Origin of the sequence: Nocardia aurea (assembly GCF_003123685.1) — a bacterium.
GTDB classification, from domain to species: Bacteria; Actinomycetota; Actinomycetes; order Mycobacteriales; family Mycobacteriaceae; genus Nocardia; species Nocardia aurea.
In genome coordinates, this window is record NZ_QCYJ01000115.1 from 229,015 (window position 1) to 280,597 (window position 51,583).

Annotated in this window: 46 protein-coding genes (1 of these 46 cut by a window edge); 31 read left to right on the forward strand and 15 right to left on the reverse strand. The window is 64.6% G+C overall.

Features of this window, described 5'->3' with window-relative positions; translation table 11 throughout:
• The 5 genes from DAT37_RS27190 to DAT37_RS27210 all read left to right on the forward strand — a co-directional run.
• A protein-coding gene (locus DAT37_RS27190) for a hypothetical protein (protein ID WP_109527685.1) crosses the window boundary here: on the forward strand, positions 1-73 show its 3' portion. 1,400 nt of this gene lie to the left of the window's left edge; the window shows 73 of its 1,473 coding nt (coding positions 1,401-1,473); its start codon lies beyond the left edge, outside the window; its stop codon occupies positions 71-73.
• Positions 70-1,542, forward strand: a complete 1,473-nt coding sequence (locus DAT37_RS27195) for an SCO6880 family protein (protein ID WP_232840022.1) — start codon at positions 70-72, stop codon at positions 1,540-1,542. Before DAT37_RS27190 ends, DAT37_RS27195 begins: the two co-directional genes overlap by 4 nt.
• Positions 1,539-3,254, forward strand: a complete 1,716-nt coding sequence (locus DAT37_RS27200; RefSeq protein WP_157978715.1) for a hypothetical protein — start codon at positions 1,539-1,541, stop codon at positions 3,252-3,254. The genes DAT37_RS27195 and DAT37_RS27200 overlap by 4 nt, the downstream gene beginning before the upstream one ends.
• 191 nt (positions 3,255-3,445) lie before the next feature.
• Complete coding sequence (locus tag DAT37_RS27205; protein ID WP_198654448.1) at positions 3,446-5,143, forward strand: enoyl-CoA hydratase-related protein; 1,698 nt, start codon at positions 3,446-3,448, stop codon at positions 5,141-5,143.
• 72 nt (positions 5,144-5,215) lie between these two features.
• Positions 5,216-6,334: a C40 family peptidase gene (locus DAT37_RS27210; RefSeq protein WP_232840023.1), complete on the forward strand. Its 1,119-nt coding sequence runs from the start codon at positions 5,216-5,218 to the stop codon at positions 6,332-6,334.
• A 73-nt stretch (positions 6,335-6,407) separates the two neighbouring features.
• Here the strand turns inward: DAT37_RS27210 and DAT37_RS27215 are convergent, their stop codons facing one another.
• The gene (locus tag DAT37_RS27215; RefSeq protein ID WP_109527688.1) at positions 6,408-6,842 is read right to left on the reverse strand and encodes a bleomycin resistance protein; all 435 of its coding nucleotides are present in this window, start codon (positions 6,840-6,842) and stop codon (positions 6,408-6,410) included.
• 330 nt (positions 6,843-7,172) lie between these two features.
• Here DAT37_RS27215 and DAT37_RS27220 point away from each other — a divergent pair, with 330 nt between their 5' ends.
• The 14 genes from DAT37_RS27220 to DAT37_RS27285 all read left to right on the forward strand — a co-directional run bounded on the left by DAT37_RS27220 (position 7,173) and on the right by DAT37_RS27285 (position 21,059).
• Complete coding sequence (locus tag DAT37_RS27220; protein ID WP_109527689.1) at positions 7,173-7,742, forward strand: hypothetical protein; 570 nt, start codon at positions 7,173-7,175, stop codon at positions 7,740-7,742.
• The gene (locus DAT37_RS27225) at positions 7,739-8,272 is read left to right on the forward strand and encodes a hypothetical protein (protein ID WP_157978717.1); all 534 of its coding nucleotides are present in this window, start codon (positions 7,739-7,741) and stop codon (positions 8,270-8,272) included. The genes DAT37_RS27220 and DAT37_RS27225 overlap by 4 nt, the downstream gene beginning before the upstream one ends.
• Complete coding sequence (locus DAT37_RS27230) at positions 8,269-9,345, forward strand: hypothetical protein (RefSeq protein WP_109527691.1); 1,077 nt, start codon at positions 8,269-8,271, stop codon at positions 9,343-9,345. Before DAT37_RS27225 ends, DAT37_RS27230 begins: the two co-directional genes overlap by 4 nt.
• A gap of 46 nt (positions 9,346-9,391) precedes the next feature.
• Positions 9,392-10,294 (forward strand): hypothetical protein, encoded by a 903-nt coding sequence (locus tag DAT37_RS27235; protein WP_157978718.1) that lies wholly within the window; start codon positions 9,392-9,394, stop codon positions 10,292-10,294.
• Positions 10,295-10,365: 71 nt separating this feature from the next.
• Positions 10,366-11,301 carry a hypothetical protein gene (locus DAT37_RS27240; protein WP_157978719.1) on the forward strand — a complete coding sequence of 312 codons (936 nt, stop codon included), beginning with the start codon at positions 10,366-10,368 and terminating at the stop codon, positions 11,299-11,301.
• Between the two features lie 14 nt (positions 11,302-11,315).
• Positions 11,316-12,314, forward strand: a complete 999-nt coding sequence (locus tag DAT37_RS27245) for a hypothetical protein (RefSeq protein ID WP_157978720.1) — start codon at positions 11,316-11,318, stop codon at positions 12,312-12,314.
• A 173-nt stretch (positions 12,315-12,487) separates the two neighbouring features.
• On the forward strand, positions 12,488-13,507 hold the full coding sequence (locus DAT37_RS27250; RefSeq protein WP_109527695.1) for a phytochrome family protein: 1,020 nt from the start codon (positions 12,488-12,490) through the stop codon (positions 13,505-13,507).
• Between the two features lie 51 nt (positions 13,508-13,558).
• Positions 13,559-15,448: a type IV secretory system conjugative DNA transfer family protein gene (locus tag DAT37_RS27255; protein WP_109527696.1), complete on the forward strand. Its 1,890-nt coding sequence runs from the start codon at positions 13,559-13,561 to the stop codon at positions 15,446-15,448.
• The gene (locus DAT37_RS27260) at positions 15,445-16,353 is read left to right on the forward strand and encodes a DUF4913 domain-containing protein (RefSeq protein ID WP_109527697.1); all 909 of its coding nucleotides are present in this window, start codon (positions 15,445-15,447) and stop codon (positions 16,351-16,353) included. Before DAT37_RS27255 ends, DAT37_RS27260 begins: the two co-directional genes overlap by 4 nt.
• Positions 16,350-17,246, forward strand: coding sequence for a hypothetical protein (locus DAT37_RS27265; protein WP_109527698.1), 897 nt, complete (start codon positions 16,350-16,352; stop codon positions 17,244-17,246). Before DAT37_RS27260 ends, DAT37_RS27265 begins: the two co-directional genes overlap by 4 nt.
• Positions 17,243-18,160 carry a hypothetical protein gene (locus DAT37_RS44330; protein WP_157978721.1) on the forward strand — a complete coding sequence of 306 codons (918 nt, stop codon included), beginning with the start codon at positions 17,243-17,245 and terminating at the stop codon, positions 18,158-18,160. Before DAT37_RS27265 ends, DAT37_RS44330 begins: the two co-directional genes overlap by 4 nt.
• Positions 18,161-18,332: 172 nt before the next feature.
• The gene (locus tag DAT37_RS27275) at positions 18,333-19,199 is read left to right on the forward strand and encodes an MBL fold metallo-hydrolase (protein ID WP_157978722.1); all 867 of its coding nucleotides are present in this window, start codon (positions 18,333-18,335) and stop codon (positions 19,197-19,199) included.
• 65 nt (positions 19,200-19,264) lie between these two features.
• On the forward strand, positions 19,265-19,939 hold the full coding sequence (locus tag DAT37_RS27280; protein ID WP_157978723.1) for a GNAT family N-acetyltransferase: 675 nt from the start codon (positions 19,265-19,267) through the stop codon (positions 19,937-19,939).
• 484 nt (positions 19,940-20,423) lie between these two features.
• The gene (locus DAT37_RS27285; RefSeq protein WP_198654449.1) at positions 20,424-21,059 is read left to right on the forward strand and encodes a TetR/AcrR family transcriptional regulator; all 636 of its coding nucleotides are present in this window, start codon (positions 20,424-20,426) and stop codon (positions 21,057-21,059) included.
• Positions 21,060-21,125: 66 nt separating this feature from the next.
• On the opposite strand, the gene DAT37_RS27290 is transcribed toward DAT37_RS27285, so the two are convergent.
• The gene (locus DAT37_RS27290) at positions 21,126-22,829 is read right to left on the reverse strand and encodes an acyl-CoA synthetase (RefSeq protein WP_109527703.1); all 1,704 of its coding nucleotides are present in this window, start codon (positions 22,827-22,829) and stop codon (positions 21,126-21,128) included.
• A gap of 236 nt (positions 22,830-23,065) precedes the next feature.
• Here DAT37_RS27290 and DAT37_RS27295 point away from each other — a divergent pair, with 236 nt between their 5' ends.
• Positions 23,066-23,992, forward strand: a complete 927-nt coding sequence (locus DAT37_RS27295; protein ID WP_109527704.1) for an NAD(P)H-dependent flavin oxidoreductase — start codon at positions 23,066-23,068, stop codon at positions 23,990-23,992.
• A 279-nt stretch (positions 23,993-24,271) separates the two neighbouring features.
• Here DAT37_RS27295 and DAT37_RS27300 read toward each other — a convergent pair whose 3' ends face one another.
• Together DAT37_RS27300 and DAT37_RS27305 are read right to left on the reverse strand one after the other, a co-directional pair.
• On the reverse strand, positions 24,272-24,946 hold the full coding sequence (locus DAT37_RS27300; RefSeq protein ID WP_109527705.1) for a GDSL-type esterase/lipase family protein: 675 nt from the start codon (positions 24,944-24,946) through the stop codon (positions 24,272-24,274).
• Entirely contained in the window at positions 24,943-26,232 is a 1,290-nt protein-coding gene (locus DAT37_RS27305; protein ID WP_157978724.1) for a helix-turn-helix domain-containing protein, read from the reverse strand. The genes DAT37_RS27300 and DAT37_RS27305 overlap by 4 nt, the downstream gene beginning before the upstream one ends.
• 391 nt (positions 26,233-26,623) lie before the next feature.
• Here DAT37_RS27305 and DAT37_RS27310 point away from each other — a divergent pair, with 391 nt between their 5' ends.
• The 9 genes from DAT37_RS27310 (at position 26,624) to DAT37_RS27350 (ending at position 35,974) form a co-directional block, all read left to right on the forward strand.
• Positions 26,624-27,772: a cytochrome P450 family protein gene (locus DAT37_RS27310; RefSeq protein ID WP_109527773.1), complete on the forward strand. Its 1,149-nt coding sequence runs from the start codon at positions 26,624-26,626 to the stop codon at positions 27,770-27,772.
• Between the two features lie 61 nt (positions 27,773-27,833).
• The gene (locus DAT37_RS27315; RefSeq protein WP_109527774.1) at positions 27,834-29,087 is read left to right on the forward strand and encodes a cytochrome P450 family protein; all 1,254 of its coding nucleotides are present in this window, start codon (positions 27,834-27,836) and stop codon (positions 29,085-29,087) included.
• 10 nt (positions 29,088-29,097) lie between these two features.
• Positions 29,098-29,790, forward strand: a complete 693-nt coding sequence (locus DAT37_RS27320; protein WP_157978725.1) for a 6-phosphogluconolactonase — start codon at positions 29,098-29,100, stop codon at positions 29,788-29,790.
• Complete coding sequence (locus DAT37_RS27325; protein WP_157978726.1) at positions 29,787-30,854, forward strand: ROK family protein; 1,068 nt, start codon at positions 29,787-29,789, stop codon at positions 30,852-30,854. The genes DAT37_RS27320 and DAT37_RS27325 overlap by 4 nt, the downstream gene beginning before the upstream one ends.
• Before the next feature lie 6 nt (positions 30,855-30,860).
• Positions 30,861-31,988, forward strand: coding sequence for a sedoheptulose 7-phosphate cyclase (locus DAT37_RS27330; RefSeq protein ID WP_109527709.1), 1,128 nt, complete (start codon positions 30,861-30,863; stop codon positions 31,986-31,988).
• A gap of 5 nt (positions 31,989-31,993) precedes the next feature.
• Positions 31,994-33,115: a dehydrogenase gene (locus DAT37_RS27335; RefSeq protein WP_157978727.1), complete on the forward strand. Its 1,122-nt coding sequence runs from the start codon at positions 31,994-31,996 to the stop codon at positions 33,113-33,115.
• Positions 33,112-34,182: an alcohol dehydrogenase gene (locus DAT37_RS27340; RefSeq protein WP_109527711.1), complete on the forward strand. Its 1,071-nt coding sequence runs from the start codon at positions 33,112-33,114 to the stop codon at positions 34,180-34,182. The genes DAT37_RS27335 and DAT37_RS27340 overlap by 4 nt, the downstream gene beginning before the upstream one ends.
• Positions 34,179-35,303: a DegT/DnrJ/EryC1/StrS family aminotransferase gene (locus tag DAT37_RS27345; RefSeq protein WP_109527712.1), complete on the forward strand. Its 1,125-nt coding sequence runs from the start codon at positions 34,179-34,181 to the stop codon at positions 35,301-35,303. The genes DAT37_RS27340 and DAT37_RS27345 overlap by 4 nt, the downstream gene beginning before the upstream one ends.
• A complete protein-coding gene (locus DAT37_RS27350) occupies positions 35,300-35,974 on the forward strand; it encodes a ribulose-phosphate 3-epimerase (protein ID WP_109527713.1) in 675 nt (224 codons plus the stop codon). The genes DAT37_RS27345 and DAT37_RS27350 overlap by 4 nt, the downstream gene beginning before the upstream one ends.
• 19 nt (positions 35,975-35,993) lie before the next feature.
• Here the strand turns inward: DAT37_RS27350 and DAT37_RS27355 are convergent, their stop codons facing one another.
• The 4 genes from DAT37_RS27355 to DAT37_RS27370 form a co-directional block, all read right to left on the reverse strand.
• Positions 35,994-36,638, reverse strand: a complete 645-nt coding sequence (locus DAT37_RS27355) for an NUDIX hydrolase (RefSeq protein WP_232840024.1) — start codon at positions 36,636-36,638, stop codon at positions 35,994-35,996.
• A 110-nt stretch (positions 36,639-36,748) separates the two neighbouring features.
• A complete protein-coding gene (locus tag DAT37_RS27360; protein ID WP_408637443.1) occupies positions 36,749-37,198 on the reverse strand; it encodes a GNAT family N-acetyltransferase in 450 nt (149 codons plus the stop codon).
• A gap of 680 nt (positions 37,199-37,878) precedes the next feature.
• Positions 37,879-38,409 (reverse strand): hypothetical protein, encoded by a 531-nt coding sequence (locus tag DAT37_RS27365; RefSeq protein WP_109527715.1) that lies wholly within the window; start codon positions 38,407-38,409, stop codon positions 37,879-37,881.
• On the reverse strand, positions 38,409-39,290 hold the full coding sequence (locus DAT37_RS27370) for a hypothetical protein (RefSeq protein ID WP_109527716.1): 882 nt from the start codon (positions 39,288-39,290) through the stop codon (positions 38,409-38,411). Before DAT37_RS27370 ends, DAT37_RS27365 begins: the two co-directional genes overlap by 1 nt.
• A gap of 396 nt (positions 39,291-39,686) precedes the next feature.
• Between DAT37_RS27370 and DAT37_RS27375 the strand changes: the two genes are divergently transcribed.
• On the forward strand, positions 39,687-40,991 hold the full coding sequence (locus DAT37_RS27375; RefSeq protein ID WP_109527717.1) for a serine hydrolase domain-containing protein: 1,305 nt from the start codon (positions 39,687-39,689) through the stop codon (positions 40,989-40,991).
• Here the strand turns inward: DAT37_RS27375 and DAT37_RS27380 are convergent.
• The 3 genes from DAT37_RS27380 to DAT37_RS44340 all read right to left on the reverse strand — a co-directional run bounded on the left by DAT37_RS27380 (position 40,972) and on the right by DAT37_RS44340 (position 43,978).
• A complete protein-coding gene (locus DAT37_RS27380; RefSeq protein ID WP_332873362.1) occupies positions 40,972-42,276 on the reverse strand; it encodes a helix-turn-helix transcriptional regulator in 1,305 nt (434 codons plus the stop codon). The two genes, DAT37_RS27375 and DAT37_RS27380, sit on opposite strands and share 20 nt — an antisense overlap.
• A gap of 388 nt (positions 42,277-42,664) precedes the next feature.
• Positions 42,665-43,564 (reverse strand): hypothetical protein, encoded by a 900-nt coding sequence (locus tag DAT37_RS44335; protein WP_157978729.1) that lies wholly within the window; start codon positions 43,562-43,564, stop codon positions 42,665-42,667.
• Between the two features lie 36 nt (positions 43,565-43,600).
• Positions 43,601-43,978: a hypothetical protein gene (locus DAT37_RS44340; protein WP_157978730.1), complete on the reverse strand. Its 378-nt coding sequence runs from the start codon at positions 43,976-43,978 to the stop codon at positions 43,601-43,603.
• 858 nt (positions 43,979-44,836) lie between these two features.
• On the opposite strand from DAT37_RS44340, the gene DAT37_RS27390 reads away from it, so the two are divergent.
• Positions 44,837-45,505, forward strand: coding sequence for a restriction endonuclease (locus DAT37_RS27390; RefSeq protein ID WP_109527720.1), 669 nt, complete (start codon positions 44,837-44,839; stop codon positions 45,503-45,505).
• A gap of 71 nt (positions 45,506-45,576) precedes the next feature.
• On the opposite strand, the gene DAT37_RS27395 is transcribed toward DAT37_RS27390, so the two are convergent.
• From DAT37_RS27395 to DAT37_RS27410, 4 genes are all read right to left on the reverse strand, one after another.
• Entirely contained in the window at positions 45,577-46,797 is a 1,221-nt protein-coding gene (locus DAT37_RS27395) for an AlbA family DNA-binding domain-containing protein (RefSeq protein ID WP_232840026.1), read from the reverse strand.
• A 457-nt stretch (positions 46,798-47,254) separates the two neighbouring features.
• Positions 47,255-47,896 carry a PIN domain-containing protein gene (locus DAT37_RS27400; protein WP_332873363.1) on the reverse strand — a complete coding sequence of 214 codons (642 nt, stop codon included), beginning with the start codon at positions 47,894-47,896 and terminating at the stop codon, positions 47,255-47,257.
• Positions 47,897-48,077: 181 nt separating this feature from the next.
• Positions 48,078-48,893, reverse strand: a complete 816-nt coding sequence (locus DAT37_RS27405; RefSeq protein ID WP_157978731.1) for a hypothetical protein — start codon at positions 48,891-48,893, stop codon at positions 48,078-48,080.
• 738 nt (positions 48,894-49,631) lie between these two features.
• On the reverse strand, positions 49,632-50,612 hold the full coding sequence (locus DAT37_RS27410) for a hypothetical protein (protein ID WP_109527723.1): 981 nt from the start codon (positions 50,610-50,612) through the stop codon (positions 49,632-49,634).
• Between the last annotated feature and the right edge of the window lie 971 nt (positions 50,613-51,583).

Sequence of the window (51,583 nt, forward strand, 5' to 3'; positions counted from 1 at the left end):
AGCGCAAACCGCCGATGCCGCTGAGGGTGGCTGGAACGCGGATTCGCTGAGCCCGGGGGAGGTGCGGCGGTGACCGCGCGCATGTATGGGCGGTGGGAACGTCCGCGTTCGGCGGGGTTCTTCGGGTTGACGTGGGGTGTGTCGATGCTCGGGCTCGGGTTGGTGATCGTGGTGATGGCCGGGTTCATGCTCACCCGCTCATTGACCACCGCGCTCGGGTTGATCGTGGCCGCCGCGGCGGTGTTCACGCCGTTGGCGATTACCGTCAACGGCCGCACCGGTTGGGAACTGGCGCTGCTGCGTGTGCAGTTCGCTGCGGCGCGGTCGCGTGGTGAGCATCTGTATCGCTCGGGCCGCTTCGCTCGCATACCGGGTGTCGCGAAATTGCCTGGTTTGTTGGCGGATTCGCGGCTCAGTGAGTACGAGACCGCGGGTGGTCGTCGTTTCGGGATGCTGCATATCCGCCGTTCGGATCATTACACGGTGGTGTTGCGGGTGATCCCGCGTGGCAAGGAGTTGGTCGATCAGTCCCAGATTGATGCGTGGGTGGAGGGGTACGGGCAGTTCCTGGCGACCCAGAGCCGTGGCGGGGAAGTGGTCGCGGTGACCGCGGTGCTGGACAACGTCGTCGAAACCCGCCTCAAACAATCCGGAGAAGTCACCCGCCTGGTTCGTCCGGACGCCCCGGAGTTCGCGCGGGCGGTGATGGGAGAGGCCGCCGCCGATATCGGTGGGGTGGGGGTGCGGATCGAGGCGCGGATCGCGATCACCTACCGCGCGATCGGCAAAGGCCGCGTGCGCCGCGACGAAGCCGAACAAGCCCGCGAAACAGGGCAACGCCTCCAAGGCGTCCTGTCCCAACTCGCGCGCGCCGGCCTGCCCGCCACACCGCTGCAGGCGTGGGAAGTCCTGGCGTTGGTCCGCACCCGCTACGACCTGGCCTCCCAACGCGACGTGGAAGCCGCTGGCGCGCAGTTGGTGCGGACGCAGTCCTGGGATTCGGTCGGCCCGATCGCCCACGTGGACGGGTGGGATCACTACCTGCACGACGGCGCGCGGTCGATCACCTGGGAAATGGACGCCGCCCCCCGAGGCGCGGTCATGGAAACCGTCCTGGAAGAACTCCTGCGCCCCCGCGCCGATGTCCCCCGCAAACGGGTCGCGATCGTCTACCGCCTGCACTCAGCAGCCGAGGCGACCTCGTTGGTCGATTCCGACTTCCGTGACGCGGTCGCTGCTGAGCAGACCGAGCGCGGTATCGCCAGTGCTTCGGCGCGGATCCGGGTCGGCAATACCCAGGCCGCCCGGGAGGAGCAGGCCCGTGGTGCGGGGTTGACCCGGTTCGGGGTGTTGGTGACGGTGACCGATCACCTCGACGGTGATTTGCCGGGGATCGAGGCGTCGGTCAAGGCGATGAGCGCGGCGTCGCGGTTGAGTGTGCGCCGCTGCTACGGCTCCCAAGCCGCCGCCTTCGCCGCGAGCTTGGGCATCGGGCTGGTCCTGCCCGAGCACACCTCCATCTCCAAGCGGGTGACGGCATGACCACAAACAAGAACCCACGCCGCGATGGACGGACCGAGATGGTCGCGGGAGTGCGCGTGTTGACCACTGCCGCGCGGGCTGCGGCGGAGGGCGCCGCGGCCCGGCCTGGACTACGTGGTTGGTGGGCCAGGGCGGCGATATCGTCTGATGATCATCGTCGGGCCACGCTCGCCCGCCGCACCGAGACCGGTGGTGCGGGTGATGGCTTCGTCCGATCGACCGTCGAGCTCACCGACCGCGGCTATCGCGGGCCGGGCGGCGGACGCGCTTCCGTCGTCCCGGCGACTCCGGAATGGCGTGCCACCACCGCCCAGGTCGTCGGGTTGTGGCCTTTCGCGGTCGGTGCCAGCGCCCCGACGGTCGGGACCCCGGTCGGGTCGCATTACATCACCGGTGCGCCGGTGCATTTCGACCCGATGTCCTGGTTTCTGAAAGGGTTCATCACCGCCCCGATCGCGTTCGTGCTGGCGCTCAACGGGTTCGGCAAATCTAGCCTGATCCGTCGGATGGTGACCGGTGCGGTCGCGGCGGGGGAGACGGTGCTGTGCATGGGCGACACCAAACCCGACTACCGCGACCTCGTGCAGCGCCTCGGTGGACAGGTCGTCGATGTCGGTTACGGGCACGGCACCGTCAACCCGCTCGATGTCGGTGCGCTGGGCACGATCGTGGAGCGGCTCACCGATCCGGATCAGCGTCGCCAGGTCACCGCTCGGGTCGAGGCCGGTCAGATCAACGTGGTCGCCGGACTGATCGAGTTGGTGCGTGGTTCGCGGGTGGCGGACTACGAAGAAGTCTTGATCGCTGCCGGGCTGCGGGAGCTGTACGGCCCGGAGACCGGGTTCAGCTACGAGCAGCCCCCGCTGCTGCAAGACCTCCTGGACGTGATCTCGACCGGCGGTGACCGGTTACGGCGTTTCGCCGAGGAAGACGACGAATACACCTACCGTGCCAGCACCAAAACCCTGCGGCGGTCGTTGCGGGCGCTGGTGGAGGGCCCGTTCGGGGCGATCTTCAACGGCCCCACCAGCACTCGCCTGAACCTGGACAGTCCGGCGGTGTGTGTGGATGTGTCCCGGATTCCCGAGGGCGACACCAAACTCCTGGCCGCGGTGTTGATGGTCTGCTGGTCGGAGGGTTTCGGCGCTGTCGCCGCCGCCCACGCGCTCTCCGATGCCGGATTGCAGCCGCCGCGCACCTTCGAGGTCGTCATGGACGAGATCTGGCGCGTGCTCGGGGTCGGTGAATTCATGGTCGACCGCGTCGACGCGCTAACCCGCCTCAACCGCACCCTGGGCACCGGGCTGATCATGTGCTCGCACACGATCAAGGACCTCGCCGCGTTCGACTCCCCAGCGGCACAAGCCAAAGCGCTGGGGTTCTTCGAACGCGCCCGCGCCAAGATCATCGGCCCCGTCGGCCCGGAAGAGATCAACCGCCTACGCACTGCGGTCGGCATCACCGACACCGAAAAACTCCTGGTGACCTCCTGGGCGGCACCGCGTCCACCCACCGACGACGACCTCGATCCGTCACGTCGTGAAACCCCACCCGGCACGGGGTGCTTCCTGCTGAAAACCGGAGAAGCCGCCGAACCCGGAATCCCGTTCCGTATGGAATTCACAGCCTCGGAGCGGAATACCGACATCCACAACACGAATCGCCGCTTTCAGGGCCTGCCGGGCTCCGATGAAGAGGGGTCGAGGCGGTGATACCGATGCAACCAATATCGAAGCGTCCGAACGCGTTTCACGACCACGGTGCCGAGAGTCGAACCCTGTCCCCTGCCTGCGCCCGCAGCATACCTCTGGCCACCGACCGGCGGGCGGAACACCTTCTGCGGCAGGGGTGGAGCCATTCGCACGTTCAACCGAGCCGCCAGCTTTGTGAGGAGAAAGTCGCTATGTCTCAACGGATTTTGCTGATGTCCAGTGCCCGCAACGGGTTGACCGTCCGCGCGGAACTCGCGCTACGTGGTCACGGCCACCATGTGCGCACCGCCGTCGTCGCTGACGCGTCCGCGATGGATGACGCGGTCGCCGACGAGGACTTCGACGTGATCATCTGCCCGTTCTTGACCGCCGCGATCCCGGCGAGGATCTACGAGCACCACCGGGTGGTGATCATTCATCCCGGCCCGGTCGGTGACCGTGGGCCCAGCAGCCTGGATTGGGCGCTGACCGAGGGCCGGACCCGGTGGGGCGTGACCGCGATCGGTGCGGTCGCCGAGATGGACGCAGGGCCTGTGTGGGCGTGGCGCGCGGTCGAGGTGCAGTACCCGCAGCGAAAGTCCACGCTCTACAACACGGCCATCGCCGACGCCGCCATCGAATGCATCCTCGAGACAGCCACGCATGCCGAGGACCCCGCATTCGTTCCGGTCGACCAAGCCGACGCGCCGCGACCGGTACCCGACGCTCGGACTCGCGCGCCGGTACGCCAGCTCGATCGTCACGTGCCCTGGACCGCGCCCGCAGCCACGATCCTGGCCCGCATCCACGCCGCCGACGGCGCTCCCGGGTGGTGCGCCGAGTTCGCCGGTCACACCGTCCACCTCTACGACGCCCATCCCGGACGCAGCGGCGTACGCGCCGAACCCGGGACCATCATCGGCCGTCGACACCACGGCATCGAAATCGCCTGCGGGGCACAGGAAACGATCTGGGTGGGGCATCTTCGCGCACGCTCGCAGAACGCGACGACCTGCAAAGGACCAGCTGCCAGCGTCCTCGCGCGTCTCGGTGTCGACCTCGACAGTGTGCCCGTGCGTGAGGAATTCGACAGCCACGATATCGTGTACCGCCGCGACGGTGCGGTCGGCACGCTCACCGTGACCGCCTACAACGGTGCCCTGACAACCGGGCAATGTGATCGCCTCGCCGCGGCAGTGCGTGCCGCGAGTGAGCAGGACACCGATGTGCTGGTGCTGCGTGGCGGCGTCGGGCATTTCTTCTTGACCGGAATCCATTTGGGCGCTATCGAACTCGCACCCGATCCCGCTCTGGAGGGGTGGGAGAACATCAAGGCGATCAACCGGGTCTGCCGGGCTCTGTGGGACAGTCCGCAGGTCACGATCGCGGCGATCACCGGCAATGCCGGCGCCGGGGGTGTGGCCCTGCCGCTGGCGGCCGACGTGGTCGTGGCGCGTCGTCGAGCGACACTGTCGCCGGCCTACCGGCCCATGGGGTTGACCGGTTCAGAGCTTCACACGGTCACCCTCCCGCACCGGGTCGGCCCACAGACGGCCGAGACCCTGCTGGAACGCGGTGACGCGCTCGACACCACGACCGCCCGCGAGATCGGGCTGCTCGACGGCATCGGCCCCGACGACAACAGCGAGTTCGACTACTGGCTCGACAGGCTGTCGCGCCGATACACCGAACCACACGTGTACCGAGAAACTCTGCGCCGCAATGCCGGTCGTCGATCCGAGCTCACCCAACCGCTCGACGCCTACGAGGCCGCCGAACTGGTGGACATGGCCGAAGACCTCTTCGCCGATCGACACGGATTCGGAAAACACCGACAGGAATTCCTCAAGGTGAGCGCCGCCCTGCCGACGCTGCCGCGTGCCCACGCGCTGGTAGGCCATCGGCCCTGATCCGGCCCGCCCAGTCCCGCGCAACCCGAAATTCCCAGTCAGAAGCAGTTCCGGAAAGGAGGAGCACAGCAGATGGATGCGACCTCGAAAACCATGACCGCCACCGCGATCTCACTGCCTGTCGCGCTTCTCCTGCTGTTGGTCGTGCTCGTCGGTGCCGAACCGGCGACTTCGTGCGCGACACCATTGGCAGCCGGGGCCGCGGTGGGTGGATCGACCGGGCAGACGATGGCGGGGATATCGGAGTCGCAGTTGCGCCTGGCCCGTGACGGGGTCGCCATAGGCAAGCAACGCGGGATGGGCGAGTCGGTGATCATCGCCGAGCTGGCTGCCCAAGCGACGGAGTCCTCGTTCCGGAATCTGGCGAACCCGTCGGTGCCGGAGTCGTTGACCTACAACAACGACGGTCTCGGCACCAACCACGATTCGGTGGGGCCGCATCAGTTGCGGGCCAGTGTGTGGGGCTCGGTCGGCATCGCCACACTCATGAACCCGACGTATCAGATCAATTGGTTCTACGACCGCGCCCAACAACTGGGGTCGGCCGCCGAGGCGATGTCACCGGCGGAGTTGGCGCAGGAAATCGAACGCTCCGCACCCAACGCCTACGCCGGGCAACTCGGGCTGGCGCGCCGACTCTACGACTTGTTCGCCGACATCGACGTGGGCTCGACCTCCCGCACACAGGCTGCGACGTCTGCGCAGGGATGCGGTTCGGGCTCGGGTGCGCCGTTGAGCGCGGCGTCGGCGAGTGAGTTCGGGCGTGCGGTGATCGAGTACGCGGCCCGCTGGATCGGCACCCCGTACGTGTGGGGCGGCGGGGACACCAGCGGTCCGACCTCGGGTGGCTTCGACTGCTCCGGACTCACCCTCTACGCGGTGTATCACGCCTCGGGCGGGCAGATCCGGCTCCCGCACTACACCCAAGCCCAGCAAGACCACCCCACCGCCCAAGTGGTGCCGTTCGCGCAACGGGCACCGGGGGACCTGATCTTCTTCACCACTCCCGGCGATGCGGATTCCCATCACGTCGGGGTCTACTACGGCCGCGACGAACAGGGCCGTGACCTGCTGCTGCACGCCCCGCAAACCGGCCAGACCGTCACCATCACGCCCCTGAGCGCGTGGGACGGCGAACGCATGGATGTCCGCCGCTACGCCACCACCCCGCCGGGAGGTCCCCGTGCCTGATCGCGTCTCCTCGATCACTTCGTGCCGGCCTTGCGTGCACGCAGGACCGGTGAGAACGCCGCAGTGGTGGTTTTCAGTCCGGACTGCCGAACCTGAGCAAGTTGTTATCGATATCCATCAGCGCGAATTCCTCTATGCCCCACGGCTTGTCCTCGACGGGAGTCACTCGGGCCAGGCCCTCACCAGCGTCCCATCTGCGATGCAGTTCCGTGTCGGTGCACGGCGGATCCTGCGAATCGGTCGCCCATACCCCGGCGGCGACGAACTCGGCGCGCACGTGGTCGACGTCGTCCACGGCGACGAATGCCGCACCAGCCGCCACCCACGGGTCGTGGTCGGGTGTGTGCGCGTAGTGCAGTTCTATCGCGTCTCGTTGCACGAACCCGTACTCGGTGCCGTAGGCCTCGGTCTCGAACCCCAGTCGGCTGTAGAACTCGAGCGTCGCGGCGATATCGCGCGAGGGCAGGATCGGCACGGCAGGACCTTCGCGACGCCCGATTTTCGACATGAGTCGATGGTAAACGGATCGACAGTTCAACCCGCCCCGGCCACACCCAGAGCGCAGTCCACGCCCTGCCGCGCCCACTCGAACGAGCCGGCTCTCACCTGCCAGCCGGAACCGAGGCGAATGCGCCGTGCCCGTGTCGCCACCCGGACAGCGCACCAACCGGGGTGCGCCCCTGCCGACAATCCCATTGCCACACAGGCCTATTCACTCCGACGATCCAGCATCACGAGGTTGATCATGAACCACCACACTCTCACCGCTACCACATCCGGCCCGACGGCTCGCGGTGTGGTCGCTGCTCATGTGCGGCGGTTGCGTCGCTGTACTCGGGTGTCCGAGTTGGAGGATTTCGCGGTCGCGCACGGGTTGAACGCCCCGGCCGACTTCGCCCGATACGTGAGCGCGTTGCGGATGGTCGCCGGTGTGGATCTGGCCGCGGTGCGTGCGTTGGGCTTCGCTCAACGACAGGTCGATCCGGTCTTGGTCGCCCGCGCTCGCCGGGGGCCGCGTCTGATGTTGTGGTGTGCGGGCACGACCCGTCGGTTCACGGTGGCACGCCGGGGTGGGCAGGTGCTGTGGCGTGACCATCATCCTCCCGACCGTTTCGTGATCAATGCTGTACGGGCGGCGGAATCGGCGGCACTGCAGGCGATCTGGTTGGCCGGTCAGGCTCTCGGGCGGTCGATGTGGGATGCGGGGGTTCTGCGTTTGACGATGGAGCGCTCCCATGGTCTGGCTCTTGTCGACCTGCATCACGCCGCCGTCGCGGCAAATCTGCTGCTCGAGTTGGTCACCGACCCGATCGACAACCCGGCCAGCCGCAAAACCGGCTCCCGGACCGTGCCGTGGGATCGCGGCGATTTCCTCACCCTCATCGGCTCCGACCGGGAGCTGCGGTGAACAGGACAATGTCGTTCCCGGCCATCGCGCTCACCGTTATCTGCCTGACCGGATGCGCCGCGCAGACCACATCGACAGTGAGCCAACAGCACTGCCGTGAAACAGGTTTCGCCGCACCGTTCAATGCAGTCGATCCCTGTGATGGTGAAGCGGTGCTCACCGCCGGGCTCGCGGCGGTATTCGGCTATCGCCCTGTCGAGCAGGCCGATCAACGCGACACCGCCGCCGCAGCACGGCCCCTGCTCACCCCCAGGCTGGCCGAACTGGCCGAGACCTCGGCAGCGACGTGGGGACCGGTCACCGCCACTGTCTGGCAGCGCTGGCGCGAGGAGCGAACACCGGTCCACACCAATGTGCGGGTCAGCCAGGACGATCACCCGCCCGATACAGCCACCACACTCGCTCGGGTCGCGGTGGTCGAACTCGACGCCACCGGCGCCGCACCGACGGTGTTCCCGGTGTACGCCACGGTTAGCCGCACCGGCCCCGCCACAGGCTGGTTGCTGTCGGGATTGCGGGTGCTTTCATGAGCGGGGATCCGGTCGAGGAGAGCGGCCAGGCGCTGCGCCAGGGTGCGGTGCAGGCGTTCCAGATGGCGCATACGACCGCGGCGTTGATGCGTGGGCGTGGTGGTGAGAGTCGCTCGAAGTCCGAACACGATCAGCGCGTCGAGCTCGCCGCCGCGCGGGAGCAGCGTTCGATCGTCGAGCACAACGTGCGCGTCGGGACCGCGATCGGCAAAGCGGGCGACGACCACACGATAGCGAAGGCGCGTGTGGAGGAGATCCGTGCCCGCATCGACCACAGCCAGCAGGCCCACGAGCTGGGCCAGGACGAGACGAAGGCTCGGATGTCGCGTGCCGAATCCGATCTGCGGCGTCGCAACCGGATGGGGCGTCAGGAGTATCGGCACAACGAGATCCTGCACGCGGCCAAGGTCGACGCCTATGCCGGTCGTGAGACCCGCGCGGGCGAGGTCCATGCCCTCGAGGTCGAGTACAAGCAACTGCTGATCGATATCCGCCGCCGCGCCGCCGGTTTCAGCGACACCCTGACCAGTTCGGGTTCGGTCGGTGACGCCGCGGCCTCGACCGCGGCGTTCGCCGCCGCGAACGCCAGCGAGGGCTTGTCCGACGAGCACGCCGCCGACGCCGCCGCCTACGAGCGACGCTTCCACACCGACACCGGCCGCGACTACCGAGACATCGTCGACGCGACCCTCGAGGATCCCGACCCGGGCACCAACTCCACGACCCCGACCCCTGGTGCGGAGCTCGACCTGGCGGTGATCGACGTCGAGATCATCGACCTCAGCGGTGAGGAGGTCGTCGGTTCGGGGGCCGAGGAAGTCGAGCCCGAATACCGGGTGTCGTTGGACGCGGTGCGGGAGTTGACCGAGGAACTGACCCTCGACACCTACCTCACCCATGAATTCAGTGGTTCGGTAGCGGATCCGGGCTCGGATCCGGATGCGGTCGATGTTCTCGCCGAAGCGGTGGCCGCGGCTGTGGTTCCCGGTGAGAACCCGATGGCGGTCGATCTGGCCGACGAGGTCGCCGTCGACACGGTCGATGTGGCGGCGGATGCGGGGTTGGACCTGTGACCGGCCACGGTGAGCGGTCGCGCCTGCACGTGTGTGGGGGTCGGTGATGCATAGCCCGAGTCGTTTGCAGGCGCATCTGCTGCGGGGGATCCAGAACCTGGCGTTGGACCATCAGCAGCGCCGCATTGAATTCTCCGTATCCGGGCAGCCGGCGGAAGTGTTGGCGCAGTTACAGATCGGGGAGCGCTCCCTGATCTTGTTGGAGCAGGTCGCGGCGGGTGTCGGTGTTCCTCAGGCGTGGATCGCCTACAGCCGGGCAGCAGGAGAACGCGGTGATCGGTGGCGTCCCGGGCAGCAGTTACTCGGCTCGGGATTCGTCGACCGCGACCGCCTGCTGGCCGGACTCGGTCGGGAGGTACGCGAACTGCAGCACATGGCCGGGGTGGGGGCAGTGTTCACCCGCCAGGGCGGCCTGGACTCCGACGTCGTCGCCCGCTTCCGTCGGGTGATGGGCATGACCTGGCAGCGGTTGGGTGCCATCTCCCACGCCCTGGGCCTCACACGCGAGGAACAACATCAGGTGTGGGCGCGCGGTGACCGGCACTGGTCCACCGCGGTCGCCGACCAGGTCCGCGCGGCGGACGCTCGGTCGGTCGCGCAGAGCTGGAACCGCATCGTGGCCACCGATTTCAGTGCGTTGACCGTTCCGGTGATCGTGCTGCAAGCCGCCGGGATCACCGCCGAAGACCTGGCCGCGGCGATGCCGACCTCCCCCGACGACATGGTCACCCACGTCGCCGACGCTCTGACCGCCGCCGAACACCACGCCGATACCGCACCCGCGGTGACCGACCCCTCCCGCACCCCCGACGCCACCGCGATCAGCGCCGCCGTCGAAGGCGCAGGCACCGACAACCCAGCACTCGACGTGTCCGCGAGCACTGACGGTCTCGGCGATGCCGATACAGCGATACCCGACTTCGACGTCGATGCGGGGACAGCGCTGTGACCGCGGTGCTGGCGCGGCTCGCCAGCGGGATCCACAGTCCGACAACGCTTCACAGCAAAGGAAGACATGTCATGATTTACCCGAATCAGGGTGGTGAGCTATCGGGGTGGAGAGCGGGGTTGCTCGCCCGCATCCAGGACCGGACCGCCGACCACGCCCGCGTGCTTCGTCAAGGCTTCCCCGAATACAAGACCGAGTACGGGCGCGGTGACGTGGCCTTACAACGGTGGCGCTCGAACCTACGCGACCTCGCAGCCGACCGTGACGAGTTGGCCGTCCGCGCTGCCGCCTCCGGTGTCCCGGAAGCCGCGATCACCGCGGCGGTGGAGGCCGGGAGGCGGGGTAGGCGGTGGGAGCACAACAGGGCGAATCCGCCGACGACCCGTCATGGTGAGGACCCGATCCGGGGGCAGATGATCGCGGCGATGGCCGAGGACATGTGGACCCTCGAACACATGGCCGCGGTCTCGGTCGCCACCGAGTTCCGGTTCCTCGGCGATGTCATGGACGCCGAGGGACCCCGCCAGTATCTGGTCGGGATGGGCTCGCTGTGGCATCGAGTCGACGCACAGGCCATGCTCGCCGACCTCACCCCGGGCGAACGCGCGGATCTATGGGGCCGCGACGAACAAGGCTGGCGACGACTGGTCGCGACCGTGGCCGGATACGACGACGCCCAATTGCTCGAGCAGTTTCGGGCGTACTCGTGGTCCGGGATCGAATGGGACGTCACGCGCACCACCGAGAACCTCAACGCCGACCTCAGCGACCTCGCCCCACCCGAAACCCGCCCACCCACACCAGAAGAACTACTCGACCGCGCCGCGTACTTCGTCCACGGAACCCTCGACCCCGACATCCTCGACGACCACGGTCGCAGTATCGATCGCGCCGTCGACGCCGCCGCAGCCGACACGACCACCACCCGAACGTGGGGGAGTGAGCCGGTCGGTGAGGTGATCGAGCGGCCACCCGAACCTGACCCCGCGACCGGGCTCGACTGGTGAAGGGGGCGTGAACGATGACGACTTCGGAGCCTTCACCGCCGATTCGGCAGACGGTGGTGCAGTGGCAAGCGCACCTGCTGTCCCAGATTCGGTTGCTGGCCGAGGAACACGCCCGGATCCTGGACGCGGGCTGGGACGGGTTCGAGGCTCTCGATCCGGACGGCGGCGCGGAATCGGCGTGGCGGCACCATCTGGACGCTTTGGCCGGGGAACGTGAACAGATCGAACAGACCGCGCTGAGCGCGGGACTGCCCCAAGCGTGGATCACCGACGCCGCCGCCCTCGGCGAACACCACACCCAACCCCGCTTCGACGCCTTCACCCGCGCCGAATCGATGCCCTGGCGTGATGAAGCCGCCCAGGGATTCTTCGTCGACATGCTCGGGCTGGACCTGTGGCATCTGGACCGCATGGCCGCCCTGGTCGCCGAACGCGCCGACCGGATCGCCACCGGACGCTGGAGCTACGGCACCGACCCGATAGGGGAGAAGCAATTCGCGGCCAACATGGCACTGCGCCACCAACGTGTCGTCGCCTTGGCGCACGCCGCCGCGATCACCGAAACCGAAGCCGCACTCCTGTGGGGAGATTCAGCCGAACCCTACCGGCGTGAACACGCGGTGTGGCTGGAGAACAGAGACGAACTCGGGGTGGTCGCGGCATGGAATTCCTACACCACACCCAGCACCGAACTGAAGGTGCCGCCGTATGTTCCCCTCGACCCCGCTACCGGCACCCCCATCGCTGGCGCCCATACGCTGCCACCGACACCCCAGCAGATGATCGCCGCAGCGCAGGCATCGCTGCGCGCCGAATTCATCGACGCCGCCGTCACCAGCAACAGTGCCGAGCAGGTCGTCGATACCGTCGACGCCGCATCCGCGATCAGCGCCGCCGTCGACGACGCGCTCAGGCACGACTCCACCGCCGACTGGACCGCTGACCCCCATATCGGCAGCGACCCCGAACCAGAGGTCGGCGGGTATCACCCCGACCTCGGCACAGACCCATGACGGGTAAGGCGCACGACATGAATGTCCATTAAGAGCAATGCTTTTCGTCGATGTTTCGGTCACGGGTACTGGCCGGGCATCGAACCTGTATCGCCGGGGACGCTTCGACATCTCTTCAGTTAGTTCGGAGGCACCCCCATGCCCACCACAACATCCCATCGAGGTCGACCGTCATGAGTTGGCCCGATACACAACCGGAATCGACCACCGACCCCGCCTACTACCACGACGCCGCCGATCCTCGGGAAGCGGAGCTGCGTGCGGACTTCACCCGGTTCCATCAACTGCGACTGATCGCACCGTTCGGTGAAACACCGGACCAGGTCACCGAATTCATGAACCAAGCCCACGACCTGGCCGCGAAATGGCGTAACGCCGGACACGCCGAACAGCGGCTGTGGACCCAACTCGATGCCGCCAGCGCCACCTTCCAATCACGCCCGGTCACCGCTGTCGGCGCCTACGGCACACTCGCACAAGCCAGGGCCGCCGGAGACCCGACGGTCGATGAGCTGACGTGGCGGACCCTGCGGCAAGCAGCGCAGATCACCGGCCGGATCGAACCCGGGATCAACGGCTCGACCCAGGACGGTGCACGCTCCCGCCCCCAAGACAGGTCTGCGGGCCGCACCGCTGATCCGGCCAGCGTCCTCGACCGCGCCCTGGGTGGTCGCGGACCCGAGATCACCAGTCTGGCCGAAGTCGACGCGATCATCGCCGCGACCGACGACCTCCTCGCTGCTGAGGAACATCATGGCGACCGCGACACCGGCGCCGTCGAACGCGAAGTCACGCAGCGAGCCGCGTTACGCCGGGTGCAGGACTTGACCGCCGAACACACCCGCACCAGCGAACGTTTCGCTGGTGTCGTCAGCCACGACCAGGACCTGCTGGGGCGGTTGGAGGATCTGCTCGGTCAGGTCCGTGACGCGCGGATCGAGGCCGCGACCGCCGGTGCCACACAACCCGACATCGACGCCGCCTACATCGCCGGACGCGACGGCACCTACACCCACCACAACACCACCGAGACCGTCGCCGTCAACGATACGAACCTCACAAGCGGCGTCGACGCAGCCATCGCCGCCGCCATGACCGACCTCGACCAAGTCGGCGAGCAACCAAGTTCCGATGCCGACACCGACATGGCGCCCGAGTACGGAATCGATCCCGATCTGGGGGTGGCGGTGTGAAAAACCCAGCACCCCATTCGCTTTTCCTGAACACATACGAGGAGTCCGGTCATGATCTCGACACGTGAGACCCGCCGCCGCAACAAGGGCGGGCTCGGCGAGGAAACCACCCTCCTACTCCTGGCCCTCGCGGTGCTGGCGGTCGTGGTCACCGTGTGGGCGGCGTTGGCGCTCGGTAGTTGGTGGGCCGGGCTGCCGGTCACCAAGCATCCGGTGACCGCGCTGCTGCAAGTTGCCCTCGGTCAGCATCAGTGGCCGTGGCAGGCCACCGCCCTGCTCGTGCTGTTCCTCGCTGCTGAAGTGGTATTGGTGGTCGGCTGCTGGCGGCTGCTGCGGACACCGAGTGAACTCGATGCCGCCGCGCGAACGATGCAGCGACCCAACAAGATCCGAGTCGGCCGCGTCCAGGACAACCTGGCCGCCAATCAGCGGTTGTTGCTCGACGCGGCACCGGAGATACGGGAGAAGAAGGGGCCGCCCTTGGGAAAGACCGTGGTCGGTGGTGTGGAGCTCTATGTTCCGGCCGAACTCGGGGTGACGATCGCGGCGGGCACCCGTACTGGCAAAACGATGGCGTGGGCGATCCCGGCGGTACTCGCCGCGTGGGGGCCGTGCCTGGCCACCTCCAACAAACCTGATCTGTACCGCCACACCGTCGGCGGACGCGAAGACCACGGCACGATCTGGCTCTCGGACCTGCAAGGTGTTACCGGGACTCCGGTGTGTGGGTTCTGGGTCAACCTCCTGGCCCAGGTCACCAACCTGCCCGCCGCACGGAAACTGGCCGGGTTCTTCGTCTCCGCCGCTTCCGGATCGGCGTCTCAGGCCGCCAACGCAAAGGTCGATTCCTATTTCGATGGTGGCGCTCAAGAACTTCTCGCGCTCTACATGTTCGCGGCGGCGTGTGCGGAGGGGGATCTGTTGCATGTGGCCGAGTGGCTCGGTCGTGATCAGGACGCGACTCCGGCGATGATCCTGGACGCCTACGGCCAGCACCGTCCCGCCGACCGCATCCGTGAATCCCAGGCCCTCTACGCCCGTCAACGTGACGGTCTCTACGACATGGCACGCCGGTTCCTCAACGTGCTGGCCGACGCCGACTACGCCCGCATGATCACCCCACCCGCCCGCACCCACCTGCGGGCCATCGAAGAAATCGATGAGCGGACCGGCAAACCCGTCCTCGTGGTGCACAAGAGCGAACAACCCGCCACCCACGACCTGCCCCAATTCGAACCGACGGAGTTCGTCACCTCCCACGACACCGTGTACGCGCTGAGCATGGCAGGACCCGACGGCGCCACACCACTGACCTCGGCGCTGGTCGGACAGATCCTCGAAGCCGCCCTCACCACCGCGCGTGCCCGTCCGGATGGGCGCTTGGCGGTGCCGCTGCTCGGGGTGCTCGACGAGGCCGCCAACTGCGCCCGCATCTCCGAACTGCCCTCCTACTACACCTACGCGGGCGGTTGCGGGATCATCCTCATGACCATCCTGCAAGTCCTCGAACAGGGCGAAGACCTGTGGGGCGTCAACGGTTTGAAGACCATGCGCGCCCAATCCATCGAGGTCTACGGCGGCGGCATCGCCGCGGTCGACTACCTACAGCACTGGTCACAGATGACCGGACAACACGACGTCGCAGACCGCTCCCACAGCCACGGCGCCAACGGCATCAACCGCACCCTGTCCTGGCGCGCCGAACCCATCCTCGACATCTCCCACCTCGCCGCACTACCCAAAGACCGGGCCATCGTCCGACTACCAGGCCACGGCCCGGTGGTGGTGTCCAAAACCTGGTGGCAGGACACCGAATACGCACCCCAAATCCACCAGTCCCTGCAACGGTTCTCTGCCCAAACCGAGACCGTCCTCACGGTCGCGGTACCCGACGCGGGTGACGGCGATGGCGATGGGGACGTCGAGGCGGGAGCGTCGTGACCGCCACCAACCCGCAACCCACGGCCGCGAACCCGAGTAAACCACCGAAGAAGCAGCCGGCGAAGCCGTCGTTTCCGCATTTCGTGGACTTCGCCGAGAAATGGCTGCTGCCGTTGATCAGCGTGCGTTTAGCCGAAGGCCAGCGGGAGAACACCTACACCTGGTGTGAACAGTGGTGGGAACACCGCCCGGTCGCGGTCCGGATCGCGCACCTACACACCGCGTTCGAAGCCTCCCGCGGCCCCGGCGCCAGCGCCTACGTCGGCACCCATGTCGATGCCCACTTCCGGGTCATCCTCGACGCCGCCAAAGGCCCCCTACACCGCTGCACTCCCCGCGAACACATCGAAACACCGTCATTACCCAGCGAACCGGTACCCGCCGACAAAACCGGTCCACCACCTGCCGGTGAATCCGAGACCACACCGCCGACCAGTGAGGCTACGGACAAGGAGCAGAAGAAGCCCCCGCCGCCGAGGTTCGCCCACCACACGCTGTGGGTGCGGCAGTGGCTGCTGCCGGTGACCGCGGTGCGGATCTCGGCCAACCATCGAGAAAACACCTACACCTGGTGCACGCGCTGGTTCGACCATCACGGTGTCGAACTGCGATTCGCACTGTTGCACAGAGCGTTCGAGGCCGCGGTGATCGCCGAGGACAAGGCCGCGATGTCGAGTCTGTTCACCCGCCAGATCGACCCCGCCATGCGGCTGATCCTCGACGCCGCCAACGGGCCCCTCCACCGCTGCACACCCGGAAACCACCAACCACTACCCAGCTTGGGATCCGCGCGGGTACCCCGCCAGTGGTTCGGCCCGGCGCACGCACGGATCCCGGTTGAACGTCTCGGGTTCGCCCCCGACTTCCGCGCCTACCGGACACCCGGTGAGGGGGGATCGTCGTGATCGAGCCGACCCAGCGGCAAGCCGCCGTCCTGCAGGCGTTGCAGAACCACACCGTCGCCGTCACCGAACTCCTCACCCAGGCCACGAAGTTCGACGGACCCGCGCCGCAGTCGTGGCTGGTCGACTACCACCATCACGCCGTGGCCCGCGCCGACCTCGCCGCCGCCGCGGCAGCGGGCGGCGTACCACCGGTGTGGATCGAACATGTCCAAGCCCGCGGCGAACGCGGAATCGCCTATCGACCCGAGATGTACCTGCGCGAACCCGACCCCACCGATTGGGACCGGGTCCTCGGTGACCTCACCACCGACGTAGCCAGGTTGAGGGAGTGGGCGGGCTTGGACGTCGCGCACCGCGACCTGGTCCCAGACTCCCGGGCAGCAGCGCTGCGCACCAACATCGAGGCGCTACGGATGCGCACCGCCGGGGTCGCGAATCTGCTCGGACTGGACGCCGAGGAAGGCGAATTGCTCTGGGGCGACACCACCGTCTGGGCGCAGGAAGCCGCCGCCACGCTCGCCGAGGTTCCCGCTGAACAGATCACCCACCGGTGGCGCGCCGCCGCCGAAGTCGACACCCGCGCCTACGCGGGGCAAGCCACCGCGCTGTCGATGGTGGGGATCGCGGTCGATACCGCCGCCGCGCTGCCTCCGGCCGAGGAACTCTACGAGGCGATCAGCGCTGAACTCGACCCGGTTCAACCATTGTTCGTTGCCGCGCGCGGCACTGATGCGGTCGGTATCGAGGCAGTAGTCGCGGCTGCTCTCCCACAAGACCCCGACACGGCCGTGGCCTTCAGTCACCTACCCGAGCCCGAACAGGCTTCGGGCTACGACCCGAGCGACCTCGAGGCCGTCCCGGTGTTCCTGTCCGCGGACGGAGCCGAACTGTGAACGCCGTCCCGATGCCACTGCGGGTGCGCGATATCCCCGCACGACAGGCCCAGGCATTGCAGGAGATCCACCACCTGGCCGCGGAGAGCAGCCGCCTGCGCAACGCGGCCTCCGCACCTAAGGCGAGCGACCGCGATCGCCTCGAACAGATCAACGCCCTCGAGCGCGACCGCGGCCTGCTCGAAATCCGGACCCGCGCCGCCGGTATGCCCGCGAGCTGGGTCGACGTTGCACGGCGACTCGGAGTTTCGCGCCAACCCTGGTCCGACGCTCAGGTTCTGCCTCCGCAACGTGCCACCATGACCCGCCGCAACGGCAGCCGTGTCGCTCTCGATACTCACGTCCTGGTCGACATGGCTGCCGTCGAGGTCGTGCACGCCCACAAATACCAGCACCACCGCATGACGGCCGACCCCGACTCGGCTGAGGCCCACCAGTTCCGGCGCAACATGACCGCACTGTGGCAACGCGCTGTCGTCACCGCCAACGCCATCGACATGGACCCCAACCAGCGTGGCCGCCTCATCGACACCGCCAAGACCGATCTGACTCGACGAGTCAGTATCTACCGGGACTACAGCCTCGACGACATCGACACCCTGTGGCACCCCTACACCAGCGGACGCCTCGGCGACGAAGTCCGCAGCTCACTGCGCAAACACCCCGACCGAAACAATCTCGGCCCCAATGCAGTCGACGAACCGATCCTGCCGTCACCACAGCAGTGGCGCGAACACGCCCGCACCAGCCTCGACAGCGGCGGCATTGCTGAACCCGGCGATCGAATCGCTGCCGCGGTGGCCGCCGCTGTCACCGAGCAGGAATCCCCCGAGTACTGGGACCCAGAGATCGACCCGCACACCGCTGAAATATCGGCGCCACAGTCCTCGACCGAGACCGGACCCGACCCGTGACCACAGGTCGATTCCGTTGCGCATCTGCGGCTTCCCTCAGCGAGCGGGCATGACTCGGCCTCACGGACGACGCGCCTGCACTCACCCCGACATCCGCCGACGCCACCGGCGTCGGCGACCACCCATGATCCGAGACGACCGGTCTCGGATCCGATATCCAGGAGAACTATTCATGACCGCCAGCAATGATTCCCTCACCCGCGCCGCCGGTTTGCGCAGTATCGACTTCGGTGAGCATCGAGTCACCTACCTGCCCGACGGGGTGGCCCGGATCGACCCGCACATGTGGCTACCCGAAGCCGACGACATGATCTGGTCCGAATACCGCAGTCTGATCGACGCCGACGGCTACCTCGCCGCCAGCGTCGGAGCGGTCATGATCGAACACGGCGACCGGGCCATGCTGATCGACGCCGGATTCGGGCCACTAGCGGTGCCCACCGACGTCGGCACCCTCACCGGTGGCCAACTCATCGACAGCCTCACCGCCGCCGGGAGATCGGTGTCCGACATCGAATTGGTCGCGATCACCCACCTGCACATGGACCACATCGGCTGGCTCTGGCAAACCCACCCCGACACCAGCGACTTGGTCTTCGCCGGGATCCCGATCCTTGTCGGTGACCTCGAATGGGCCCGCCAGGATCTGGCGATCGCCGACCTCACACCCCGAGAAGTCCTCGACGGCTTCGCCGCCCAAGTCCAACCCATCACCGACCACGACCGCGAGATTTTCCCAGGCGTGACACCGATCGCCACCCCCGGGCACAGCCTCGGACACACCGGCTATCTACTGCGTTCCGGTCCGCGACGACTGATCGTGTTCGGCGACGCGTTCACCACCCCAGCCCAAATCCAATACCCCGAGCTGACCGCCCGAGGCGACGACGACCCCGCCGCCTCCCGCCGTACCGCAGCCTGGCTGCTGGATGAACTGGGCCGCCCCGACACCTGGGGATTCGGAATCCACTTCGCCGACATCCAATACGGCCGAATCACCAACACCCGTGACGGCCAACAGCAATGGACCACGGAATAGCCCCACAAACCATCACCACCGAGGCGGGCGACCACGCCCGCCTGGGTGCACGAAGGGAGACATCCATGCTCGGACAACATTTCACGGGACGCGCTCGCGTCGACATCGACCGGCCTCCTCGACGTATCGCCGTCCGGTCCGTGGACAGCGAATCCGAGCTACTACGGTTCGTGGGCTGGGCGCAAGAGTCCGGGGTGGGTGGCCCGGAGTTCCTGGTCGATCAGCTACTCGGGTTCCACCACGACGGGCTACTCGGCGTTGCCGCCGACACGACCCCGCGCACGATCGCGGAAACCCTCGACAGCCACGGCGTGCCCTCTGCCGCAGCCACCCGCACTACGGTGGCCGTCGCGGTCCTCGACGGCCGACTCGTCGGAGGGATCATCGCCGGACCCGCGGTCTGGCTGCTGACCCGGGTCTTGGCCAACAACCCCGACCAACTGCTGCCCGCGTTGTTGCGCACCGTCGAAATCCAAGTCCTTGCAGTCGATGACCAATACCAACGCCGCGGTGTCGGGACCGTTCTCGTCCGCGCCGCTCTCGCCGCGGCCCGAACCATGAAAGCCCATGTCCTGCACGGGCAGATCCTCGACGACCCGAGCCTGGCCAGTTTCTATCGAGGCTGTGGACTGACTGTTCATCGCCCAGGAACCGGGATCGACTTCACCGAACTCGCCGCCATCGACCTCACCGTCACCATCGACGACGAGCAACGATTCCTCACCCGCGTCCTACGATGATCGTTCCACAGGACTACGCCCACACAACGACCCGATGGCCGGGACCGGTTCGTCCGCTGACGAGCCTAGTTTGCAAGGTCGGTACTTCGTGGCCGTCACCGGCGGCGAGGGCGTCTTAGCCGGTGGTCACTGATGCATCGCCGAAGATCAGATCGTTCGGTGTGGTCAGGCTATCGAGGCGAGCGCAACGCCTGCGGCTAGGACGGCCGGGACGCGGTAGGTGTTGGCGTAGCTGCCGGTCGTGGCGGTCAGCGCGGTTCCTTTTGACGGATCGCTGGTTGCCGAGCTTCCCAGCGGAATCGATCGTGAGGTCCGCTCCGGTGGAGTGCGTTCTGTGCTGTTCCGGAGTGAGTCTGAAACCCTTTCGGGTGCCGACTGATATGCGGGCTGGAGACGGTGTAGGTCGAGCCGGTGTCGGGGTGGGTGCGCCGAGGGCGCGTCCACACGGCGCTGCCAGCGTGGCGGGGTTGGTTACTGTTTGTCGGTGGACAGTTTGAAACCGAATCGGCGCAGCCAGGTGGAACGGCGCGCTGAGAGTGAGGGCAGGTTGCTGTCGGCGACTGCCGCGTTGATCGTGGAACGTGGGCTGAACAACGTTTCGCTGGCCGAGATCGGCAGGCGCGCTGGTTACAGTCATGCGCTGGTCAATCACCTGTTCGGTACGAAGATCGCTTTGATCGAGCGGTTGAACAAGGTCGTCGACGAGTTCTATTGGGAACACACCAAACACACGACGGAACTGAGTGGTGTGGACGGGCTTGTGTCGTTCATCGCGGTGTATCTGCGTTTGGTGACCGGTGAGGATCCGCTCGGCCGTGTTCATGTGGTGCTGTGGGCCGAAGCGATCGCGGGCGCGCCGGAGATCCGGTCGTCCCGCGCGGACTGGGATCGCCATTTCCGTGAGGGCGTCGGCGCGCTCGCGGCTCGCGCGGCTGGGAGTGGTGTCGATATCGACACCACAGCCTTTGTGCTCGTCGGCATGCTGCGTGGGGTGGCGATGCAGTTGTTGGTCGATCCAGCGTCGATGTCGGTGGACGTGGCGATCGCGGAGGTGTCGCGCCTGGCTCGTGAACTGGTCGGCGCGACGCCTGCGGCAGCGAGCGAGAACGCCGATCGCTGATCAGCCTGGGTAGGGCCTGTGTCATACGGTCAGGAGTCGTTTGTCACCTGCTGACGCACCGGACACTCAGCGCATTTCTCTGCGATCGGCTGCGACGGCTTGTTCGCGGGCCCAGCGGTAGTCTGCTTTCCCCGCCGGACTGCGGGCGATCTCGGGGCAGATCACCACCGCTTTGGGAAGTTTGTATCTGGCGATGGTTTCGGCGGCGTGCGCGAGGAGTTCTTCGGAGCCGATCGTAGCCTGGTCCAGGAGTTCCACGATCGCGACGACCTCGTGTCCCCATCGCTCACTCGGACGACCGACGACCAGGACGTCCGAGACGGCGGGGTGGGACGAGAGCGCGAGTTCGACTTCCTCGGCGAAGATCTTCTCCCCACCGGAGTTGATGGTGATCGCGTCACGGCCCAGCAGCTCGATGGTGCCGTCGGCGAGCAGGCGCGCGCGGTCCCCGGGCACCGCATACCGCGTACCGTCTATCACCGGGAACGTGGCTGCGGTCTTGGTCGGGTCCCCTTTATAGCCCAGTGGGGTATTGCTCCGTACCGCGAGCCAGCCGATCTCGTCGTGACCGGGTGAGAGCACGCCCCCGAGATCGGCTGCCACCACCGCGGTCGCCGGTCCTGCTGTGAACGTGCCCGTCGACACCGCCTGGGCGGTCGACATGTGATTGAGTACCACCCCGGTCTCCGAGGAGGCCACCGCGTCGAGCACGATCAGTCCGGGCACCGCCGCGATCCAGTGCTGTTTGACCTGCGGACTCATCGTCGCGCCACCCGAGGCCAGCGTTACCAGCGATGACACGTCCGCACCGGTGGAGTCGATCGCGTCCAGCAGCGGGCGCGCCATCGCGTCACCCACCACGACGAGAACTGCGACACGTTCGCGCTCGACCGTGCGCACGACATCCTCGGCGTCGAGGTGATCGACGACCCCGGAGAACACGACCGTCTGTCCCAGAGTCAACGCCGACAGTGTCGCCCACTGTGCCGCGCCGTGGATCAGCGGCGGCAGGATCATGATCTTGACGCCCGGATACGACGCGGACCGCGCGCCCAGGGATTCGTAGGACGGCGCCACGTCCTGCCCGGTGATCGCATTGCGTCCACCGCACGCGGCCATGAACACGTCGTGCTGACGCCACAGCACCCCCTTCGGCATCCCGGTGGTGCCGCCGGTGTAGAGGACCATCAGGTCGTCCGCCGACGGTCGCGGCAGCCCTGCGGACTCGGTCACCGAAGCTATGGCTTCCTCGTAATCGACTGCGCCCGGGAGCAATTCGTTACCCGAGTCGTCGGCGATCTGGATCAGGACCCGCAGATGCGGCAACTCGGGCAGTACCTGGGCGACCTGCGACGCGAACGCGGAGTGGTAGATGAGCGCAGTCGCGTCGGCGTCGGCCAGCAGATACCGAAGTTCGTTCTCCACGTAGCGATAGTTGATGTTGAACGGCGCCACGCGCGCCCCCAATGCGCCGAGTATGCCTTCGAGGTACTCGTTGCCGTTGTAGGCATAGATTCCCAACAGATCCTGCCCGACCTCGTGGCCCGCCAACCGGGAACGCTCGACGTGCGCCCCCAGCCCTCGCGCATGCAGATAGGAGGCCAGCTGCCGCGATCGTTCCATGATCCGCGCGTAGGTCACCCGTCGATCGCCCTGCACGATCAACTCTCGATCCGGGACTGCGGCGGCGGTGGTCGCAGCCGCCTCGACCAGCGTGAACTCCGAAACCGGTGGGGGCGACGATGCGGACTCGGTCACCGGGTGAGACATGGGTTCCTCCTTGGTCCTGACAGATCCTTCACGAGACAGGCTAGACAGACTGTAAGTCTTACGGGATGCTTTTCAATAACTTCCTTTACATTCAGACAGTAAATAGACGCACTGTGCTGACGAGTCCCGGCACAGCCGGGATCGGCGGCCTCGCGCACCCGCTGCCGGGGTATGCCGGCAAGCTCTGCTCGGCACAACAGTCACTTACTTGATGATCAGAAAGTATGGTGTCGAATATGAACATATCGGTCGGCGAGTTCCTCGCCGCGTTCCGGATACCGCTCATCGCCGCCCCCATGACCGGCGTGTCCGGTTTCGACTTGGCAGCGGCGGCAGCAGCCAGCGGCATCGGCGCGTCGTTTCCCGTGCACAATGCCGCCTCTGCGGACGAACTCGATGGTTGGCTCGGGGAACTCTGTCGGCGGCCCGGTCTGATTCTGCCGAACCTCGTCGTACACCGATCCAACGCGCGACGCAGCGAAGACCTCGCGGTCATCACTCGGCATCCGATTCCGGCGGTGATCACGAGTGTGGGGTCCCCCGCTCCCGTCGTTGAGCCGTTGCACGACGCGGGCATCATGGTCTTCTCCGATGTGGCGTCGCTGCGGCACGCAGAACGCGCCATCGCCGCAGGAGTCGACGGGCTGGTTCTGCTCACCGCCGGTGCCGGGGGCCAGACCGGTTGGGCCAATCCTTTCACCTTCATCCGCGCGGTCCGCCGACTGTGGGACGGACCGCTCGTACTGGCCGGAGGAGTCACGGACGGCGCGGCGATGCTGGGTGCCCTCGTCGCGGGATGCGATCTGGTGTACATGGGAACCCCGTTCATCGCCACTACCGAGAGCGCGGCACACGAGACCTACAAGCAGGCCGTGGTCCGCGCCTCGATGGACGACATCGAGTTGACCACCGCACTCACCGGACTCTCGACCAGCATGATCCGAGCAGACGTTCCTTCCGATTCACTTTCCTCCGCCGCAACAGAATTCGATGCCACGAGGGTCGCTGGTGATGATCACCGGGCACTGTCGGTCGCAGCCCAGATGTTCAGCGCCGGGCACTCCGTCTCGGGCGTGCACGGGATCGTCGCGGTCTCCGAACTCGTCGCACGCACCGAAAGCGAGCTCAAAGCAGCCGGTATTCGAATCCCCGCACACTACTGATCACCACGCCACCGATCAGCAGGTTCACCATCCAATCCGCGGGTGCGCAGGGGGGGTATATCGGCGCTGTTGGGATGAACGATGGTCGAGTCACCCGCACCCTTGCAGAGGAACCCGTAGCGACTACGGATCATCTCCCGACAGCAACAGTTCGAGCGGTACTGGCGCACATCAGGATTCAACCCGATTACCTGGTCGTGTGGGGCGCCCCAGATATTTCATCGGCCGCGCATCGCGTGCGATTCGGCTGATTTCGGCGCAGCCCATCTCGGGTCGGTCTCATCTGGAGCCAGATGAAAGGTGACTTTTTGGTGCGATTTTCTGCGCGATCAGAGATGAAAGCGGGTCGTGTGAGTCACGGCTCAGGTGTATCCCGTCGTCGCCTGGAAAGGCGACGGTGGCTGCGTCTGCGAACAGGACTTTGCGTTTGTCTGCGAGACGTTGTATCGCTGCGCCGAGTTCGCGTGATTTGCGTGCGGAATAGGTGTCGTACTCCGAACTGTGCACGGCGAAGCCAGGTTTCGTCTCATCGAGATGGATGGGGCTGACCAGGAGGGTAGCTGGCACGTCAGAATTCCAGGTCCAGGCCGTGTGCTCGATGTTGTCGATATAGCCTTCGAGGGCGGTGGCGATTTCGTCGGTTTCTCGGCCGAACTTGGTCTTGAGGTCGTTGTTGCCCAGCATGATGATCACCATGTCCAAGGGGGAGTGGCTGCGTAGACAGGGTTGGAAGTATTTTCGACCGTTGCGGTCGTCACGGTCGGGGTCGTCCAGGTCGGTGGTGCGTCCACCGAGACCTTCCTCGATGATCGCGTATCCGGTACCCAGTCGTTGCTGTAGCCGCCCGGTCCAACGGACGTCGGCCGGCCATCGACCGCGCCCCTCGGCGGGTTGGCCGAAGGTATTGGAGTCGCCGAAGCACAAGATGGTGAAGGCGGCGGGATTGACGATCAAGGTCGGGTTCCTACGGGTTGGACGGATATACGAAGGTGCGTGGCGACATCGACAAGGCCAGCCAGTTGTTGCCTGCCTCGACGGGCCATCAGCTCGTCGGTCAGCGTGTGGGCCAAGGGGATGTGACGAACGAATTCCGGCGCCGTCGAGCACGCCCGACGCAGTGTAGCGACAGCTCCCGCGTCGTCTCGGTTGTGTAGTTGCGCCTGTGCGACGTTGATCAGCCGACGGCTCAGCAGAGTAGGCGGGATTCCGGTGCCACCATCACTTGCGGCTGCGGCAAGTTCGAGAGCTGCTTGCGGGCGATTCGCTTCGGTTTCATTGATAACACCGAAGCTGGCAGCCGAGGTGTGGCCGAACACATTGGATGCCTCTGGTCTAGCGACATAGTCGTCTTCCAGCTGCGTTCCGGCTGATTCGCACAAGCGCAGATATCGCCGCGCTTGTCGGTGGTCTCCCACGCGGGAAGCGGCGAAGGCCGCGTAACACAGGAGTTCTCCCCAGATGGAGATGTGACGTGGGGTGGCTGTCGACAGTCGCGGTTCGATTTCGGCGGCGGCGTGTTCGGCGTGTGCGGCGGCGTCGTCGTACATTCCGCCTTTCGCCAACAGCCACGAATGCGATCCTTTGATTGCGGCCCTGGTCAGCGCGTCACCGCATTCCGTCGCCAAGTTGTCCGCGCGGAGAAGTGCCAGAGCGGCCAAGTCCTCCTGGGCTACGTAGCCCAGGAGGTTCGATGAGGCATGCAAGAGCTGAGCAAGCGAAATCTTGGCCTGACGTTGTGATTCACCCTTCATCACTTCGGCAGCGGTGAAAGCGCTCGCCAAGACGGCAGGAAGTATCTGTTCCATCTCGTCGAAGCGGGCGGAAAAGAATAGATCCCACGTGCGCGCTACTGCCATCGTGAGTTCGGGTTGTGTGCCTGGTGGTATTTCTGGAATGGCCCCCATGAGCACTCGCCGCAGATGAAACACACGGTCCTGGTGCACATCACTTGAGTTCTCCAAGTATGTGTCGCCATCGGAGTAGGGCGCCGCTGTAGGCGCGTAGGTGGCTGCGGTGGTAAGACATTCGGTGAGTAAGGCAGCGAGATGATCGACAGATATTTGCAGTGCTTCAGCGAGTTTGGGTCGCATTCCGGCGTGTGGCTCGCTCTTGCCGGCTTCCCAGCGGACCACCGTCGACCGCTCCACATTGAGATGGGCAGCCAGAGACTCCTGGGTGAATCCCCGCGCCTTGCGACGCTGGGCGAGCCTGCGGCGCGCTCCGTGTCCGGCACCTGACATGGTGACCCCCTTTCTGCCCTTCATAACCCGAGTTCAGCGGGGCAATGCCTCTTTCGCGCCTCAAAAGTGCCCAGTGGATGCTCTGGTCGGTGACCGCTGAGAGAGGTTGGCTTCAGGGTACGGCCCGCATCCGCAGATCGCTGCACCAACTCATGGCAGGCGAGCCGACGTCTATGTCCTGGGTTGGCGGGAGAAGTCAGTCGCCACAAAAGATTTCGGGGTTCGCTAATTGGTTACCACGCTCCCTCCACTGCTCACGCACCAAGGCGCACAGTCGCCGCCACCGGGATTCCTGGTCAGACAGCGGCTTGGACCGAGCGGCTTGGACGGACCTGTTTTCGCGTTGCACTCCCGGGAGTTCGCGCGGGATCCGCACGGCTTCTACGCCGAAATGCGCCGCTATCACCCCGATTTTGCACGCGTCGAGTTGGCGCCGGGTCTGGTGGCGACGTTGGTGATCGGGTGGGGTCGCGGGGTACAGATCCTGCACGATGCGGAGCGGTTTCGTGCAGACCCTCGCCGCTGGCAGGCGACGGTGGATCCGCGGTGCCCGGTTCTGCCGATGATGGGAGACCGTGACAACGCGTTGCGTAGCGACGGGCCCGCCCATGTGAATTACCGGCGGGCCACGACAGCCGCGCTGGAGGCGGTGGACCTGCGTGAGCTGCACGCTGTGGTCGCCAAGCACGGCCGTGACCTCGTGGGGGAGATCGCAGGGAGCAGCAGGATGGACTTGGTTGCGGATTATGCGGGGCCGTTGGCATTTCGGACGATCAACACGATGATGGGCTGCCCGACCGAACTCGGCGAACAGCTGGCCGAGGGCTTCGCGATGATGTTCGAAGCCGTACCCGACCCTCAGCGGGTCGACGCGATCATCGATGCCGCGCTGGGCGCACTGATCGATCTCAAACGCGCCGAGCCTGGTCGTGATATCCCGACCAGGCTGCTCGAACACGCGGGCGGTATGAGCGAGCGGGAGCTGCGCGAGCAGATCCTGACCATGTATGCCGCGGGCATCGAGCCCTTGCAGCACCTGGTGGTCAACACGCTGCTGCTGATCATGACGGACAGGCGGTTCGGGGGAGAGGTCGTCAGCGGGGCATGCGCGACGCACGACGCGTTGAACGAGGTCTTGTTTCGTGATTCGCCGCTGGCCAATTTGTGTGTCCGGTATCTACGTCAGCCGGTTCTCTTCGACGGTGTGATCCTGCCCGCAGACCAGCCGGTGCTCATCGGCATGGCAGCCTGCAACACCGATCCCCGGGTCAACCGTGCCCCTGACGCGCACGGCTACGTCGACTACTCCCGCAACGCCTCCCATCTGAGTTTTTCGGCGGGCGCGCATGACTGCCCTGCCCGCGACATTGCCTATCAATGCGCCGCCGACGCGGTCGACGAACTACTGGATTTCCTGCCCGATCTGCGGTTGGGCTGCCGCCCAGAGGATTTGGTGTGGAGATCCGGGCCTTTCCACCGCGCGCTCCAAGCCCTTCCAGTGGCCTTCACTCCGCTGAGCGCGCGACGCACCCACCCCTGACCGCGCGCCCGAGCTTTCCATCGAGCACCTGCTGATCACACCTCGCATCTTGGAGTCCGGCATGACCGATCTGAAATCCGCCCCCGACCCGTACGTGCTCGATGTCACCGGCGCGAACATTCCCGGCGAGGCCGCCCGGCTGCGTGAACGTGGGCCGCTGGTCCCGGTGGTTTTGCCGGGCGAGATACGGGCCTGGGCGATCACCACGGCCGACCTGCTCAAAGAGCTGTTCGTCGATCACCGGGTGTCGAAGGACACCTACCGACACTGGCCCGCCTTCCTCGCTGGTGAGATCCCCTCGGATTGGCCGCTGATTACGTGGGTCAGCGTCCGGAACATGTTCACCGCGCACGGCAGAGACCATCAGCGGCTGCGCAAACTCGTCGGTCCCGCCTTCACAGGTCGCAGGGTCGCCGCACTACGGCCACAGATCCATCAGATCGTCAACGACCTCCTCGACGTGTTGGCCGCGCGTCCTGACGGTGAGGTGGTCGATCTGCGTGAGGAATTCGCCGCCCAGGTGCCGGTTCGGGTGATTGCCGCATTGATGGGCGTGCCCGATCTGCTCCAGCCACGGTTGCGGGTGTGCGTGGAGGAGATCTTCTCCACGGCCCCTGCGCGCGATCCGGCCCTCACCTTCGCCGAGATGGTGGAGTTGTTGACCACTCTCGTGGCGCTGCGTCGCGAGAGGCCGGGCGAGGACATGACCAGTCTGCTGATCGATCACCGTGACGAGGGCGACCGGCTCACCGAGGAAGAACTCGTACACACACTGCTGTTGGTGATCACCGCTGGGTTCGAGACGACGGTGAACCTGCTCGACCAGGCGATCTATGAGCTGTTGACCCGGCCCGAACTCCTCGCTCGAATCCGCGCGGATACCGTGAAATGGCCGCATCTGATCGAGGAGACACTGCGCTACGCGCCACCGGTCGCGACCTTGCCCCTGCGCTACGCGGTCACCGATTTCGACATCGCGGGCCAGCATGTCACCGCCGGTGATCCCATCATCGCCGCGATCGCCGCCGCCAACCGCACCGCGATCCCGTCTGGTCCCGACGTCGACGAATTCGATCCCAGCAGACCGACGACCGAACATCTGAGTTTCGGCTACGGACCGCACTACTGCCTCGGTGCCGGACTGGCCCGTCTCGAAGCCACGGTAGCGCTGCCCGCTCTGTTCGCCCGGTTCCCGGACCTGACGCTCGCCGTCGAACCGGCGTCCTTGACGACGCTGGACAGTTTCATCAGCCACGGCCACCAGGAACTACCGGTGCAGCTGACCCGCGTCCCCGCATCTGCGAATGGCCGGTAGGGAGTACCCGATGTCGTTCACCTGCCGAGTACTGGAAACCGCCGGGACCGTCGCCGTGGCCGCCGCTGAGATAGTGAGCGCGAAGATCGAGGAGGCGATCACCGACCGGGGTGAATGCGTGCTCGCGGTGACGGGTGGCTCGACCCCGGTGGAGACCTACCGGCGATTGACTTGTTTGGACGTGGACTGGACACGAATCTGTCTTGTTCAGACCGACGAACGCATGCTTGTCGATTCCGGTGTCCGCAGTTCGGCGGGGATCGAGGAGATCTTCGGCCTCACAACGAATGGTGAGCGTGGAAATCGCCCGAACTGGTTTCCGATCCCGGATGGGCCGGCCGAGCAGATCGCGGCCCTCTACGACAAACAACTGTCGGTCGTGCGCCCGGTGGGTGTGCCGGATATCGCGATTCTGGGCGTGGGTATCGACGGCCACACCGCATCGATCTTTCCTCGAGACCTCGACGCGCAGCGTCCCGAACGCGCGATCGCGACGACGTGCGACGGCCAGGCGCGCGTGAGTTTGAGCGTGCCGTATCTCAGGGCGGTGCCGACCCGGCTCATCCTCGCGATGGGACCAGCCAAAGCTGCCGCCGTGGCCGCGATCCGCAGTGCGGCAACCCCTTTGTCTCCGGCGGCGGTGATCCTGGGTGATGATGGCTATCTGCTTGTCGACGAGCCGGCGGCGGGAACCCGATCGTGAGGCGGGAAGCGCTCGGTCCGGTGATCGTTTTCGATCTCGGTGGCACCTGGTGGCGCTCGGCGATCCTGGACGCCGATGGCGTGTTGTTGGAGGTCGAGATTCATCCGGCCGTGACGCGAGCGCGGACCGGCAGTAATGCGGCGTCGTTGCAAGAGTTGATGATTCGACATGTGCTCGACCGGTCTCGGGTGTTGGCTGCGCGGCGGCCGGAGGTTGTGGCTGTCGGGATCTCGATCGGTGCGGCGACCAACGGCCACACCGGGCAAGTGCTGGCCAGTGCCCCGCTATGGGGTGACTGCACCGATCCGGTCGACCTTGAGGCGGCGTTGTCCACGGCCGAACCAACGTTGCGGTGGTGGATCGTCAACGATCTCACCAGCCTGGCGATCGCGATCGCCAGCAACCCGCTCGTGCGGGAACGCGGCCCGAGATTCCTGACCGCGGTAACGGTGAGCAGTGGTATCGGCGCCCGCACCATCAACGTCGAGACCGGCTGGGTGGACCTGGATCCCGTCCACGGAGTCCAGGGCGAAATCGGGCATCTCCCCAGCCTCACGACCGGTTCGTCACTGTGGGGTGAGCCGCGGGTGTGCGACTGCGGGACTGTCGGACACGTCGCCGCGATCTCCTCGGGCACCGCGATCGACAAACAACTCGCGGGCCTGGCCGACATCTTGGGATTGGCCGACCCTGATACGGGGTCGCGGCTCGCGCGGTTGCGCGCCGGACTCGACGCGGGCTCGCAGATCGCGCGGGCGTTCCTCGACTATGTGACCGCTCCTCTGGCGCGGGCGTTGCTGTATCTGATGGCGGTCGATGCCCGGGTCGAGCAGGTTGTGCTGGCCGGTGGGGTTCTCGACAGTCTGGGGGAGCACTACCTCGCGAGTGTGTATCGCAATGCCGAGGCCGACGGGCTGTATCTGATCTCCACCTACCAGCCGACGGTGTTCCGCGACCGGATCTCCCGGTGGATGTCCGATGGTCTCGATCCCCTGCGCGGGGCGGGCGAATACGCGCGCCGTCGACTCGACGGCGGGCGCTCGGTAGTACCGGGAAAGGAGTGAGGAGGAATGGAACGTCAATGGTCGGTTGATGCGACACAGGCGATGTCGTATGCGATCCGGCGCACCCGCGGCTGCCTGGAGCCTGCGAATCCGGATCTGGCCGACGTTGTGGGAATCGATAACCGGCGATCTCTGATCATCGTCGACTCCACGGTGAGCCATCTCTACGGTGCCCGGATTCGCGGCTACTTCGACAACCACGCCGCGACGTACACGGTGCTGCCGATCGAGACGGGCGAGGCGGGCAAGAACGCCGACACGGTCGGGCGGATCGTGCGTGAGTTCGACAAGTTCGGGCTCAGCCGTCGTCGTGACGCGGTCGTGGTTGTGGGTGGTGGGGTGCTCACCGATCTGGTCGGGTTCGCCGCGAGTATCTACCGGCGCGGTGTGCCCTACATTCGGGTGCCGAGCACGCTGTTGGGGATGGTCGATGCCGCTGTCGGGGTCAAGACCGGTATTAACTTCAACGGCCGAAAGAACCGTCTCGGCACCTACTTTCCGGCCACGCACACCCTGATCGATCCTGACTTCCTGGCAACTCTGCCCGCCCGGCAGATCGCCAATGGAATGGCCGAAATCATCAAAATGGCACTGGTCAAAGACCATGCCCTGTTCGAGGTGATTCACCGCGAATGGGTCAGCGCACACGACTTCGCGGCCGACGCCACGGTGAGCGGGCCGGTGATCGACGCCGCGATTACCGCGATCCTGGCCGAACTCGAACCCAACCTGTGGGAAGAGGATCTGCAACGCCTGCCCGACTTCGGGCACACCTTCAGCCCCGCGTTCGAACTGGCCGCCACGCCGATGCTCTTCCACGGGGAAGCCGTCGCGATCGATATGGCGCTGTCGTGCCTGATCGCCCACCACCGCGCACTCATCGACGAGCAATCCCTCACCCGCGTCCTGACTCTCATGGCACGGATCGGGCTGCCGTTGACACATCCCTGCCTGAACCGAGACCTCCTCGCCGCCGGACTGGCCGACTCGACCCGACACCGCGACGGACGCCAGAACATCCCCCTGCTCACCAAGATCGGAACCGCCATCTTCGCCCAAGACATCCGCGTCGAGGAACTCATCGACGCCGCACACGCACTGCACCCCCTCCATGTCCGGCTCGGGCGAGAGTGAGCATCATGGAAGCCTCGCTCGAAAACCGTGCACTCGTGCGCACCGGAACCACTCTTCAACTGCGGCGCAACAGGTTCCATCCGAGCGCGGGGACAACGCACCGGATGCTGCGGGTAGGAGTATGCGGAACAGACCTACAGATCCAACGCGGCGCCCGCGGTGACCGAGCTCGAATTCTGGGGCACGAAGGCATCGGGCTCCGCCTACCCGACACCGACCGCGAGACGATCCCGGTGTGTGAGATCTTCGACCCGGTCGACCGGCACGACCAGGACACGATCCTCGGGCACAGCTACGACGGTCTGCTGCGCGACTACTTCACCAGCAGCAGCGGTCACCCCTATCAGGTTGTGGTCGCGCAGGATCTGTTGCCGTTGGACCTCGCACCGCTGACCGAACCGCTCGCTACCGCCCTCTACGGGTGGGAATTGATCGGCGAGCACCTGCGCCCGCCGGGGCGGGTGGCGATCTTCGGTGCGGGCAGCGCCGCACTGCTACTGGCCCTCACCGGAGAGCGGTTGGGGTATCGGATCGAGCTGATCCAGCCTCGGCCCGAACGGGCGCAATTCCTCACCGGACGTTCCATCCTGGGCACGGCAGAACTTCGTACACACGCCGCTGCGGACAGCGCCGACGGCGCGATCGTGTGCCTGCCTCGCGAAGCCGCCCACCCCGCCCTCGACAGCGCCCTCACATGCCTGCGCCCTGGAGGGGTCTTGAATCTGTTCGGCGGTATCCCCGCCGCGTTCGACCATCCTGATCTGCCCGGCGTGGATCTCGCGGCGATTCGACGGCGCAACGTGTGTGGACACACCCGAGGAAGCGCGAGCGAGCTGGTGAGCACCGCGACGGGAAAGCCGGTTTGGGTGACCGGGCATCGCGGCAGTTCCCCACAGCAACTCGACGCGGCCCAGCGCCTGCTTATCGATGATCCCGCACGTTACGGGGCACTGGTTACTCACGTGATCTCCCTGGAGGAGGCCGCGACCCGTATCCCCGCGCTCGCCGCGCGGGACCGCGCACGCGGTGAGCACATCAAGGTCGTCATCGACCCGACCATGACCGAACCGACACGGCCCGCCGACATCCACACCAGCGTCGCTCAACACCTCAGGCAGCTCCGATGAACACTTACACCTATCAGCGCATCGACCACGCCGACGGCCTCGCCTTCCTCACCACCGCCCAAACTCGTTATGACAGTTCGGAATCCGAGGGCGAGACGGTGCTGTTGGCTCCTCGTGTGGTCGGGGTGTGTCGATCGGATCTGCGTGAGATCCGCGGGGAACGATTCGGCAGACGCGACTTCGGACACGAAATCCTCGGCACCGTCCTGGACGCCCCACAGGCGCTGGCGGACCTGCGTGGACGTACCGTGTTGTTCGATCCGCACCCGGTGCTGCGCTACCGCAGCTCCGGGTTCGCGCACCTGGTCGAACTCGTCGCCGAACCCACCCAACTCCGTGCCGCGCTCGTCCCGGCCCCGCCCGGTTTGCCGACCGAGAGCGCGGTCCTGGGTGAACCACTGGCGTGTGTCGTGCATTGCGTGCGCCGCCTGCTGGCCCTCACCGAAGATCGCGGCACCCCCCTCTCCGCGCCGGTGGCCGTCGTGGGAGCCGGGATCGCGGGCACCCTGATCACCGCGACACTGCTCGTCCTCGGATACCGGTGCACCCTGTTCAACCGTCGCGTCGACAGAATCCGGTTCCTGCTCGACCGTGGTGCGCTCCCGCCCGAAGTGGCCGAAACCGACCCCGGTAGAACGAGTTTCGAACACGTCATCCTGGCCACCGCCCACGCCTCACCCGGGTATCTGGACACCAGCGTGCGATTGCTCGCCGACGGGGGTCTGCTGATGCTGTTCGCCGGAACCCAGCCCGGTGACCGGCTGCACGGCCTCGACATCGACCAGATCCGCCGCCACGAACTGACCCAGGCCGGGGCCGTCCCCGGTAAACGACTCACCCTCGCCGGGACCTACGGCGCCACCCGCGCCGACTTCACCGAAGCACTCACCCTGCTCAGCGCCCCCGTCCCAGCAGGGCAGTGGTCGCTCGCGGGTTGCGCGCAGCGATTGATCGCCCGGCGACTGGAACTATCCGAGGCGCCCGCCTACCTCACCGCCGCCGCGACCAGCGGATACCTCGGCAAAGCAGTCGTCCACATCACCTCCGGCCCGAGCGCGCAGTCGTGAAGGTTCCCCGCTACAACTACCCGGCCCAGTTCCCCGACCCCGACACCGTCCAAGCCCGAATCAGGCGAGCATTACTCGAGGGCGACTACATCCTGGGGGAGTCGGTCGAGCGATTCGAGCAGGCGTTCGCCGACTACCTCGGTGCCGCGCACGTGGTCGGTGTCAACTCCGGCACCGATGCTCTTGTGCTGGCACTCACCGCGGCCGGGGTCGAGGCCGGTGATGAAGTGATCACCGTCGCCAACACCTTCCACGCCACCGTTGCCGCGATCGTCGCTGTCGGTGCGACACCGATCCTGGTCGACAGCGAACCCGGGACCTATCTGATGGACCTGCACGCGGTCGAGGCCGCGATCGGGCCGCGGACCTGCGCGATCATCGCCGTGCACCTGTTCGGCCGGACCCTGGACATGGACCGGCTCACCGCACTTACCCACCGACACGGCCTGCTACTCATCGAAGACTGCGCCCAAGCCGTCGGCGCCCGGTGGGGCACGCAACGAGTCGGAACCTTCGGTGCGCTGGGGTGTTTCAGCTTCCATCCGAGTAAGAACCTGGCCGCAGCCGGAGACGCCGGTGCTGTCACCAGCAGCGATGACGAACTCGCCGAGCAACTCCGGATCTTGCGCGGACTGGGACAGGACGGACAAGACAACCATGTCACCGTCGGAATGAACTCGAAACTGGATGCGCTCCAAGCGATCATCCTGCACAGCAAACTCGACCACCTCGACGAATGGAACCAAGCGCGCGCCCGCGTGGCACTGGACTACCACGAAAGACTCACCGACCCACGACTTACCGTGTCCGCGCCTGCACAGCCGCCCGGCGATCACGTCCACCACCTGTTCCAGGTCGAAGTGCCCAACCGCGACACCCTGGTGAAGCGTCTGCGCGGCGATGGGGTCGATGCCGTGGTGCGTTATCCGGTCCCCATCCACCGCCAACCCGCCTTCGCCGGGCAGCCGTTCGCGCGGCACCACTACCCGAACGCCGAGCAGCAGGCCGCGACGACCCTGTGCCTGCCGATGCGACCGGATCTCACCGAACCAGACATCGACTACGTCTGCGATCGTCTCGAAGCCGCAGTCATCGACATCGAAAGGAACTCCACGACATGACTATTCGCGTCGCGCCTGCGCTGCTCGGAGCCGATCCGCTCAACCTCGACACCGCGATCACTCACGTCGAGCGCATCGAGGTGCCGTATCTGCACCTCGATGTCATGGACGGGCACTACACCGACGACATCAACTTCGGGCTACGCACCATCGCCGCGGTGCGCGAACGCACCCACATGCCCCTGGACATACACCTGCAAACCCTGCGACCCGAACGCTACCTCGACGCGCTGATCGACATCGGCGTCGAACGGGTGTCGATACACGTCGACGCCTGCGACCAGATCGCCACCGCCTTGGACACGCTGCAATCCGCAGGCATCGGAAAAGGACTCGTCCTCAACCCCGACCTGCCACTGCACCGGCTCGAACCGCATCTGGACCGACTCGACTTCGTCATCCTGATGACCAGCCAACCCGGCACCAGCACGTTCGACCCCACCGTCGTCACGAAGATCAAAACCCTGCGCGCGCTGTTGACCGAACGGTTCCTCGACACCACCGAACTCGTCGCCGACGGCGGAATCACCGACCACACCGCACCACACGTGATCGCCGCCGGAATCGACACACTCGTCGCGGCCAGCGGCGTCTTCCGCGCTGCCGACGCGGACCCGCACGCGGCGGTCGAACGGCTCGCACACGCGAACCGTTCGACCGCGCCCCAATAGCGGGGGCCGATCCAACAGGTCAGTCGAACACCGTGGGCAACTCGGCCTTGCCCCAATGCTCATGCAGCAATCGGATCTGGCTCGCGAGAACCCGTGTCGTGGACAACTCGGGAAGCTCCTCGACATCGAACCAACCCACCTCCATCGTCTCGACAGGGCTGGGTTCACCGTCGGAGATCTTCTCGCACAGGAAAAACAGCTTGTAGACGTGATACGGGAATACCGGCTGGTGGCCTTGAACATCACGATCCAGCAAGGCCACCAGCTTGCCCGCGCGCACGACCAGACCCGATTCCTCCTCGACCTCCCGCTCGATCGCCTGTGACGGCGGCTCGAGGATGTCGCACCACCCACCAGGCAACGTCCACCGCTCATCGCTGCGATCACGGATCAGCAAGATCCGGCCCGCCTCGTCGAACACACCCCCACGCACATCGACCTTGGGGGTCATGTACCCCGACTCCAAGGACACGATCTCGTTCAACTGCTGCGGAGTACCGGCGCTGATCAACGACAGCAACTGCATCGAAATCGCATTGGTCTGCTCATAGCGTTGCCGGTCGAACACATCGGTAGCGAACACCAAACCGTTGTTGGCGATCGAAGCCAAAGTCAAAGCAGCAGTACGAATCTGCTCCTCAACCGACGACTGCGGTTCATTCACGAATGCTTCCTTTGCGAGTAGGTATGAACAATACGGGCCGCAGACAAGCAGCAATCGCTGGAATCGCTTGTGATGGCTACGCTTGCGCGACATATGCCGGGTCGGCCGGGTCACGGCTGCAACCGGTAGACCACGGAGTCGCGGGCAGCAAAACCCAGACGCCGATACAGGCGATTCGCCGATTCTCGGGCAGGACTCGAGGACAAGTCCAGAGTGCGCACATCGGTGGCGCGGGCCAGTTCGATCGCGGCCTCGGTCAACGCCGCACCGACACCCCGGCCCCGCAAGGCGCGGTCGACCACGACGTCCTCGATCCTTCCCCGCAGCCCCGTTGGAATCGCGTACAACACCAACGTCAACGCGCCGACCACGTCGCCGTCGTGGCGCGCGAGTAACAAGCGGGTGGCAGGCGAATTCACGATCTGCTCCAGCATGGCCAGACTCAGCGGCGGTGCTGAGGTGGACAACTGCGAGACAAGCCCGCCCAACGCCGCCACTATGTCCGGCGTAGGTTCGGTCAGCAGCTCGACCACCACCGATCCTTGCTGCGCGTGGCTCAACAACACACCTTCCGTTCGATCGTGAACACAGTCGATTCCCTGATCCCCCACGCGGTCGGGCCGCCGACCCAACCCTGATTGTCGGGACAACACCACCCGTACATCGCCGCGTTTCGACTACTCAGCCTAGCCGTAGACAGTGCATCCCTGCGGTATCCGTGGGCTGATGACGGCGCGAATCTTCGGCCGGTGCTTTCGGTGACCCCATCGCGCAGATTCATACCGCCAGAGTCGTTTCGATCCCGCACTTGGCCAACGAATCAGTAAGGCCGAGAAGGCTGTTGACAACGGCGAAATAGCTTCATTCGCCGGCCCGATCGTGGTCGTGCTTCCAGCTCAAACGCGCAGTCGAACGAGACCGATCACCCCTGCGAACATGCCGAGCTGTTCTGCATAGCGCGTTGGGAATCGGCGCGAATGAGCTGCTGACCTGGATCTGGCACCGCTGGGGCGCGACAGAGGCGCGCGTCCACGGCAATTTCACGGTGACAGATTTGATGACCGGGTGGTCTCATCATCGGAGATCGGCCAGTCACGTCCGTACTGATTGCCGCTCGCCCAGGAACGCGCCCCGAGTGGGGGGTTCGTGCGAATTCGACGTCCAGTCCAGAGTTCTGGTGGCCCGACCGGGTTGAGGTCTTGTGTGCACGTGAATCGTGTGTCTTCTGTTCGAGGATCGCTCACGGGATGGGTTGGGGGACGCGCCAGCTTGCAGCGAACTCGACTCGCATTGCCTTGATCTCACCGATCAGGTCGGCATATCCCCGTTGCACCTGTGCGAAGCGCACCGCTGCGTCGTGCCGGTGTTCGGCGCTGTTGCTGTGGCGCAGTGTCCATTGGACCTGGGCATAGGTTTCGGCGACGTGGCTGATCACTTCCCCGAGGGAGTGGGTGTGGCGTCGCGCGGTGGCTGGGTGAGGAAGGTGGAATATCGACCAGTCATCGATCAGGCTGATGACTGCGCGGATTCGGATGTGCGTCGCATCGGCGTCGAAGTCGGCGGGTCTGCGCACGGGGGAGATGATTGCCGTGATGCTGGTGGAGTGGAGATCGGCGAGCTCGCGTGCCCACCCGATCAAAGGGGAACCGTGCTCCAACTGTCCGGCGATAGCCAGCAAGAGTTCCCGAGCCTGCAACAGCCCGTGCATAGCGGCGGGGTGAACGCTGTCCTGTCCGTCGTTCGGTGTCGCGACCGTGTCGGTGGCGCCCATCATCGATCTCCAAGGACTGCATCGGAGGCGGGCGCTGGTATGGCCAGGGTGCAGCGTGTGAAGGTCCGTTCGTGGTTGGTGAACCGTTGGGTGTCCGCGCACGCCGCTGTCACTGAGTTCGCGATCTGGTCCGAGGGCCGACGTGGTTCTTCGAGTTCGACGATCAACTGTCCTGTGGCTGTGGTGAGCAGTCGAATGACAGCGGGTCTGGCGTCGGGCAAGATTTTGAAGTCCTCGGCCGGTTGGCTGGTGATGTCGGGGTCGTTGATCAACGCGCGATATGTGGCGTCGACCGTCTCGATGACTTCGGTCCATCCGAGTTGAGACAGGGTTGTGAGCGCGTCGAGCTGGGCTACGGTCGGGATCACGCCGATCTTGGATTCGACCAGAATCCGCTCGGCCGACCCGGATAATGCGGGAGGCTGGCTGCGGACCTGGGCGTCGGGCGCGGGCGCCGAGTCGAGGAAGTGGACTCCGACTGTCCTCATGCGGGTCAGCTGTGTGACCGCCGCTCGGCCGGAGGGGCCGAGGTTGGCCAAATGTTCGCGAGAAGGCACAATGAGACGCCCGCCCCCCGAGTCCGCGATCGAATCCATGACCTGCCACAACACCTCGGCGCGTCGCGCGGGAGTGAAAACCGGAGCGAGATCCACACTCCACGAGTGGGCGACTTCGCGCAGTCGGCTCACCACGGTCGCGGAAGGGTCACGGCGATCGAGTTCGGTAAGCAGATTGTGTACCAGCAGTTCGGGCGCGAGAGGCTCGAATACGACTTGGCCTCGGCCGAATCCGTAGCGTGCGGCGTAGTCGAACATCAGGCGGTGTAGCGGGTTGGCGGCGTTGCGGGGAACCAGTTCCGAGCGGGCATATCCGATCCACATCACGGTGTCCCCGACTACTGGTGTGTTCTTGCAATGCACAGCATCGCGGCGGATGCGTGGCAACTGTGCGGGATAGCTTGCTTTTGCCCGGCGGGGTGAGTTGCGTGCAACAGGACTGGTCGGTGGGTATGCATTTCGAGAGCCTCCTTGTTTCGGGTTCGGCACCCGGCGACGACGAGGTGGTCCAGACCTCATAGGCGAAGCATTTGTCGGCCGATCCGGTGGGCTGGTTGCGTCCAAGCTGGGGCGAGGAAGCAACTGACCGGCCGGCCCGAGCGTTGGACTTCAGCGTGGCTGCTGTCGCGAGCTGAAGGAAGGTGTTTGCTGTGGACAGAAAATTTGTCCACACGCCCCGATCTGCGCGTGTGCGATCCTGGGTGCGACGGGAAGGAATCGATGGACAGCGACTTCCAGACCAGGCTTTCCTCGCGTGTAGCCGACATCCAGGTCAGCGCGGGGATCCCGAGTGTGCTCGTGGCGGTCGGCCTCGGCGGCGTCGTGCGAGCTGTCGCAGTATCGGGCTACGCCGATGTCGAAGCCAAGCAGGTCGCCACCAGCGAGAGCTGCTATCGCATCGGCTCGATCACCAAGACCTTCACCGCCGCGCTGACGCTGCTGCTCGCCGAGCGTGGAGCAATGGGCCTGGATGACCCGATCGCCAAGTTTCTCCCGGGGACACCGTTCGGGCATGTTCCGCTGCGCATGTTGTTGTCGCATACCAGCGGGTTGCAACGGGAAGCCCCCACCGATATGTGGGAGAGCATGCAGGGCCCCTCGCCCACTCAGCTCCGTGAGATGTTCTCCCGGGTCGAGTTCGTGGCCCAGCCTGGACAACGCTGGCACTACTCCAATCTCGGCTACGCGATCTTGGGCCAAGTAATCGAATCCATCCTCGGGCGATCGTGTGAATCCGCGATCACCGCAACGCTGCTCGAACCATTGGGGCTGGAGCACACCTGTTGGAACCGGCCTGACGACGCGATGATCGGATACCGGCTGGATCCGTTCGTGGCTACCGTGCATCGCGAACCGGTGATGGATCAAGGCGCTGTCGGGGTGGGCGGACAGATGTGGTCGACCGCCGGCGATCTCCTGCGGTGGGGGTATGTACTCACCGGTGGTGAACCAGAAGTGCTACCCGGCAACGTGATCGAGAAGATGCATACCCTGCACGTCATGGTCGACACGGCGGGATGGACCAGAGGATGGGGTCTGGGCCTGATCTTGGAGCGGCGTGACGACACTGTCGTGTCCGGCCACACCGGAGCGATGCCCGGCTTCCAATCCGCACTCGTCCTCGATCGCCCCACTGGCATGGCGGTCACGGTGCTGACCAACATCACCCGCGGTGTCACCCCCGGCGATCTGGCCACCGACATACTGCGCGAGGCCATCGCCGAACAACCCTCCCCGCCTACCCCTGAGTGGCGTCCTGCGACGTGTCCTGCGCACATCTCGCCGTTGCTGGGCAGTTGGTGGTCCGAAGCCGACGAAACGGTGTTCCGGTGGGAAATCGACGGCTTGCATGCCTACCTGGCCAGTGCTCCAGCAACGACCGATACCCGATTCGTCGAAGAAGGACCCGGACGATTCCGCGCCGCGCACGGACGATTCCAGGGCGAACTCTTGCTCGTGACCGATGCAGGAAGTGGCATCGAGATGCGTTGGGCTACCTACCCGTTCACGCGTTCACCGCGTTGAATTCGAGCAGCCGATCGGCGACCGGGGTGACAGCGGGGTCACCACAGGCACACAAGACGAGCTCGATCGCACAGAACATCCGCCGAACCCGCGGTGAGACAGCTCCGCTGCCGAGCCGAGTTATCGCGTCATCGACAGTGAGGGCGGCAGCCTCATGTTGACCGAGACGTAGTTGCGCATCTGCTTGCTCGAGAAACCAGATGGTGCGGTTGCGGACGAACCGCTCAGCGCTACCGGCCGAAGCCTGCTCTTGTAGGGCGTCTATCGCGTGACCATGGTGGCCGAGATCGAGCAGGCACGAACCTCGATGCCCGGCCAACGCGGCAGCATCGAAAACCTCCAACCACGGCGGATCCGGTTGGTCCGGACGATGTCGAGACAGCTCCGACTCCGCTTCCGTGAGCATCTGCGTGCACAACTCGGATTCCCCTAGGCGGGCGTGCGCACGGGCGGACATCGTCAGAACGAAGGCCGACAAGCGGCGATTGCCGCTCCGGCGAGCCCACGACAAGGCTCCGTAGGCGCGTTCGGCACCACGATCCGGCTCGCCGGACCAGGTGCTGACGAACGCCGCGTTCGGGCCACCGATGAACGCCAGTAGATCCAAAGCACCCGCCTGTTCAGCCGCGAGTCGTGAAGCAGCGAAAGCCTTCTCGGCCAGCGCGACGCTGCCGCGATCGAACAACATCCACCCCGACAACTGGTGCGCCTCAGCGATGAGACGACCCAACGCCCGCTGGCGCGCGGAATCCAGCCGCGAGGCAAGCTGCTGAGCTGCGCGGGCGTGGGCAGCGAGATCGTCGAGATGTGCAGTAGCCATCGTGTGATCGGCTGCACGCACCCTCGCGATCAGCGCGCGCAGAACAGGCACCGCAGCATCTGGGTCCAAGACCACAACTCGCGGCACCAGGACTCCATCGGTGAAAGGCGCGGCCAGTCGACGAAGAACACCGTTGGCTTCGAGAACGTTATCGAGACGGTCGACAAGATCAGGTTGCGGACGTCGCTGCGCCTTCTCGATCCGAGCCAGCAGATCATGACTGGCCAACACCATCGGAGCTAGTCGGCGCAGTGAGAGTCTCGCCATTTCGCGGCGGGCGCGTAGCTCCGCGCCGAACAGTGCCTCAGCAGTGTCGCGTGGGTCGAATCGGTAGGGCACAACTGCCACCGTCCTATTATCACCGCCGTAGCCGGTCAAGGCTAATGCGCGGGGGCGATGATTACATGTGGGTCGGCGCCGCAGCGCGCCTGCACCACGCAGTGCTCGTCGGACATCGACTTCCACTGCCCGCCCCAGAAACTCCGGACGACAGCCCCTCGGCGAGGTGCCGCTGGTCCGGGGGAGAGCCGAACGGTTTCTGTTTGAGTAGTGAGTCTTGGCCAGGTCGGCGGGAACGTCGCACCAGATCTCGACGGCGCGCGAGTTTCGGATTCCAGTTCGTGCGAAGCGCAGGTCGCGTGGCTTGAACCACCATGAATCGATGACGACGGCATCTGGGATGAGCAACCTGACCTACAGGACAGGTCAGGTTGAAGTCACCTGATTTCCAAGGGGAGGAGTCGGATACGAAAGCGTTGCCCGAAGGGATAGTTCCCCTGCTGGATGAAGTTACTTGCAGCAAGGCGACCCCCTGATGTCGGCAGTCTAGTAGTTTACAAACGAAATAAAAGAGTCACTTCCTGTATGGTCCGAGATAGTTCCGAGAGCATTCCTCAGGGTATGCGCAAAGTCGATATCGCATTTTTCCTCCAGCCGACGCAGGGTCGGACATTGGAGTATATGCTCGATCGTAGTGATTGGACATTGTGATAAACCGAAAGGGATTTCCACCATCGTCAATAACCAGTGAGCGACCGTCTTCGAATCCTATATTTACGACAAACTTGCAGTCGCATTGATCCGCCCGCACATCGACTTTGAAAGCTATCGTCTCATCCAGCGCCAGCGTGACAGCATGGGTCTTGATATAATCGAATTCGGTGTATTTTCCAGAAAATATTGATTTCGCTTCGAGTACGTCACCAGCGTTAAGGTCGAAGCCGATCTCCTGCGCGTCGGTTACGCCTTGTGAGCCGACTGTCAAGATGGTCCCAGATGGTGGCGGCCTCCTTTCCAGTACTTTTGCGGTAAGGCTAATTATTTGTACTGGTGTAAAATTTTGGCCAGTTATCTTGAAGTAGAGAGAAGCGTTAAGTAGCCCAGGACGTTGGGGATCGTAGACGGGGAAGCCGGTTTTCGGCCAATCTTGCGCGACGGCCGCCAGTGGCGCATCGTCACCGTCCATTTCGACAGCTATTGGCGATACTTTGGAGCCTGGAGAATTTTGGGGCCCTATTACCCCTTCTGCGCGCGCTGGAGGCGTTGCGTTGTCCCTCTTGTCGCGATCAGTCTCTTTGGCATGCTCTTCGGCAACGGCATGATCCGGCTGCTGTAGCCAGATGATGACTCCCGCCGACACGGTTACAACAACCAATATGGCTGTGCAGATGGCGACTAGCCATCTGCGACGTTCGGACCAGAAATTGTTCTGAATATTTCCGTCACCATGCTGAAGTGCAATTTGCTTTTTCATCCGAACCCCGAATGTCGAAAACCCATGCAGGCGCCATTAGTTGAATGTGTTGTTTTGAGTGTTGTTGTCGCCTGACTGCACTGCCACCTGTGCGTGCCGAAGATCGACAAGGTGTCGCGCACGGTCGGCTTCCGAGTGAGGCAATGCGCTCAGAAGCTGTGCCGCCAAAGTCTGCAACTCACTGTCGTTTGCGCCGCCAATTCGGGCAATAGCTGCTTCCAGCGCCGCAACGTTTCCGCCAGGCGTTGCTTCGTTGGCTTCAAGCGCGGTCCTGACATCAGGATCGTCGCCTCCACGGCTGACTCTGCGCCGAATCGCTTGATAGACCTCTCGCACCGTCGCCGATGCCGCATCCTGACCGCCAGCCGCAGCACCCGCGATCAACGCTGTAATGATCACTGTCAACGGATCCATGCTGTCTTACCGCCTCATTAACTACCATCCAGCGTGTCAAGCCTAATCTAAACCATCTGCCCACCAGGCCGTTTACGAATGCTCATGACGGACTAAACTCACATACCGACCGATATGTTTGTGAGAAATTAGTCAGTCAGAAGACTTGACCATATTGCACGGCACCCTGTGCACCGTCTCGTGGCCATACCTTGTACGTAGCAATTCAACGTGAGTCGTTCCAACGCCGCCGACGCCAGGTAGGTCGACATCAACCAGAAGCTTGTCGAGCGGGAGGCTCGCACCGGGCTGGCCGCGTCCGCTCTCCGTCGCTTTACGCACCAAAGCTGCAACCTGGAACAACAAAAGCTACCAACTTGTGACGGAAATGCTGCCTCGCCGCTAGTGAACTGCCACCCCGACATCGCCCCCGGAGTCGCGACCGTCGCCCTCGCTTCGGAACCCCGACACCACCAACTACCTGAGCCACGAGGACGCAAGCAGCGACCACCGCCTACGACGCCCTTCAACCTCTACCTCGGTTACCCCACAGTCCGCTGCACTATTGCTGTTCCGTGGCCCGTCACGCGCGAGGACTGAAGTCACGCAGGACGAGTCGGACACGGCACCCGTGAAGTCCAGGAAATGAGTAGACTCCCCCCGGTTTACAGACACTGCCAGTTTTCGGAACGAGATTTCCGTCTGGTTCGAGAACCATCGCAAATTCCGGCCGCGCGGTCGGCGCTCAAATATGCGAGTTCGCAGTGATATTCGCCAACTATCGAGATTTGTTAGATCTCGAGTCGGTCCTCGGTCCACCAGAGCGAGAGGACTTGATAACATTCGTGTCCTACAAGGATCGAGGCTAAGATCCCGCACGTGGAGTACATCAGGACACCTGCGCAGGCTGAACAGAACGCGGCAAGAAAGATGCGCGAGTTGGGCTTCTTCGACGCAGTTGCCACAACCGGTGGTGCGGACGGCGGTATCGATGTGCGGGCATCAAACGCGGTTGCCCAGGTCAAGTGGCGTGGAGGCGTGACCGGAAGACCGGAGTTGCAACGGCTTTTCGGTGCGCGAGGTGCGGACTTCAGCAGTAAACTGCTCTTCTTCTCGGCAACTGGTTACTCGCAACAGGCACATGAGTACGCGATGAGTTCAGGCATCGCTCTGTTCACCTATGAGCCGACCGGCGATCTTCGTCCGGAAAACCGGCTAGCCAGCAGTTTGGTCAATAGCGCTAACCCTACGTCCGCTCCACCACCGAAACCCTCGACGATATCCTCTAGTTGGTCGCCCTCGCGTGCAGCTACGCGCGGTGACCAGCCGATCGGTTGCGCACCTGAGTTGGTCCTTGTCATTGCTGGCTTTATCTGTTCGATTGGTGCAGGGACTGGTTTTCACCGTCTCCTGAACCCAGAGGACGGAGATCGGTGGGGTGACGATGCGCAGAGCTTGCTGTTCTTCTTGGCAATCGTAGCAGTCGGGTGCTGGGGAGGGCTCATATTCTTGATCCGTAAGCGAATCAAGAATTGGCAAGACAAATAGCTCGTCGGAACCTTGCTTCCGCAAGCAGCACATCTGCATCAAATGTTCTGCGGGGTATTCGAAGTTCGATTTCAGTCGGTGAACTCCTGCTCCCGATACGCACCGAGGCCCCGCAGCAGTGTGGCCAACAGCGACTTCACGACCGCGCGAGGACGGTCAGTGAGGTCGAGCAACGTCGCCCCGGTAGCGCGTTCGTAGTTGTCCGCGGTGTAGGGCTCCCCTTCCGGTCCGTGGCGATGCGCGCTTCTGGTGTAAGAACGGGCCCCACGTAGACCAGTGATAATCAATCCGAACCGCCACGTACCAGTGAAGCCGTACTGTTGGCCGACGACAGCCGCCAGACGGATGAGCAGGTCGGTGTGGTTGATGATCAGGCTCTCGAAGACGACCTCGGTGTCGGGTGGACGTGGATTCACATTCTGGAACTGAGCGGTGAATACCGGACGCTCGGATGCCAGCAGCAGGGTGCCGTTCTCGTGGAATGCAATCTCGGCCGCGCCGCCATCGCCTTCCCATCGTCGACCGTTGTACATGCCGGTGGTGATGGCGACACCGTTGGCTCGTCGTCCGAATCCGTGGGCATCGACCAGGTTCGGCGAGCATTCGCGGTGCTCGGGTCGGGCGACAGCCTGCATGAGGTCCAACACAGGACGCTGCCAGGCGTTTGATTCGATGAGGGGAACGAGGAGGTCGTCGGGTGCGCCGAGCGGCTCGGCGAGGATCACCACGATACTGTCGCGCCCCTTCCGCGGTCCGAGTCCCTCAAGCGCGGAGCGGGTTTCGGCGAGGACGTCCTTCTGCCCCGCCAAGCGGAGTTGGTGCCAGCGCAACACTTCCTCGTGGGGCAGGACTCGATTCTCCACATTGCCGCGCCCGTAGTAGCGGCCATCGACCATATGTGGCGCGCGCGGGGACTGTGGGATATGAACCAGCAAATAGCCGTGTCCAGGTTGACCGTCTGCCACGATCACGGTCGTCGCGATCCGGACGGGCTCGTGTACCGCGGTGGTGGCGATGCTCTCGATTCGTTCGGGTAGTCCCTTGAGTTCGACTGGAGACAGACTCGGTGATGTGCCCTTTGCGAGGTCACCTTCGTCTACCCCGATGATGATGGTGCCGCCGTCGAGCGCGAAGGCGGCGATGTCGCACGCGATCTTCTTGTTTGCCGATCTGCCAGGATCGACGGTTCGTTTGAGATCGCGGTAGTGGTCTTCGACCAACAGGTTGCCTGCCACTGCGGTGCGCAGTTCGTCCTCGCTGCGAGGTGTCCAGAATGGACCGATGGTCGTCACGAGCAGTCAGCGTAATGCCAGGCACCGACATGTTTTTCGACAGACAGAGCCAGCAAGGGATCGCCTGGACGGGTGACCCGTTCGTTTGGTGTCGAGGAAGTCCCATTCGTCACCCAGTACCCAACGCAATGCCGACAGTTTGCCGATGAGCATTCCCAACTCGAAGGCGTCGTACGGCCCGAGATTCTCGATACCGTAGGTTTCCTCGATCCCTTTACGTCCCTGACGAGCGACGCGCTCGTGCTTCGCGAGTTCTTCGGTCTTGCCTTTCGGCGATCAACTCGCGGTCATGCCGCAGTGAACGCTCGTACCACACCTTGTCGATCTCCCTTTCAGCGGCAAGGATCTCGTTCAGCCCGCGTGGGTCGTCTGGGAACCACATCTCGGCGACGAGTTCGTCCAGGTAGCCATTGAACTCGTCGCGCAGGCATTGTTCGAGTCCGTCGACCCTGAGCCTTTACGTCGAGAGTTCAGCTGCGAAAATCTCCGCGAAGTCGTCATAAGGCTGGCGCTGGTCGCCCTGGATGGCCCAGAAGTCGAGGGAGTTCGACGTCACGAACGCGAATGTGTCACCGGGATTGGCCGTGGTCAGGGCTGTGGCATACATCTCGATCAGCAGCGCGTCCGCGACGCTGTTGCGTTGCCGGTGGAAGGGCGCGACCTTCGCCAACGCTCGTGCCACTACTCGCTCTCGTTCGTCGGTCGATGGCTGGATTCGCTTGCTGGTCTCCAGTAGTGCGCATATGGCCTCGAAGTTGCGAAGGGTCAGGGCGCCGCTGAGTGTCACTTGGTGCGCCCACTTGTCGAACAGTCTGAGTTCCTCGTTGCGGTAGTCCATGTCGGCGTAGGCGGCGAGTTCTTGCCGGATGGCCTTGAAACGGTCGGTCAAGCTGGTGGTCAACATCTTTTGAACGTTCTCGCGGTTGCGCTCGAACTCGTCCACGACTACTTGGGGCACCAACAACTGGACGTGACCGTCGGTAATCAAGATTGGGTGTCGGAGCACCGATGACTTCCCCCGTGCGAAGTGATAATTGCGGACGGCGATATTTACTGAGCGGCATGCATCATGAGCGCCTGTCGATCGGTCACACCGCACACCGCTCAGATCGATCAGGACGATGTGACCGGTAGGTGTCGCTATCGTGGGTTGGCAGCCGATGTCCAAGTCATCGAAGGCGTCATGCGCGCTGTTGCAGCGGGTCGACTTTCTCGTTCTTGGTCCTATCGGACCGTGCTCAGAGCCTTCCCGGCAAGCGGTGTCGCCTCGAGGTTGAAGCCTAGAAATTGTGAGCAAAGCCTATGTGTTTGCATGCGGGGTCCTGGCATGGCTTATCGGGGAAGAACTCTAGGTCCCCCTTGAAAGATGTGCATGCCGTGCATGCCGTGCATGCCGTGCATGCCGGTGGCGGTGGCGTTGGGATGGCATTCTTCGATTTTCCGGAGAGGTTGATGGAATTCCTGTGGGCAGCGACGGGATCGTTGTTGCGAGGAGCGAACTTGACCGCGGAACTAGTGCCAGCGTTGTTCGGGGCCGTGAACTGGATCTTGAACGTCCCGCATCTATTGGGCTGTACCGGACCCGACGACTCGATGAGTTTGAAGTGGGCATTGTTGCCTATCGGCCCGGGGGTGTCATTGAATGTCAGCACGTCGGTGCCGAAATTGCGGACTTGCACCGTCTGGGTCGTGGAGGTGCCATGCTCGAGCTCTCCGAAGGACTTGTCGGCTGGCAGCTGAATCCAGGGCTGTTTGGTGCCGTTGTCGGTGCCGGCCACCACCCAGATCAGGCCGCGCTCGACCGAGTCCTCGTTGATGAGCTGAATTTTCCAGTCGGTGCTCGGTTCGTTGACCTGGATTTCGACCAGTTGAATGTCGTCGGCCTGGGGCCTGATCGTGGCTTGGGCCACCTGGGTCCCGACCTGGTCGAAGATCGGCTGCCGCTGCGGGAACTCCGGTAGGCCGACGGGCAGGCCGTGGCCGACTCGGAGTTGCACGATGGGGCGGGCCGCGCTTGGTGGCTTGCACTCGGTGCCCACTACCTGGACCCGGATGAACATGGTGTTGGTCGGTCCGACCGCTTCGGTGAACGTCAAGAATCCACTTTGACCGTGGCCGGCTACCGTGAGCGGCCCTGGAGTGGTGGGGAATGTCTGCGGGTCCATAATCTGCTCCTATTTTTGGTGCAACACACGTCGATTGTTTCGCTGCCGACCGGTCAGTCGAAGCGATCTGATTTTCACCTCTCGGACCGGTTACTGATGCGGAAGTCGCGGCCCCGGCAAGGTGGGTCCGGGTGGCTTGAACAGGAGAAGTCGCGGGCGTGGCAATGACCGGTGGCCCGTGCTTGTCGCTGATCGAATCGAGTGATCTGATTTGGAGACCGAGGTTCGCCATAGTGTGCTCCTCGAATGCCTCAAATATCGGTGCGCGATGGTGCTGCGGCGGGCGACGAGGCGTATGTTCGTGCCGGTGTGAACACCCGCTGCCAGCATGCATCGGTTGACCTGGCACGTCGTGCGTAGTCCACTACTCATCTCAAGCGGGGCGTGAGGGTAATCCAGCGATCGGACCGGTGTAGACCCGTTCGCGGAGATGTTCCAGGAGACGATATCGGCGGCTGCGCCGAATATTTTCAGCTGAATCCGCCCGGCTAAGGCGCGGTCCAACATAGTTTCGACAGTCGATAGTTGTGGGCTATTCATGCTGACAGAAGTCGCGAATCGAAGATGACGCAGAGCCTAATAATGTTGGGGCAGAAACGAAATTCTGCCATCGGCCGCATCGTCGGCAGTGTGTGTCACAGCCGTGGGGCAGAGAGCGCAATGTGATGATTACGGGGTGGGGGCGCGTTCGGGGCATTGCCAAGTGATGTTGGGGTGTGTGGGGTCGGGGTTGGCTTCGGCGATTCGTTTAAATGAGTTGGATCGTGACATTCCGACGATCGCGGTGTCGGTGCGGATGATGAGGGCGTATCCGTTGTCGGGTGACCATTTCGCGGGAACCAGGACCCATCGGTCGCCTCGTGCGACGAGTGGGCGGAAGCACTCGTAGCGGCGTGTTGTTGGTTGTCCTGGTTGGGTGGGGACCAGGGTCTCGGCGATCAGGTTCGCGGGCACGTCCAACTGTTGGGTGGTGACCACGGAGATTGCTGTTTCCTTGGTCCAGAGGTTGTGGGCAAGGGCCTGGGCGGCGTCCTTGCCGAGGCGGGTGGCGAAGGAGTTCATGACGGCGAACAGTGCGAGAAGGCTGACCGCGATGGCCAGGGTTTGTGTTACTCGCGTGGTCGGTGTCGCCGAATGCGAGCCCGGCTCGGTGATCGAGGTCGAGAGGCTCCAGCAGCCGCCGACGACCAGTAGTCCGCCTATTCCGAGTGCGGTGGGTGTGAATATCCAGGAGATGGCTGTGAGGTCGTCGGTGATCCAGGGTACGACCACGCCGGCGATGCCGGTGGCGATGAGAACCGCGCCGAGTGCGAGGACGGCTCGGCCGATATTGCGTACGAGGTCCGGTCTTCGTCCGCTGCGGATGAAGTGTTTCGTGTAGTCGGCTGTTCGCACTGCCGTGAACCATCCGACCAGGAGAAGGAGGAGGGGGACATACAGCACGCTGACGCTGTTGATGACGTAGTCGCTGGAGGTGAATCCGAGGGCGTCGCAGTCGATGCCGAAGTAGGCCAGTTTCGTGCGGGTGTAGACGTAGCCGAAGTAGTAGCACAGGGCGGTGATGACTGTGGTCGGGGCGATGACCGTCCCGATGACACCGACCCATTGACGGAGTATCGGTGGCGATGGCGCCGCCTGCTGGTTGCTCATCTCACGGCCCCGTCGGTGCGCTGTCTGGAGCAGGTGCGGGTGTGTCGGGGCCGGTCTGCGGCGGAGGTGCTGGATTGCCGGTTTCTCCAGGGGGTTGTGGTGGCTCGGGTAGCTCCGTGTTGTATGTCGGCGGCGCGACTGGGTTATCTGGAGGGCTGGGGCGAGCGCCCGGGCTCTGGGTTCTGCGTCCTTCTGCGGTAGGTAGCGGGACGCCGCCCGGGGCAGGGGCTGGTGGCGGTATCGCTGATGGTGGAGCCGAGAATTCCGGCGAAATCGAAATCTGCGATGGGGTCGCGCCCGGTGCGGGCACCACCGCGGGGGGAACCGATCGGTTCGGCGGCGGTTCGGTGTCGGATTCCTTGCAGCCGATCAGCCCCGTGACCGACAAGGCGAGTGCGGTGACGCTCGTGGCAAGCCGTGCCGCTGTCGTAGCTCCTGACTTCTGTCTGCTTCGCGACCGCATGAGGACTCCTGGTGAACTGGGCAGCTCGTTCAGACGATGCCCCTGCACACGGTGATGCTCGCGAGTAGTCGACTACCTGTCGTGTATCGCTGCTGGTCCAGTCGCCGGAGAGTCGGGTTATGTGATGTCGATGTCGGCGTAGAGGGCGGCGTGGTCGGAGGCGGCGTGTTGTTTGCTGGTGAGGGTGTCGTAGTGGGGGAACAGGGTGCCGTGGGTGCCGCCCCAGATGCCTTGCGAAAGATGCCGCTGCTGGTTGACGCGGGCGAAGAGGGAGCGCCCATTGTGTCGTATTCTGCACTTACCCCGCTCAGTGCGGCGCCCTCATATCGTGAACAAAATCGGACCGACTGGTCAGTGTGTGGTCTACGATCTCTATGCCTCCAGGTCGAAGTAGTTCTGATACGGCCGGGATGGTGTCGGCAGAACGTGAATACTGACCCCCGCGTGGCATCTGAAAATTGACCCCTTTGGTCGGTCACCCTGGCTCTCACCGAGTCAGGGAGGACGA

Bases quoted from the DNA above. Each gene is read 5' to 3' on its own strand.
- DAT37_RS27200 (WP_157978715.1), top strand. From the start codon at position 1,539: ATGACCACAAACAAGAACCCACGCCGCGATGGACGGACCGAGATGGTC.
- DAT37_RS27205 (WP_198654448.1), top strand. From the start codon at position 3,446: ATGTCTCAACGGATTTTGCTGATGTCCAGTGCCCGCAACGGGTTGACC.
- DAT37_RS27210 (WP_232840023.1), top strand. From the start codon at position 5,216: ATGGATGCGACCTCGAAAACCATGACCGCCACCGCGATCTCACTGCCT.
- DAT37_RS27215 (WP_109527688.1), bottom strand. From the start codon at position 6,842: ATGTCGAAAATCGGGCGTCGCGAAGGTCCTGCCGTGCCGATCCTGCCC.
- DAT37_RS27230 (WP_109527691.1), top strand. From the start codon at position 8,269: ATGAGCGGGGATCCGGTCGAGGAGAGCGGCCAGGCGCTGCGCCAGGGT.
- DAT37_RS27235 (WP_157978718.1), top strand. From the start codon at position 9,392: ATGCATAGCCCGAGTCGTTTGCAGGCGCATCTGCTGCGGGGGATCCAG.
- DAT37_RS27240 (WP_157978719.1), top strand. From the start codon at position 10,366: ATGATTTACCCGAATCAGGGTGGTGAGCTATCGGGGTGGAGAGCGGGG.
- DAT37_RS27245 (WP_157978720.1), top strand. From the start codon at position 11,316: ATGACGACTTCGGAGCCTTCACCGCCGATTCGGCAGACGGTGGTGCAG.
- DAT37_RS27250 (WP_109527695.1), top strand. From the start codon at position 12,488: ATGAGTTGGCCCGATACACAACCGGAATCGACCACCGACCCCGCCTAC.
- DAT37_RS27255 (WP_109527696.1), top strand. From the start codon at position 13,559: ATGATCTCGACACGTGAGACCCGCCGCCGCAACAAGGGCGGGCTCGGC.
- DAT37_RS27275 (WP_157978722.1), top strand. From the start codon at position 18,333: ATGACCGCCAGCAATGATTCCCTCACCCGCGCCGCCGGTTTGCGCAGT.
- DAT37_RS27280 (WP_157978723.1), top strand. From the start codon at position 19,265: ATGCTCGGACAACATTTCACGGGACGCGCTCGCGTCGACATCGACCGG.
- DAT37_RS27290 (WP_109527703.1), bottom strand. From the start codon at position 22,829: ATGTCTCACCCGGTGACCGAGTCCGCATCGTCGCCCCCACCGGTTTCG.
- DAT37_RS27295 (WP_109527704.1), top strand. From the start codon at position 23,066: ATGAACATATCGGTCGGCGAGTTCCTCGCCGCGTTCCGGATACCGCTC.
- DAT37_RS27305 (WP_157978724.1), bottom strand. From the start codon at position 26,232: ATGTCAGGTGCCGGACACGGAGCGCGCCGCAGGCTCGCCCAGCGTCGC.
- DAT37_RS27310 (WP_109527773.1), top strand. From the start codon at position 26,624: ATGCGCCGCTATCACCCCGATTTTGCACGCGTCGAGTTGGCGCCGGGT.
- DAT37_RS27315 (WP_109527774.1), top strand. From the start codon at position 27,834: ATGACCGATCTGAAATCCGCCCCCGACCCGTACGTGCTCGATGTCACC.
- DAT37_RS27320 (WP_157978725.1), top strand. From the start codon at position 29,098: ATGTCGTTCACCTGCCGAGTACTGGAAACCGCCGGGACCGTCGCCGTG.
- DAT37_RS27330 (WP_109527709.1), top strand. From the start codon at position 30,861: ATGGAACGTCAATGGTCGGTTGATGCGACACAGGCGATGTCGTATGCG.
- DAT37_RS27335 (WP_157978727.1), top strand. From the start codon at position 31,994: ATGGAAGCCTCGCTCGAAAACCGTGCACTCGTGCGCACCGGAACCACT.
- DAT37_RS27340 (WP_109527711.1), top strand. From the start codon at position 33,112: ATGAACACTTACACCTATCAGCGCATCGACCACGCCGACGGCCTCGCC.
- DAT37_RS27350 (WP_109527713.1), top strand. From the start codon at position 35,300: ATGACTATTCGCGTCGCGCCTGCGCTGCTCGGAGCCGATCCGCTCAAC.
- DAT37_RS27365 (WP_109527715.1), bottom strand. From the start codon at position 38,409: ATGGGCGCCACCGACACGGTCGCGACACCGAACGACGGACAGGACAGC.
- DAT37_RS27370 (WP_109527716.1), bottom strand. From the start codon at position 39,290: ATGTGGATCGGATATGCCCGCTCGGAACTGGTTCCCCGCAACGCCGCC.
- DAT37_RS27375 (WP_109527717.1), top strand. From the start codon at position 39,687: ATGGACAGCGACTTCCAGACCAGGCTTTCCTCGCGTGTAGCCGACATC.
- DAT37_RS44335 (WP_157978729.1), bottom strand. From the start codon at position 43,564: ATGAAAAAGCAAATTGCACTTCAGCATGGTGACGGAAATATTCAGAAC.
- DAT37_RS44340 (WP_157978730.1), bottom strand. From the start codon at position 43,978: ATGGATCCGTTGACAGTGATCATTACAGCGTTGATCGCGGGTGCTGCG.
- DAT37_RS27410 (WP_109527723.1), bottom strand. From the start codon at position 50,612: ATGAGCAACCAGCAGGCGGCGCCATCGCCACCGATACTCCGTCAATGG.